Here is a 56,466-nt window from a genome sequence, read left to right as displayed (position 1 = left end):
GGGCTGCACATCAACCGGGATGCGCTGGAACCGTTGCAGACGGCCCTGCTCGCCCTGGACGACGCCGAGGACCTGGACGCGGAGACGCCCTGGTTCGCCGATCTTCTCGCGTCCGCCCGCAGCTCCGCGAGCCGCACCGCGGAGGCGCTGCTCACCGCGGCCCGCGCGCGCACCGAGCTGCGCCGCGGCGAACTGCATGCGGCCGAGGAACTGGCCGAGGTGTCGTTGCGCCGGCTCACCCCGACCGGCTGGGGCGTGCTGGTGGGCCTGCCGCTCGGCACCGCACTGCAAGCGCTCACCGAGCAGGGCCGGCACGACGAGGTGGCGGACCGGCTCTGGGGGCAGCTCCCGCCCGCGCTCGGCCGCACCCCGTACGGGCTGGTGTTTCTGCGCGCCCGCGGACTGCACTACCTGGCCACCGGCCGGGAACGTGCGGCGCTGAGCGACTTCCTCGCGGCCGGTGAGATCCAGGAGAGCTGGGGCGTGTCGTTTCCCGGCCTGTCACCGTGGATGGTGGACGCGGCGCGGGCGCACCTGGCGCTGGGCGACACGCAGGCGGCGCGGACGCTTGCCGACCGGCAACTCGCGGTGCTGGGCGGTTCGCGCCCCCGGGTCCGTGCGGGCGCCTTGCGGGTACGCGCGGCCACGCTCGCGCCGGGCCGCCGGCCGCAGTTGCTGCGCGCCGCGATCGAGTTGCTGGAACAGTGCGGCGACCGGCTCGAACTGGCGCGCTGCCTGGCCGACCTGGGGTGGGCGTTCGAGGAGGCGGGCGAGCCGCAGTACGCCCCGGCGCCGCTGAGCCGCGCGTGGCATCTGGCCAGCGACGCGGCGGCCGGGCTGCTGCTGCGCGAGTTCGCCGCCCGCGGGCTGACCGGACCGCCGTCCGGGCCGGCCGACGACGCCCGGCTCGCCGCGCTCAGCGAGGCGGAACGCCGGGTGGCCGAGCTTGCCGCGCAGGGCTACAAGAACCGGGAGATCGCGCGCCGGCTGTTCCTCACCGCCAGCACGGTCGAGCAGCACCTGACCCGCATCTATCGCAAGCTGGGCGTACGGCGGCGCAGCGCGCTGGCCTCGATTGCGGGCCTGGCTCCGGCGGTGGAGGTGGTGCGCCCACGACGCTCCCGAAACCACGACCCCCAGTCCTGACCCCACCCCGCCCCGGACGGCCGTCGATCTTGGAGTTGCTGGTCCGACAAGTCGGATATGGCGTACCAGAACCGGCACACTAACTCCATGATCGACGGGGTGCTGCGGCAGGACGCGGGTATAAGTCGGCTACTTCCGTCTAAAAGGGGTGCGTTGTCGTCATGCGTGGCGGGGCGTGGCGAGGCGGCGCGGGGCGAGGCGGGCGAGCGGCGCGGGGCGAGGCGTGGCGGCGCGGGGCGAGGCGTGGCGGCGCGGGGTGGGGCGGGGCGGGGCGGGGCGGGGCAGGTGGGAATGGGGTCGAGTGTGTCCGGCGGGTTTCGCGCGGGTTCATGAACGGCTAGCCTGCCACCAAGAGCATCGAGAATCTTGGATGGCTGTCATGGCGGACCAGTTCACGATCACCACCGACCCGGTCGGCGACTCCGTAGCGCTGTCCGCACTCTTCGCGGTGTTGCCGCTGCTTACACTGTTTGTGCTGCTCGGCGTCGTGCGCATGCGCGCCTGGCTGGCCGGCGTCATCTCGCTGGCCGTGGCGCTCATCGTCGCCATCGCGTTGTACGCGATGCCGGTCGGGCAGGCGCTGCTGTCCGCGACCGAGGGCGCCGCGTTCGGCTTCTTCCCGATCCTGTGGATCGTGCTGAACGCCGTCTGGGTCTACAACCTTACCGTCGTCAGCGGACATTTCGACGTGCTACGCCGGTCGATGGCCCGGATCAGTCCGGACATGCGGATCCAGGCGATCATCGTGGCGTTCTGCTTCGGGGCGCTGCTGGAGGCGCTGGCCGGGTTCGGCACCCCGGTGGCGGTGACCGTGGTGATGCTGATGGCGCTCGGGTTCCCCCCGATCCGGGCCGCCGCGGTTGCCCTGGTGGCCAACACCGCTCCGGTCGCGTTCGGTGCGCTGGCCACCCCGATCACCACGCTGGGCACGGTGACCTCGGGCGCGGCCGACGATCCCCGGCTGAACACCGAGACCCTCGGCGCCATGGTCGGCCGGCAGACGCCGTTGCTGGCGGTGGTCGTACCGCTGGTGCTGGTCATGGTGATCGACGGCCGCCGCGGCGTCCGGCAGACCTGGCCCGCGGCCGTGGTCGCCGGGGTGGTGTTCGCGGTGGGCCAGTTCCTCGCCTCCAACTACGTGTCGGTGCCGCTCACCGACATCGTCGCGGCGCTGCTCTCCGCCGCCGCCGTGGTGGTGCTGCTGCGCATCTGGCAACCCGCCGAGTCGCCGGACCTGCGCTCCGCGGACGACGAGGTCGCGGTGGCGACCGGGCGCGGTGACGAGGACGCCACGGTACGCGCGGCGGCGGGGACGGGGACGGGGACCGGTCCGGCCGGCGAGGAACCGGCGGTACGGGCCCGGGCCGGCGGCAGTGATCCGGATGCGCCGGGCGATCCGGGCACCGGGCCACCGGCCGGGGACGCGCGGCACGGCGAGGCGCGCAACGTGCCCGGCGAGCCGCCCCTCGCACGTACCCACGGCAGCGTCGCGGCGCTGGAGCAGCACGACAGCGGCGCGCAGGTGGTCCGGGCGTACGCGCCGTACCTGATCATCATCGTGATCTTCTCCCTGGCCAACATCCCGGCGATCAAGTCGGCGCTGGGGGAGGAGCCGTGGTCGGTGTCGTTCGGCTGGCCCGGACTGCACGTGTCCGGCGCCGACGGCGAGCCGCTGTCGTCCACCACGTTCACCTTCGGCTGGCTGGCCGCCGCGGGCACGCTGATGATCCTGGCCGGGATCATCACCGCCGCGGTGTTGCGCGTCGGTCCGGGCAGCGCGGTCCGCGCGTACGGCCGGACGTACGCCGAACTGCGGCACGCCATCGTGACGGTGATGGCGGTGCTCGCCCTGGCGTACGTGATGAACCAGTCCGGGCAGACCAACACGCTGGGCGCCTTCCTGGCCACCACCGGCGGATTCTTCGTCTTCCTGTCCTCCATCCTGGGATGGATCGGGGTGGCCGTCACTGGTTCGGACACCTCCGCGAACGCGTTGTTCGGCGCGTTGCAGGTGCAGACCGCCGCGCGGGCCGGCCTGGACCCGGTGCTGCTGGCCGCGGCGAACTCGTCCGGTGGCGTACTCGGGAAGATGATCAGCCCGCAGAACCTGGCGATCGCCGCGTCGGCCGTGGGCATGGCCGGCCGGGAGGGTGACATCTTCCGGCGTGTGGTGCGCTGGAGCCTGGTGCTGTTGCTGATCATGTGCGTGCTGGTGACCCTGCAGGGCACGCCGGTGCTCGGCTGGATGGTGCCGGAAACCCCGTGACGCCGGAAACCCCGGGACCCCGGGACACCCCGGGACACCCGGACAGGCCGGGACACCCGGACAGGCGGGGACACCCCGGACAGGCGGGGAGACCCGGGCCGGACCGGGTACGCGTACTCAGGACCCCGGCCGCCGCACCGGCCAGGATGGCCGGCATGAACACGATGGTGCGTGGGGCGGGCCGGTCCGCGGCGACGCTGATCCTTGTCGCAGGCCTGGTCGCGGTGGCGGCGGTGGCCGCGTGGTGGCAGATCGGCGACCAGAGCTCGGCCGGGCCGGAGCAGAATCCGGAGTACGCCGTGCCGCCACCCGATCTGCCCGCCGGCGCCGAGACGGCGGCCGGGGTGGCGTGCCTGGTGGTGGTGATCGGCGTGCTGGCGGCGCTGGCGTGGGCGACCGCCACCCGCGCGGTGCGGCGCCGATGGTGGCTGGTGGCAGCCCCGGCGGTGCTGGCGGGTTACGTGGCGGGGGCGTGCCTGCGGGTGCTGACCGCGGGCGTGCTGGGGGCGAACATCGGGGCGGGCCTGGCGGTGGTGGCGGGCGTGCCGGCGGTCGCGTTGCTGACGCTGTGGTCGATGGTGTGGGCGGCGGTCCTGGCAACCCGCCGATCGTGACCGCTCGCGCGCCGACCGTGCCGGTGGTCAGCCGCTGCGGTTCGGGTCCCGCAGGTAGGCCTGCACCTCGTGGTGCGGGATGCGCCACGAGCGTCCCACCCGGATCGCTGCCAGGCTGCCCGTGGACACCAGGGCGTACACGGTCGACCGCTGCTCGTGCAGCATCGCCGCCACCTCCGCCAGGGTCAGGAACCGGACCCCGTCCAGCGCCATCGGCATGCGCGGGGCCGGGCGCGGATCGGCCGGCGCTTCGCGCGGGTTGCCCGCCTGGGCGCGGATCAGCCCGGCGTACACGCCGTCCGCCCGGATCAGCTCGTCGTGACCGCCCTGCTCGGCGATGCCGCCGTCGCGCATCACGATGATCAGGTCCGCGTGCCGGATGGTGGACAGCCGGTGCGCGATGACGAAGGTGGTCCGCCCGGCGCGCAAGGCCGCCATGCCCTGCTGCACGAGCAGCTCGGTGCGGGTGTCCACGGAGCTGGTCGCCTCGTCCAGCAACAGCAGCACCGGGTCGGCCACGAACGCGCGGGCCAGAGTGATCAACTGTTTTTCCCCCGCGCTGATCCCGGACGCCTCGGAGTCCAGTTCCGTGTCATACCCCTGGGGCAGGGTGCGGATGAACGGATCCAAGCACGTCGCGCGGGCCGCCTCGATCACGTCGTCACGGGTGGCGCCCGCACGGCCATAGGCGATGTTGTCCGCGATGGTCCCGGCGAACAGCCAGGTGTCCTGCAGCACCATGCCGGTGCGGGAGCGCAGGTCCTCGCGGTTCATCGCGCCGATGTCATGGCCGTCCAGCAGGATCGCGCCGCCGTCGATGTCGTAGAAGCGCATCAGCAGGTTGCCCAGGGTGCTCTTGCCGGCGCCGGTGGGGCCGACCACGGCCACGGTGCTGCCCGGCGCCACACGGAGGGAGAAGCCGTCGATCAGCGGTTTCTCCGGCACGTACCGGAAGGACACGTCCCGGAACTGGACCTCGCCGCGCAGCGCGCCCGGCCGCACCGGGTCGGCCGGGTCGGGTTCCTGCTCGACGGCGCGGAGCAGTTCGAAGATGCGCCCGGCCGAGGCCACCCCGGACTGCAACTGGCCCGACGCGTTGGCGAGCTGGCCGATCGGTTGGCTGAACTGCCCGCTGTACTGCACGAATGCCTGCACGTCACCGAGCGACAGATGCCCGGTGGCCACCCGCAACGCGCCCACCGCGGTCACCGCGACGTAGTTCAGGTTGCCGATGAACAGCATGGCCGGTTCGATCACGGCGGACACGAAGCTGGCCCGGGCGCTGACGTCACGCAAGTGCTCGTTGTCCGTGTCGAAGGACCGTTCGGCTTCGTCGCGGCGGTCGAACACCTTGATCAGGGCATGCCCGCTGTACGCCTCCTCGACGTGCGCGGTCAGCGTGCCGGTGGCCGTCCACTGCTGGTCGAACATGGGTTGCGAGCGCACCACGAGCCGGGACACCACCACCCCGGAGACCGGTACGCTCACCAGCACCACCGTGGCCAGCAGCGGCGACACGAAGAACATCAGCACCAGGACGGCGAGCACCGCCAGCGGCGCGGTGACCATCTGGCTGAGCGCCTGTTGCAGGGTCTGCTGGACGTTGTCCACGTCGTTGGTGACCCGGCTGACGAGTTCGCCGCGCGAATGGTGGTCGAAGTGGCTCAGCGGCAGCCGGGACAGCTTGCGCTGCACCTGTTCCCGCAGGTCGGCGACGGCGAGCTGGACGGCGCGGGCGGCCATCCGGTCCTGCGCCCACTTGACCGCGGAGGCGGTGACGTAGAGGACCACGGCGAAGGCCAGCACGCGGGTGATGGCGGCGAAGTCGATGCCCCGCCCGGGGATCAGGTTCACCGTGGACAGCACGTCGGCGAGGGTGCCCTGGCCGCCGGCGCGATACCGCGCGATCAGCTCGTCGCGGCTGGTCCCGGCGGGCAGGTCGCGGCTGATCGCCCCGGCGAAGATCAGGTCGGTGGCGCGGGCGAGCAACAGCGGGCCGACCGCGTTGAGCACCACGCCGACGACGCCGAGCAGCACCATCACCACGATGCGGCGGCGGAACGGGCGCAGCAACGCGAAGACCTGCCCGGCGGTGGCCTTGGGCGCCCCCGAGCCGCCAGCCGGGGACCCGTCGCCGGGCTCGCCGTCGCCGGCCGGTGCGCCGCCCGTGGGGGAACCGCCGGTGGGGGAGGCCACCTCGGATGTGACAACGCCGCCGGGCTCGCCGGCCCAGTCCGGCGCCGCGCCGGGGTGGCGTGATGCGGGCCCGTCCGGTGCGGGCCCGTCCGGTTCGGCGCCGGGCGGCAGGGGCGGCCAGGTCAGGTGCGGCGGCGCCGGTTCCGGCTCGCCGGTCACCGGCGGGGGTGGCGGCGGATCCCGCCGGGCGCCCGGAGCGATCACCGGCAGTTGCCGGGTGGGCACCTCGGCCGCGGACAGCAACGGCTCGACGCGGTGCCGCCCACCGGGCGGCGACACCGGCGTGGACGAGGCCGACGGTTCCGGCGCGGACGGCGCGGACGGCGCGGGCGCGGGCGACGACTCCGGCCGGTCGGTGGTCGTCACGACATGTCCTGCGGTTCCATCTGGGAGGCGGCGATTTCCCGGTACGTGCCGTTGGCCTCGATGAGCTGCGCATGCGTGCCCGCGCCTACCACGTGACCGCGGTCCAGCACCAGGATCCGGTGCGCGTCGCGGATCGCGCTGACCCGTTGCGCGACCATCACCACCGTCGCGTCCGCCGTGTGGGCCGCCAGGCCGTCACGCACCGCCGCCTCGGTCGCCGCGTCCAGCGCCGAGAAGCAGTCGTCGAACAGATAGACGCGCGGCCTGCGGACCACCGCGCGGGCGATGCACAGTCGCTGCCGCTGACCGCCGGACACGTTGGTGCCGCCCTGCGACAGCGGCGCGTCCAAGCCGCCCGGCATCCGCTCCACGAACTCCCGGGCCTGCGCCACCTCCAGCGCGTGCCACAGCTCGGCGTCGTCGCTGTCCGGGGCGCCGAAACGCAGATTGGTGGCGACCGTGCCGGAGAACAGGTACGGCTGCTGGGGCACCAGGGCCACGGTTCGGCTGAGCGCGGCGCGGCTCATCTCGCGTACGTCCACGCCGTCCACCTCGACCGACCCGGCGGTGACGTCGAGCAGACGCACCACGAGTTCCAGCAGCGTGGTTTTCCCGCTGCCGGTGCTGCCGATCACCGCGACCGTCTCGCCGGGCCGGGCCACCAGGTCGATGTCGGACAGGATCGGCTGCTCGGCGCCCGGGTGACCGAACTGCGCCGCGCGGACCATGACGGTGCCCCGGGCCGTGCCCGGATCGCGGGGCTGCCCGGCGCTCAGCACGCCGGGTGTGGTTCCGAGCAGGTCGCGGATGCGCCGGGCGGACACGTCCGCCCGCGGCATGGTCAGGAAGACCAGCATCGCCGACACGGTGGCCATCAGGATCAGGGCCTGATATCCGAGGAAGGCGTTCAGCGTGCCCAGCCGCACCTGCCCGGCGTCGATGCGGACCGCACCGGCGTACAGCAGGGCGACGCTGAACAGGTTCATCACCAGCAGCACCGCGGGGAACATCGCCGCGGTCAGCCGGCCCACCCGCAGCGACACGCCGAGCAGGCCGGCGTTGGCCCGCGCGAAGCGCTGCCGCTCGTGCTCGTCGCGGACGAACGCGCGGACCACCCGCACCCCGGTGATCTGCTCGCGCAGCACCTGAGCGATGCCGTCCAGCCCGGCCTGCATCCGCGCGTAGAGCGGGCTCATCCGGGCCAGGATGATCGTCGCGGTGATCGCCACCGCGGGCACGATGGCGGTGATCAGCCCGGCCAGCGGCACGTCCGCGCGCATCGCCAGCAGCACCCCGCCGGCGCACACGAACGGCGCGGCCAACGCCACGTTGAGCGCGGTCAGCACCAGCGACTGCACCTGTTGCACGTCGTTGACCGTGCGGGTGACCAGCGACGACGTGCCGAACCGGGCGGCCTGGTGCACGGACAGGTCGTGGGAGCGGCGGAACACCGCCGAGCGCAGGTCCCGGCCCAGCGCGGTGGCCGTGCGGGAACCCAGCCAGACGGCCACCACACTGGTGCCGACCTGGACCATCGCGACGACCACCATGATCAGTCCGGTGCGGGCGATGCGGCCGGTGTCGCCGGCCACCACACCGTTGTCGACGATGTCCGCGCTCAGCGCCGGCAGCGACAGCGTGGTCGCGGTCTGCGCCAGTTGCAGCAGCACGAGCAGCGCCAGGGCGCCACGGTACGGCGGCAGGTGGGCGCCCAGCAGCCGGAGCAGACTCACCACAGCCCCTTCACGTCCGGCGTCGTCGAGCCCCCAGCCTCCCCGCAGCGAATGCGGGGATTTCCTAAAGTTGGCGGCGGCATGCTCGATGCGAGCATCACGACGAGGGATTCGATGCGAGCATCACGACAAGGGATCAGGAGGCGATGGTGCTGCGGGTCGCGAGCATCAATCTGCATTGCGGGCTGGACCGGCGTGCGGAGCCGTACTCGGTGAAGCAGGCGGTGGCGGCGCTCGACGCCGACGTGATCCTGATTCAGGAGAACTGGCGCCCGGACGACGGCACCGGCCTGGCCGCCACGGCGGCGGCCGACTGCGCGTACCCGCACGTCGCCGAGCGGGAGCTGGTCAGCGGGCGGACACCGGTGGAACTGGAGATCGTCCGCGGGGACAGCCCGGCGCTGGCCACGCGCGGGAGCTGGGGGCTCGCGGTGATCAGCCGGGTGCCGTGGACGCGGGCCGGCGAGATCGCGATCGGGGCGGCCCGCGGAGACGTGGTCGGGCCCCGGTACGCCCAGGTGGTGCAGATCGGCGGGCTGCGGCTGGTGAACGTGCACCTGACCCACCGGCTGGCGCACGGACCGGCCCAGTTGCGGGCGCTGCTGGCCGGGCTCGCCGGCGACGACACCCCGACGGTGATCGCCGGCGACCTGAACATGTGCCGCCCGACGATCGCTCTGGCCCGGCCGTACCGCCCGGTGGCGCGCGGGCGCACCTGGCCGGCGCACCTGCCGCTGGCCCAGCTCGACCACGTGCTGGCCGGGCCCGGCGTGACCGTCACGGATGCCCGCGTCGGCCCCGCGGTGGGGTCGGATCACCTGCCGGTGCTGGTGAGCGTGGCCCCGGCCGGGTGAACGTCAGCGCAGGCCGCGGCGCTCCCACACGTCGCGGGCCTGGGTCGCGCGCAGCGCCGCGTTGATGCCCAGCCAGCGCAACGGCTCCGGCTCCCAGGCGCGGGAGCGGTGGTTCACCCACGGCAGCCGGGTCAGCTCGGTGTCCGCGCCGGTGATCAGGTCCGCCAGGGTGCGGCCGGCCAGGTTGGCCGCGGCCACGCCGTCGCCCACATACCCGCCACCCCAGCCCATCCCGTCGGCCAGGCCCACGCTGGGCATCCAGTCGCGGGGCACGCCCAGCGGGCCGCCCCATTCGTACGCCACCGGCGGGTCGATGTCGAACATGTCGCGCAGGTCCCGGCGCAGCATGGCGAACACGCCGGGCACCCGGTCATACCCGGGGCGCACCGCGGAGCCGAAATGGTACGGCGCGCCCCGCCCGCCGAAGGCCAGCCGGTCGTCCGCGGTGCGCTGGCCGTACACCACCATGTGCCGGTGGTCGGAGAACGTCTCCCGGCGGGCAAGCCCGATGCGCGCCCAATCCGAGGCCGGCAGCGGCTGCGTGACGAGCATCAGCGAGTACACCGGCGCCAGCGCCCGCCGGTGACCGGGCAGCGTGGCGGTCCAGCCCTCCAGCGCCCGCACCACCGTCGTCGCGGTCACCGTGCCGTGGTCGGTGCGCACCGCGCCGCGGGTCAGGCGCAGCACCCGGGTGTTCTCGTACACCGCGACGCCGCGCCGCTCGGCCGCCGCGGCCAGCCCGCGGGCCAGCAGCGCGGGGTGCAGTGCGGCGCAGTGCGGACTGTACGTGCCGCCCAACACCCCGGACGCGCCGCACATCGCCGACGCGGCGTCCGCGTCCAGGAACCCCGGTCCGGCCCGCGCCCGCCGCACCTGGGCCGGCGATCGGGCCAGTGTGATGGTGCCGCCCTTGGCGAAGTGGCAGTCGATGCCCTCGGCCGCGGCCACCCGGCCGACCTCGTCCACGGTGGCGTTCAGCGTGCTCACCATGGCCGCGGCCGGACCCGCCCCGTACCGGCGGACCAGCACCGCGGTGGGCACCGGGAACAGCCCGGAGCACCAGCCGCCGTTGCGCCCGGACGCGCCGAACCCGGCGTAGGCCGCCTCCAGCACCGCGATCCGCAGCGACGGATCGGCCCGCGCGAGGTAGTACGCGGTCCACAGCCCGGTGTAGCCGCCGCCGGCCACCGCGACGTCCACGGTGATCGGGCCGGGCAGCGCGGGACGGGGCTCGACCCGCAGGCCGGCCAGCCAGAACGACGGCATCACACCCGCGCCCACGCCTGCGTCAGCGCGGTCCGCAGGATCTGCTCCATCTCGGCGAAATGCGACTCGTCGCAGATCAGCGGCGGGGCGAGCTGCACCACCGGGTCACCGCGGTCGTCGGCGCGGCAGTACAGTCCGGCCTCGAACAACGCCGGCGACAGGAAGCCGCGCAGCAGCCGGTCCGATTCGGCGTCGTCGAAGGTCTCCTTGGTCGCCTTGTCCTTCACCAGTTCGATGCCGAAGAAGAAGCCGTCCCCGCGCACGTCACCCACGATCGGCAGATCCCGCAGCCGGTCCAGGTACGCCCGGAGCACGCCGGTGGCGGACCGCACGTGCCCGTTGAGATCCTCCCGTTCGAACAGGTCCATGTTGGCCAGGGCCACCGCGCACGCCACCGGATGTCCGCCGAACGAGACGCCGTGCGCGAACGAGGCGCCCGGCTCCCGGAACGGCTCCACCAGGCGCGCCGACGCGATCATCGCGCCCAGCGGAACGTACCCGGACGTGATGCCCTTGGCGCAGGTGATGATGTCCGGCCGGTAGCCGAAGCGGGAGGCGCCGAACCAGTCGCCCAGCCGTCCGAACGCGCAGATCACCTCGTCGGAGACCAGCAGCACGTCGTACGCGTCACAGATCTCGCGGACCCGCTCGAAGTAGCCCGGCGGCGGCGGGAAACATCCGCCCGCGTTCTGCACCGGCTCCAGGAACACGCACGCCACGGTGTCCGGGCCCTCGAACTCGATGGCCTCGGCGATGCGGTCCGCCGCCCACCGGCCGAACTGCTCGGTTGACTGCGACTCGTCCGGCCGGCGGTAGTAGTTCGTGTTCGGCACCCGGATGCTGCCCGGCACCAGCGGCTCGAACTGTTGCTTGATGCCCGGCACGCCGGTCAGCGCCAACGCGCCCATGGTGGTGCCGTGATAGGCCACCGCGCGGGTGATCGCCTTGGTCTTCAACGGCTTGCCGGTGCGCCGGAAGAAATCCCGCGCCAGCTTCCACGCGCTCTCCACCGCCTCCGACCCGCCGGTGGTGAAGAAGACCCGGTTGCCCTCGCCCGGCGCCAGGTCGGCCAGCCGCGCCGCCAGCTCGCGCGCCGCCGGATGCGCGTACGACCACAGCGGGAAGTACGCCAGCTCGGCGGCCTGCTTGGCGGCCACCTCGGCCAGTTCGGTGCGGCCGTGCCCGGCCTGCACCACGAACAGCCCGGACAGCCCGTCCAGGTAGCGTTTGCCGTGCTGATCCCAGACGTACGGGCCGTCCCCGCGCACGATCACCGGCACCTCGGCGGCCCCCGGTCCCTCGTACGCGGACAACCGTGTGAAATGCATCCACAGCGGATCGGCGCTCATGGTGTCCCCCATGCGTAGGTCTGCTTCGCGAGCTTGAGATACATGAACGTCTCGGTGGCCAGCACGCCGTCGATCGTCCGGATCGCGTCGTTGAGCAGGCGCAGCAGGTGCTCGTCGTCGGTGCACACCAGTTCGGCCAGCAGGTCGTATCCGCCGGCGCAGATCACCACGTAGTCGACCTCGGGGATGGCGGCGACCGCGTCGGCCACCGGCCGCAGATCGCCGGACACCTTGACGCCCACCATCGCCTGCCGCGCGAACCCCAGCGTCAACGGGTCGGTGACCGCGACGATCTGCATCAGGTGGGTGTCCAGCAGGCGCTGCACCCGCTGCCGGACCGCCGCCTCGGACAGCCCGATGGTGCGGGCCAACGCCGTGTACGACATCCGGCCGTCACGTTGCAGATGTTCGATGATCTGTTTGCTGGTGTCGTCGAGCGACGGTTCCGGCATGGCCTCACCCGCCGAGGCTGTGCATGACGTGCTTGATCCGGGTGTACTCCTCCAGCCCGTACACCGACAGGTCCTTGCCGTGCCCGGAACTCTTGAAGCCGCCGTGCGGCATCTCGGCGACCAGCGGGATGTGGCAGTTCACCCACACGCAGCCGAAGTCCAGCCGGCGTGTCATCCGCATCGCGCGGGCATGATCGGCGGTCCACACCGAGGAGGCCAGGCCGTATTCCACGCCGTTGGCCCAGCGCACCGCCTCGTCCTCGTCGGCGAAACGCTGCACGGTGATCACCGGGCCGAACACCTCGTCCTGGACGAGCTCGTCGCCCTGGTGCAAACCGGAGATCACCGTGGGGGAGAAGAAGTAGCCGCGGTCGCCGACCCGCGCGCCGCCGGTGTGCAGTTGCGCGTGACCGGGCAGCCGGGTCACGAAGCCGTTCACCCGGTCCAGTTGCCGCGCGTTGTTCAGCGGCCCGTACAGCGCCTCGTCGTCGCCCGGCGCGCCGGTGCGGGTCTGCCGGGCCTGCTCGGTCAGGGCGGCGACGAACTCCGGATAGACCCCCGGCGCGGCCAGCACCCGGGTGGCCGCCGTGCAGTCCTGGCCGGCGTTGAAGTAGCCGGCCTCGGCGATCGCCGCCGCGGCGGCGGCCACATCGGCGTCGTCGAAGACCACCACCGGCGCCTTGCCGCCCAGTTCCAGATGGGTGCGCTTGAGGTCGCCGCCGGCCGCGGTGGCAACTTCCCGGCCGGCGCGCACCGAGCCGGTGATGGACACCATCCGCGGGACCTGATGCGACACCAGCGCGCGTCCGGTGTCCCGGTCGCCGGTGAGCACGTTGAACACGCCCGGCGGCAGGAACTCCGCGGCGATCTCGGCCAGCATCAGCGAGGTCACCGGCGTGGTGTCGGAGGGTTTGAGCACCACCGTGTTGCCCGCCGCGATGGCCGGCACCACCTTCCACACCGCCATCATCAGCGGGTAGTTCCACGGGGTGACCTGCGCGCACACCCCGACCGGCTCGCGCCGCACGTAGCTTTCGAAGCCGGTCAGGTACTCGCCCGCGGAACGGCCCTCCAGCAGCCGCGCGGCGCCGGCGAAGAACCTGATTTGATCCACCGAGGGCGGCAGTTCCTCGGTGGCCGTCAGCGCGAGAGGCTTGCCGGTGTTGCGGGACTCGGCGGCGACGAGCTCGGCCGAGCGCGCCTCGACGGCGTCGGCGAACCGCAGCAACAGACGTTGCCGCTCGCCCGGCGTGGTGTCCCGCCACCTCTCGAACGCCCGCACCGCGGCGCCCATGGCCACGTCCACGTCGGCGGGACCGGACACCGGGGCGGCGGCGAACACCTCACCGGTGGACGGGTCGACGAGATCGGCGTACCGGCCGTCGACAGGCTCGGCGGCGGCTCCGCCGATGAAGTTGGTGAACACTTGTTTGGCGGACATGCAGCCGCACCTTCCTCGCGAGCCGCTGTCCGTCGCCGGGCGGGACCGTTCGCTCGGCAGATGTCTCCGGGTGCTCCGGTGTTCCCGGGTCTCCTGGTGTTCCCGGGTGTCTCCGGTGCGCCCGGAGGGCGGACAGGGCGGGCGGACCTGGCGGAATCCTGCGATCGAAAGACATCATTACACGGAATCCGTGCCGGACAAGGGGCACGGCGTCCCTTTCCGCAATGGTGCACAGTTCGCCAGGTTCGGTGGGCGTCCGGCCCCCGACGGGCCGGGGCTCTTGTGTGCTTTGCTCGTTGTGCCTACATTGCGTGATTTATACCTTCAGGCGGGAACGCCGTGGTCGTTGCGGCGTTGGGCCGTGGTTGTTGCCGCGTCGGGCCGTGCTCGGCGGCGCGTCGGGGCGTGCTCGGCGGCGCGTCGGGGCGTGCTCGGCGGCGCGTCGGGCCGTGTCGGCTGGCCGTCACGGGGCGTCCGGCTCTCCATGCCGTACACCACGGGTCGCCAGGTCGTGGCGCGTGGGCCGCCCGGGTGTGGCGTGGACCAGTTGCCGGGTGTGGCGTGTGCTGGTCGCCGGTTGTGGCGGGCGCCGCCCGCCCCGTGTCGCGTGTGGCTGGTGCGGGGTTGCCTGGCCGTAGCGTGTGGCTGGTGCGGGGTTGCCTGGCCGTAGCGTGTGGCTGGTGCGGGGTTGCCTGGCCGTAGCGTGTGGCTGCCAGGGGTTGCTTGGCCGTAGCCAGCGGCTGTCACCGGAGACGTGTGACGTCCCCGTGCTACGGCTGAGGGCGGGGAGACGGCCGTGAAGTACGGCTGTACGGCCGTCGGCACCCCCGCCCCGCCCCACCCCGCGCCCGCCGTGTGTCCCGCGCCCGCCGTGTCCCGCGCCCGCCGTGCGTGCCGCCCCCACCCCACCCAGCCCCCACCCCCGCAGCCCCCGCCGCACCCACCTCACGTCCTGGCGCGTCGATCAAGAACTTTCGATGCCCATTTTCGAGGGGATCGTGGTGTTATGTGAGGCCACAAAGTTCAAGATCGACGGGCGGGGCGGGCGGGACAGGCGGGGCGGGACGGGGGACGGGGGTGGGGTGGGGTCGGTCAGCTCAGGGCGAACTTCTGCGCCGCCGCGCCGTTGCAGTCCCAGATCTGCAGCCGGGTGCCGTTGCCGGTGTTGCCGTTGGGCGAGTCCAGGCAGCGGCCGGACTGCGGGTTGCGCAGGGAACCGTCGGCCTGTTGGATCCACTGCTGGCCGCCCACGCCGTTGCAGTCCCACAGTTCCACCTGGGTGCCCGCCGCGGTGCCGTTGCCGTCGATGTCCAGGCAGCGCCCGAGCGTCCGCAGCGCGCCGTTCGACTGGTGGAACCAGTGCTGGTCCACCGCGTACGACTGACAGTCCCACAATTGCACCGCGCTGCCGTTGCCTCCGCTGTCGTCGGCCGCCACGTCCACGCATTTTCCGCCCGGCCCGAGCGTGGTGCCGCCGCCGTTGACCGCGAACTTCTGCGCCGCCGCGCCGTTGCAGTCCCAGATCTGCAGCCGGGTGCCGTTGCCGGTGTTGCCGTTGGGCGAGTCCAGGCAGCGGCCGGACTGCGGGTTGCGCAGGGAGCCGTCGGCCTGTTGGATCCACTGCTGGCCGCCCACGCCGTTGCAGTCCCACAGTTCCACCTGGGTGCCCGCCGCGGTGCCGTTGCCGTCGATGTCCAGGCAGCGCCCGAGCGTCCGCAGACTGTTGTCGGCGAAATGCTCCCAGTGCTGATCCTCGGCGTACGACTGACAATCCCACAATTGCACGCCGGTGCCGTTGCGGCCGGTGTCGTCGGCCGCCACGTCGACGCATTTTCCGCCGGGACCGGCGATGGTGCCCTGCGGGCCGTTGGGCACATTCGTCTGCCCGCCGTAACCCACCGACACCACATTCGCCTGTACGGCGTTCTCCGCGGCGTCGCTCGGATAGCCGGACACCATCGCGCCCTCGAACCACGTTCCCCTGTTCCGGTTGCTGTTGTCCCCGCCGATGCCGAGGATGATGCCGCCTTCCTGGTGCATCGGCCGGTAACCGGGCTTGTCCGTCGGCAGGGACCCGTTCCACCACGTAGTCAGGCCGCCGGACTGGGAATTGCCGCCCTTGAGCGCGTACGTCGTCTGGCCGTTGTTCTTCAGCACCGCGGTGACGAAGGCGGACTTGTTCCCGGCGTTGGCGGTGTTCGATCCGTTGCCGCCCTGGAACATGCCGTTCTCCATGTCGGCCTCGATCCACGGGCCGGAGCCGTTGCACGGCGGGAAGAAGCAGGTGGTCGCGATGCTCACCGCGTCCATGTGGCCGTTGCCGGTGTCGTACGGGGTGGACTCGGCGTTGCCGTAGTCGAAGCAGCAGTCGGACCCGACGTGGGTGCCGCTGGCCACCATGTAGACGCCCTCGGGCTGTCCGTTGACGGCCACCCCGGAGGCCACCCCGGTGTAGCGGTAGCCGACGCCCGGCGAGACCCACACGCCGTACGCCTTGTGGCCGCCCGCGGTGATCGCGATCTCGCTGGCGTCCGCGCCGCGATCCCCGGAGCCGGCGCCGCCGTCCGGGGCGATGGACAGGTCGTTGTGCCGGCTGGTCTGGTCGAAGATCCGGGTGATGCGGCAGGTCGTGCCGTTGCAGAAGGCGTCGTGGTCGCCCGCGTTGACGTACCCGCCCGCGGACAGCAGCCCGACGTTGTGCGTGGCACCGTCGGAGGCGCGGGTCAGTTGGTAGAGCGGGCCGTTGTAGCCGGAGATCAGCTCGCGCACGGTGCTGTGCGCGGCGACGCACGGCGTGCCCGCGCTGCCGTAGACGTCGCAGGGCAGCGAACCGGCTGCGCTGGCGGTGCCGGGCGCGCCGAACAACAGGCCCATGACCAGGGCTAAGGCCGCGCCGAGCGCGAGCAGGGTGGAGCGATGTCTGCGCATGGGGAACTGTGCTCCTCAGGGGCGATGGGGATGGAGCGTGGGGGTGGGGGTCTGCGCTCACGGCCGCTCGGCAGACATCGAGAGGGTCGACTCTCTTGTTACGGAAGTTACGCCCGCTGGTCGATCACGTCAATGTTCGATTATTTGTGTCCGTCTCGCGGCGCTGAGCTGTTTGTTTGTGTGCAATTCCCAGGCTCGGTGTCGAATTTTCGATGCCCGGTTTCGCCGGGGTGGTGGCATGCTGCACCCCATGGCTGAATCCGATCTCAAGGCTGACTTGCGCCACTACCTGCACAGCGGACGGGACACGCTGGTGTGGAAACTGGACGGCCTCGGCGAGTACGACGTACGCCGCCCGCTCGTGCCCACCGCGACCAACCTGCTCGGCCTGGTCAAGCACATGGCCGGCGTCACCGCCGCATACATGGGTGAGGTTTTCGGCCGGCCGTTCCCCGAGCCGCTGCCGTGGATGGGCGTGGACGCGGAGCCGAACGCCGACATGTGGGCGACCGCCGACGAGTCCCGGGAACAGGTGCTCGGGCTGTACCACCGCGTGTGGGCGCACGCGGACGCCACCCTCGACGTGCTGGACCTGGAAGCGCGCGGTCGGGTGCCGTGGTGGCGGCCGGAGCGGCGCGAGGTCACGCTGCACCGGGTCGTGGTGCACCTGATCGCCGAGTTGCACCGGCACGCGGGTCACGCGGACATGGTGCGGGAGCTGATCGACGGCGCGGCCGGATACCGGGCGGACAACGACAATCTGCCGCCCGGCGACGAGGCATGGTGGAAGGACTACCACGCGCGCGTGGACGCAGCCGCGCACCAGGCCTCCCGCCGGTAGCCACCCACCCGCCCCGCCCCGCCCGGCCCCGCCCCGCCCGCCGCGCCCGCCCCGCCGCGCCGATCTTGAGGTTTCCGGTCGGATATGTCGGCCTTGTCGGGGCGAAACCGGCACTCAAAGTCCAAGATCGGCGTCGGGGCGTCGGGGCGTCGGGGCGTCGGGGCGTCGGGGCGTCGGGGCGTCGGGGCGTCGGCGCGTCGGGCGCTCGGGGTTGGGCGCTTGGGGCGTCGGGCGCTTGGGGCGTCGGGCGCTTGGGGCGTCGGGCGCTTGGGGGTGTTACGGCGCGGGGCTGTCGCTCTCGCTGGGCGGTTCGGGCCGCTCGGGTCGCCACTGCAACATCGCCGCGGTCGCGTCGTCGCGTAGTTCGCCTCGTTCGTACGAGACGATGGTGTGGATCAGCCGCCGCATCGTCTCCGCCGCAGGGCTGCCGGACCGTACCGTCTCCACCATGAACGACCGCAACTGGTCCAGGCCGAACAGGTTGCCGTCGCGGTCGCGCGCCTCGGTGATCCCGTCGGTGTAGAACACCAGCGCGTCGCCCGGCTGGAGCTGCTGCTCGGTCACGCCCGGGTCGCGTTGCACCATGTGTCCCAGGCCCAGCGGCAGCGCGCTGGGCGCCGGCGGCACCGGCAACGCCGTGTTGCCGCGCAGCAGCAGCTCGGCCGGGTGCCCGGCGCAGATCCGCCGGTATCGTCCGGACGTCGTGTCCAGCTCCGCCAGCACCGCGGTGACGAACGAGCCGGGATGCTGGGCGCGGATCCACTTGTCGATCGAGCGGTACGTGTCGGTCAAGGTCATCCCGGCGCGGCGGGCGTTGCGGTACGTGTTCAAGGTCAGCGTGGTCAGCGCGCTCGCCCGGATGCCGTGGCCGACGGTGTCGAACAGCGCCACGTGCAGCAGGTCCCCGTTGGCCGCGTAGTCGAATGCGTCACCGCCCACGTCGTACGCCGGCTCCAGCACGGCGGTGACCACTGTCTCGTCGGCGGCGAACGTCAGCGGCGGTAGCTGGTTCCAGACGATCTCCGCCGCCAGTTGCATGGGCAGGCGCCGCTTGGTGCGTTCCACCGCGTCGCCGTAGTGCCGCCTGCTGGCGATCAGCTCCGCCACCAGGGTGGCGATGGTGCGCAGGTCATGCCGGTGCCGGTCGTCCGGTTCCGACTTGAGCCGGGCCAGCAGCACCCCGAGGCGTTCCGCGCCGTGCAGCAGCGGCAGCCACATCCGTACGCCGTCCTCCTCGGGCTCCGGGAGGATCCGCGCGCTGCAGAAGGTGTCACCGGCGACGGTGCCCTCGATCGGCTGCTCCTGCGCGGTGGGCCGGCTGCCGTGCAGCGGGCAGAGCCGCACCTGCTCGTAGTCGACCAGCAGCACGGCCACCTGATCCGCGTCCAGCAGCGGGGCGACCTCCATCAGGGTCGCGGGCAGGTCGTCAACGCGGCCGCGATGCCGCAGGTCCAGCAGACGCCGGACAGCTTCCATGGGATCCGACATCAACCAGCCCTCCGCACCCGCCGCCGCGCGCCCGCCCCCCGGCACGCACCCCTCATCCTGCTTGCCCGAGGGGTGAAACGCCAAGCGGTTCGCCTCGGCTCGTGCGGTGCCGACCCGTTAGCGTGTCGCCATGGTCGATGCATCGACGGTGGCCGAAGAGCCGCTGCTCAGTCTGCGCGGTTTTCTCGCCGCGGTGGAATCCTTCGGCGAGTTGCGCGCCGTACGGGGGGCGCACTGGGATCTGGAGCTCGGGGCGATCGCGGAGTTGAGCTACCGTGCGCCGCGCCCGCGAGCCCTGCTGTTCAGCGACATCGCCGGCTATCCGAGCGGCCGGGTGCTGACCGGCAGCACCGGCAGCGCCCGGCGGCTGGGGCACACGCTGCGCCTGGGCGACGCGCACACCGACGCCAGCCTGGTGGCCGCGCTGCGGGGCAAGCCGTCGCGGTGGGCCGCCACCGCATCCGATTTCCCGGTGCGGCCGACCGGCGACGCGCCGCTGCTGGCCAACGAGCGGACCGGCAACAAGATCAATCTGCTGGACTTCCCGGTGCCGCGGTGGCACGCCGGCGACGGCGGGCGCTACATCGGCACCGGCTGCTTCGTGGTCACCAGCGACCCGGACACCGGCGTGCACAACGGCGGCTGCTACCGCATGCAGGTGCAGGACGACGGGCGTGCCGCCACGGTGGCCGCGGTGCCCGGCAAGCACGGAGCGCAGAACATCCAAGCGTGGTTCGCCCGGCACGGGCGGGCGCCGGTCACCGTGTCGTTCGGGCACGACCCGCTGCTGCTCGCCCTCGGCGGCACCGAGGTGCCACGCGGCATCTCGGAACTGGAGTACGCCGGAGCCGTCCTGGGCGCACCGGTGCCGGTGGTGCTCGGGCCGGACACCGGCCTGCCGATCCCGGCCGGCAGCGAGATCGCCGCCGAGGGCTGGCTGCGGCCGGACGCGACCCGCGAGGAAGGCCCGTTCGGCGAGTGGACCGGCTACTACTCCGGCGCCCGCCGGCCCGACCTGGCGATGGAGATCACCCGGCTGTGGCACCGGGACGACCCGATCCTGCTCGGTACGCCGCCGGGCCGTCCGCCGCACGACTACTCGTACATGCGTACGGTGATGAAATCCGCCATGATCCACGACGAGCTGATCGCCGCCGGGGTGGCCGGCCTGCGCGGCGTGTGGGCGCACGAGGCGGGCGGCGGGCGGCTGTTCATCGCGGTGTCCGTGCAGCAGCGGTACGCCGGACACGCCCGCCAGGTCGGTCACCTCACCGCGCACCTGAGCGCCGCCGCGTACATGAACCGGTACGTGGTGGTGGTCGACGACGACATCGACCCGGCGGACCTGGACCAGGTGGTGTGGGCGATCTCCACCCGCACCGACCCGGCGGCCGACATCGAGATCCTGCGGCGCGGCTGGGGCAGCCGGCTGGACCCGATGCTGCCCGAGGGCGCGCCCCCGTTCGTCAACCGGGCGGTCGTCGACGCCTGCCGTCCGTGGGAACGCCGGGAGTCGTTCCCGCCGGTGGCGCAGAGCGACCCCGGATACCTGCGGCAGGTGCGCGAGCGCTGGGGCGGCGTGCTCGACTGAGCACCGCACCCGGACGACAACCTCGGCGCGACCACAACCGAATCGGGGCGGCGCGACACTTCTAGGCATCAGCGGACGGTATCGACGGGGAGGGGCGGGGCGTGACCGGTACATCGCCGTGCGCCGACGAGACCAGTCGGCTCCGCGCCGGGCTCGCCGCCCGAGAGCTGGAGTTGCAACGCCTGCACGCCAGCTTCCTGGCCAACATCAGCCATGAGCTGCGGACCCCGCTGGTCAGCATCTGCGGGTACGCCGAGATGCTGACCGAAGGCGACGCCGGGCCGCTGGAGCCCGCCGCGGGCAAGGCCGCCGAGGCCATCGAGCGCAACGCGCACCGGCTTCGTGACCTGGTTCTCGATTTGCTGATCCTGTCCGACCTGGAGGGTGGCGCGCCGGGCCTGCGGCGAGCGATCGACCTCAGCGGCCTGGTCGCCGAGGAGACCGACCGGCTCCGCCGGACCCCGGCCGCCGCGCGGCACCACTTCGAACTGGATCTGGCGGACGGCTGCCCGGCGTGGGTCGACGCGGACCGGCTGCGCCGCGCCGCTCACCACGTGCTGTCCAACGCGGTGGTCCACACGCCGCCGGGCACCCTGGTGCGGGTGGGCACCACCCCGGACGGCGCGCAGGCGGTGCTGACGGTCACCGACGAGGGGCCGGGCATCCCGCAGGAGGTGCGCGCGCGGTGCGCGGAGGGCTTCGCCCGCGCCTCGGACGCCGACACGCAGGTGCGGCCGGGTGCGGGCGTGGGGCTGGCGCTGGCCGTACGGGTGGCGTGCGAGCACGGCGGCGCCCTGACGATCGGCGACGTGCCCGGCGGCGGGGCGCGGGTGCGCGTACGCCTTCCCGCGTCCCGCCCCTGACCCGGTCCGGACGGTGGGGGCGGACCGGCCGGTCCGCCCCCACCGCCGGTGTGGAGGACGCTTAGAAGGTGACGTCCGGGAAGTCGCGTTGCGCCTGCGTGAACTCCGCCTGCGACCAGCCCGAGTTGAACGCCTGCGCCGCCCGCGCGCTCAGATCCTTGCCCGCCGCCGCGCTGCTGAACAGCACGAACTCGCCGGTGTTCATCCGCCGGGTGTAGATCAGGTTGCGGCCGTCGTTGGTCTGACGGGTCGGGAAGTGCTGCGCCAGCAACCCGAAGAAACGCTGCATCACCTGCGCGTTGTCGCCACCGTCGTGCCACAGCGGCAGGAACCAGTCGCGGAAGAAGGCGGTGTTGTTCGCGCCCGGCGGCAGGCTGTCCCGGCCCGCCAGGAACGCCTGCTCGGTGCGCGCGGCGTCGGCGTCGCGGCCGGTGTTCGCGTAGAAGTCGTGCACGCAGAACTCGGCCCATTTCGAATCGCCCCACACCGGGAAGGCCGGCGACTCCTGGGTTCCCTGGCTGGCGCCCTCCACCTGGTGGCAGGCCTCGTGGACGAGCACGTCGTGCAGCACCGCGTCGCTCTCGTTCCAGCCGGTGTTGCCGACGTCCACGGTGGTCCGGAATCCGGAGTTGGCGTCGAACCGGGTGTTCACCGTGCCGCCGCCGTGCTTGCCCTCGTGCAGGAAGAACAGCGCCGGCTTCGGGGCACCGAATTGCGTGCAGCCGGGACCGATCGGCGCGGGCAGTTCGCGATCGGCCGCACAATTGCCGTACGCCGATTTCATGTACTGCCAGATGTCGGTCGCGAACGGCGCGATCCACGCCGTGCGCGCCGCGGGCAGCGCCGTCAGATCGTCGTCGAAATAGACCGCGACGTCGGCGTTGCAGACGGTCCGGTTCATCTTCTCGGTGTGGTCGGAGATGTAATCGGTGATGGTCGCCGGGGCGTCGGAGTGGCATGCGGCTGGCGCCGACGTGGTGGGCGCCGACGTGGTGGGCTCGGAGGCGGGCGGGGCGGGGGTGTCGCCCGCGGCGTACGCCTCCAACTCGTAGATGCGCACGGCGCCGCCGCCGGCCGTGGTGGGCGCGGTGACCCGCAGCCGCACATACCGCGCGGACACCGGGCTGATCGGGTGGACGGTGACGTCGGCGGTGTTGCCGGTGGCCGTGGACACGTCGGTGAAGGTCGTCCCGTCGGTGCTGATCGCCAGCGTGAAGTCGCGGGTGTTCCAGGCACCGGGCTCGCCGCCCGCCCCGGCGTGGCGCACGATCAGCTTGTCGATGGCCACCGCGGCGCCGAGATCCACCTGCAGGAACGGATCACGGGCGGCCGAACACCACTTGTCCGCGAGCCCGCCGTCGCTGCTGCCGTTGACTGCCTTGCCGGCGCTCTCCTCCGGACGGCACGGCGCGGATCCGGTGGCGGTGTGCCCGCGGGCGATGTTCACCTCGCTGTCCGCGTACGCGGTCCGTAATCCAGCCGCCAGCCCACCGGTCAGCAGGAGCCCGGCGGCGGACAGCAGAAGCGGTTTGCGGAGACGATTCCTCGATTGCTGTCGGTGCATGTCGAAACGGTAACGGCACGATATCCGGACACTCCATTAAGCACCATTTAACTTCAACGTCACAGGGGAACGATCGGATGCCCTTTCGTACGCCACGATGCGCTCCGTGTATTTCCCCGGAACCCTGCGTCGCGACCGGAGATGCCCGCTCAGTCGTAGTATTCGACGAGGCAGAACTCCGGATCGAGGCAGTCGATCGTGACACCGGACCAGACGTACGTCATGCGGCGATCCTCAGCTCAGTAGTCGCGGCCGTTCAGTGCCCGGTAGATGAAGCGGGTCGTGGCCTCGATGGCCTCGTCCTCGGGGACCTCCGGCCACAGGTGGGGCACGCACTCCAGCATGGCGGCCATCATCGTCAACGTCACCGCGGGCGAGGCCGGCAGGTTCGAGATGTTCGACAGGTGGTCGATCAGGTCGTCGAACTGGGCGCGGCGGAAGCGTCTCAGCGTGCCGGCGAATTCCTCGTTGACCAGGGCAGCCTGGCTGAGCGCCAGCATGGTCGCGCGATGCTCCCGGTGGACTCGCCAATACGCCGCCACGTGGTAGCGGATCGCCTGCTCCTGGCTGAAGTCCGACTGGTGCTCGCCGTCGCGGGACAGCTCGTCGCCGGTGCCGGCCAGCTCCTGCAGCAGCGCCTCCAGCAGCTCCTCCTTGCTGGCGAAATGGCTGTAGAACGAGCCCGCCGAACGGCCGGCTTCCGCCGTGATGTCGTTGATCTTGGTGTTGAGGTAGCCGCGGACGGCGAACAGCCGCTTGGCAGCCTCGATGAGGGCGGTGCGGGTGGCCTCCGCCTGTTGCGCGCGTTGCATGACCACAGTATAAGTTCACTGAAACCAAATTCAGTGAAAGGCGGTTCAGTCATGCGAGTGCTCATCGTGGGCGCCGGCCCGACCGGGCTGACCCTCGCCGTCGACCTGCGGCGCCGCGGCGTCGACGTCCGCGTTGTGGACAAGGCGACCCGGTTCTTCGCCGGCTCCCGCGCCGACTCGATCCAGCCGCGCACCCTGGAGGTCTTCGACGACCTCGGGGTCCTTGCCGAGGTACGGGCCGCGGGCTCGGAACAGTTGCCGTTCCGGGTCCACCTGGACGGCAAGTTCGTGCAGGAACGCCGGATGTTCGCGCCGCGCCCGCCGACGCCGGACGTGCCCTACCCGAACCCGTGGATGCTCGGCCAGTCCCAGCTCGAAGCGATCCTGCGGCGGCGGCTGCACGACCTCGGCGTACGGGTCGAGCTCGGCACCGAGCTGACCGGCCTGATGCTCGACGCCGAGACGGTGACCGCGCGGTTCGCGACCGGGGAACAGGCGCGATTCGCGTACGCCGTGGGCGCCGACGGCGGCGCCAGCTTCGTCCGCAAGGCGATCGGCGTGGCCTTCCCCGGAACCACCGACGAGACGTTCCGCTCGCTGATCGGCGACGTCGTCGCGCCGGATCTGGACCCGTCGGCCGGACACTGGTTCGCCGGCCGGGACAACCCCATGATCGGCGTGGCGATGACGCCGGTGCCGGGCACCGGACTGTTTCAGTTCAATACGCCCCTCGGCGACGGCGACGACGCCTCGCTGCAGACCATGCAGGCCACGCTCGACCGGTTCGCCTCCGGCGTACGTCTGACCGGCTGTCCCTGGTCGACGGTGTGGCGGCCGAACGCGCGGCTGGCCGAGCGTTACCGGGTGGGCCGCGTCTTCCTGGCCGGGGACGCGGCGCACGTCCACCCGCCGACCGGTGGGCAGGGCATGAACACCGGCATCCAGGACGCCTACAACCTGGGGTGGAAACTCGCCGCGGAGACGGAGCTGGACACCTACCAGAGCGAGCGCCGTGCGGAGGCGGCACGTGTGCTGGGCGTGAGCAGTGAACTGCTGGACCGTTACCGGGACGGCCGGGCGGACGCCCACGTACGAGGCGAGGAGCACACGGGGCTGACGGTCACGTACCGCGACGCCGGCGCGCACGGCCGCATCGCGCCGGGGGACCGGGCCCCGGACTCCCCGGTGACGGACGCGAACGGCAACCGGATCCGCCTGTTCGACCTGTTCCGCGGCACCCACTTCACCAGGCTGACGTTCGGCGCCGCGTCGCCGGGGACGGACCACTCCTACGCGGTGCTCCCCGCGGGCGAGGCGGCGGTGGGCAAGGAACACCTGGTGGATGCCGAGGGCCACGCGTACGCGGCGTACGACGCCACCCCGGGAACGAGCGTCCTGGTGCGGCCGGACGGCTACATCGCCGAAACGACGCGAAACGGCCGCGAGGGAGCCGACCGGTCCGCGACAGCAAACCACTCCGCGGAACGTTACAAGCAGTGACGAGTCCCTGGGGTGATGCCGGGGCGTCGGCGGTTCCCCAGGGACCCCCTTGCGGAAGGCCGCGCCCTAGCGCAGCGACCACACCTGGTTCGGCTGGGTGCCCCCGCCGCCGAAGCAGTCCCAGATCTGCAGCACGGTGCCGTTGGCGGTGCCGCGACCGGTGGCGTCCAGGCACTTGCCGGAGTTCGGATTCATGATCGTGCCGTTGCCGTTGACGGTCCACTGCTGGGCCGGGTTGCCCAGGCAGCTCCACAGCCAGACCTGGGTGCCGTTGACGGTGCCCTGCCCGCGCACGTCGAGGCACTTGCCCGACTGCGGGTTGACGAACGTGTTGCCGGTGCGCACCCACTTCTGGGCGCCCGAGCCGTTGCAGTCCCAAAGTTGCACCTTGGTGCCGTCTGCGGTGCCCTGCGCGTCGACGTCCACGCAGCGGCCGGAACCCTGGCCGACGATGGCCTGCGCCGTTCCGCCACCGCCACCGCCACCGCCGCCGCCGCCGGAGGTGCTGTAGGTGAAGGTGTTCACGGCCAGCCCGGCGCCGCCCTGCCACGGCTCGAATCCCGCCTGCACGCTCGTCAGATACCACGAGTTCTGGGCGTATCCGCGGCGCAGCATGTCGTTGTAGAAGTCGCGCACGGCGAAGCTGATCGAGCCGGTGCCGGCCGTCCGCACGTACGAGACGACGTTCCACCCGATGTTGCCGAACCACACGTCCCAGGTGCCGCCCGCCAGGTTGATGGTGGCGACCCGGCTGCCGACCGGCTGCGGCGCGCCGGCATGGTTCAGCCAGACCATCAGCTCGGCGCCGGTGTTCTGCCCGTCGGTGCGCGCGGTCGGGTCGAACCAGATGTCGTACGCGGCGTCCCACTGCCCGCCCGCGAAGCTCATCGCGACGCTGGTGGTGACGTTCTGGAAGGCCGGGCTGGACACCGGCATCGGCAGGCCGCTGCCGCTGGAGCAGAGACTGTAGTGGCAGCCCGCGAAGACCGACGGGTACGAGCCGGGCGCGCCGTTGGTCGGCTTGTTGTGGTCGGAGCGGGTGAGCTGGAAGCCGCTGCCGGTCACGTTGATGCACTGGGTGGTGTCGTCACCCCAGTTGTTGTTCTGCACGATGTACTTACCACCCTGGAGGGGCGCGGAACCGTACTTGTCGCAGATGGCGGTGTCGGCGTGGGCGCTGGGGGCGGCCACCACGCCGACCGCGACGCTCGCGGCGGTGACCGCGAGGACGCGGAGCAGGGAACGAAGATGTGAGGACATGTGCGGAGGCTAGGCGCGAGGCGCTGAGCCGCCTACACCTTGCGCAACCCATCCACCGGCGTCGCTATCGGGTGGCCTCGAACAGGGCGACGTTCCCCCGCGTGGTGATCTGGTGCTGCGGGAAGCTGCCGGCCAACTGCGCGCGCAGCCCGTCCAGGTCGTCGGCGGTGTTGTGGAAGATGCCGCGGGAGTTGTAGACCCCCATCAGGTGGCGGGCCGCCGCGGTCACCGGCACACCGCCGGACAGGATGGTGCTGCCGAAGACCCGGCCGCCGGGCCGCAGCGCGTCGGCGGCGTTGCGGAACACCGCGCCCTTGTCCGGCCAGCCGCCGGGCACGCAGTGCAGGAGGAAGTTCATCGCGACCGAATCGTACGAGCCGGATTCGACCGGCAGCCGCTGGAGGACGTCGGCGCGTATCTCCGTGGGCCGGTACCGGGCCAGCCGCCGCGCGCCCACCCGCAGCACCGTCGGGTTGAGATCCACCAGGGTGATGTCCGGCGGGGCGGGAAAGGCGCACACGTGCGGGAAGTACGCGGTGCCGACACCCAGTTCGAGGTGCCGCGCGCCGACGTTGCGCTGATAGTTGTCCAGCATCAGACGCTTGGGGCAGCGCCAGATCAGCCGGCAGGACAGGCGCAGCACGACGGTGTCGTACAGCTCGAGGACGAACCGGTTGTAGGCCGCCTGCCCGGCCAGCACCTGGTCGTCAGCGTTCGGTGCCGCCATGTCTCTCCTCCCGCGGGAACGTCCGGAAGAGTCGTGGCGAACGTCCGCAGCGGACAGTGTGGCATCAGGTGCGGCGCAGCACCGACACCACCTTGCCGAGGATGACCGCGTGGTCGCCGTCGATGTCGGCGTAGGCCGGGTTGCGAGGTTCCAGGATCACGTGCCCGCCGCGGCGGCGGAAGACCTTGACGGTGGCCTCGTCGTCGATCATCGCGGCCACGATGTCGCCGTTGTAGGCCTCCGGCTGCTGCTTGACCACGACGATGTCGCCGTCGCAGATGGCCGCGTCGACCATGGAGTCGCCGCGCACCCGCAGCCCGAACAGCGTGCCCCTGCCGACCAGGTCGCGGGGGAGGGCGAGCACCTCGTCGGTGGCCTCGTGCGCCGGGATCGGCGTGCCGGCGGCGATCTCGCCGAGCACCGGAACGCCGATGGTGTCCGGCTCGGCGTCGCGTTCCGGCCCGGCCGGCGCCAGGAACATCCGTACGTCGATGGGGCGGGTGGCCCGGCCGCGGCGCAGGAAACCGAGGTCCTCCAGGTGCCGCAGATGCCGGCTGACGGTGGAGGTGGAGGCCAGCCGCAGCGCGTCGGCGATCTCCCGGGTGGACGGCGAATACCCGTACCGCAGCGCCCACTTCTGTATGACGGTGAGAATCCGACGCTGGCGATCGTTCAGTACCGACGTGTCGAGATCCTCATGCACCCGCCGCATTCTGCCGGATCACCTGGTCGGCGGGGCGACGGCTCGCCGGGCGGCCGGGTGCCGGTTCACCGCAGGACGCCGGCCAGGACCGTGGCGACGACCTTGTGGACCGCGCCGCGCGTCGGCGGTTCCTCCGACCCGCCGGTGAACAGCAGGTGCGTGGCGCCGATGAGGGTGGGCGCGAGCGTGTCCACGTCGGCGCCGGCGGCGATCCGGCCGAGGTCCCGCTCGGCGCTCAGATACCCGGCGATCATGGCGGTGCCCTCGCCCACGAGCGGGAACCGGGCGGTGCCGGCGGCGCGCAGCCGCGTACGCAGCTCGTCGCGCGCGATGACGAGCACCACGACGGCCACCATCACCGGTTCGAAGAGGGTCTCCAGGGCGTGGGTCAGGTTGTCCGCGACGGCTCCGGTCCCGGCGGTGTCCCGCAGGTCGGCGGCCTGCGCGTGGACCCGGGCGATGCGGTCCAGCACGAGCTCGGTGAGGAAGGCGTCGAAGTCGGCGAAGTGCCGGTGCAGGACGCCCTTGGCGACGCCCGCCTCGACGGTGACGGCCCGGCTGGTCAGCCCGGTGGCCCCGGCCCGGATCAGCACCCGCACGGCGGCGTCGAACAGATGCTGGCGCGGGTCTCGCAACGCGACACCGGTCGGCAAGCCGACCTCCTCGTGGTTGTCCTGGTGGGCCCGTGGTTGTCCTGGTTGTTCTAGTGGGCTCGTGGTTGTTCTGGTGAGCTCGTGGTTGTCCTAGTGGGCGAGTGCCCATTAGAGTGGGCGCATGGTCACTCTAATGCCCGCCGGCTCCGGGCCGGAGCCGCACCGGCACCGGCACATCGCGGAATCGTTCGGGACCGACCCTCGCCAGTACGACCGGGCCCGCCCCGCCTACCCCGAGGCGATGATCAAGCGGATCGTCGCGGCCAGCCCCGGCGGCGACTTCCTCGACGTGGGCTGTGGCACCGGGATCGAGGGACGCCAGTTCCGCGCCGTCGGCGCCACGGTGCTCGGCGTCGAACCCGACCCGCGGATGGCCGACCATGCGCGCGGCACCGGCTTGCCGGTGGAGGTGGCCACCTTCGAGACGTGGGAACCGGCCGGACGGACGTTCGACGCGGTCGTCTGCGGAACGGCCTGGCACTGGATCGACCCGGTCGCGGGAGCGGCCAAGGCGGCGCGGGTGTTACGGCCGGGCGGCGTGCTGGCCCCGTTCGGCAGCATCTACCAGCTCCCACCCGCCGCGGCGCGGGCCCTCGCCGCGGCGGGCCGGCGGGTCGCCCCGGACTCGCCGCTCACCCCCGGCGACCGGTCCGGCGGCTCGATGCTGGAGGCGTACCGGGCGCTCTACGACAAGGCCGCGGACGGGATCCGCGCGGCGGGCGGTTTCGGCGCGGCCGAGGTGTGGCGGTACGACTGGACGCGCGTCTGCACCCACGATGAACTGCTGCAGATCATGGCAACCTCGGGCGGGCTCACCGCCCTGCCGGACGGCCAGGCGCAGCAGGTGCTCACGGAGGTCGGCGCGGCGCTGGGCGATCCGCAGGGCACGTTAACATTGCCGTACGTCACTTGGGGCCTCACCGCTCTGAAGCGGGACGGGCACCCAGCGAGGTAGGTGATGATGCCGGACCAGGAGCCGCCCGCGGCGTGGCCGCAGCCGCACCGCAGCGCCGACCGGGTGCTCGCCGTGGTCGGGTTCGTCCTGCTCGCGCTGCTGACCGCGGTGCTCGCGGTCGCCGCGGCGGTCGCCGGTGACATCGTGATGGCGATCGTTCTCCTGCTGGCCACGGTGATGTTCGGGCACGTCGCCGGCCTGGCCCTCAGCACGCTGCGCCGTCCGGCGCCGCCTGCCGGCTGGTCCGCGCCGTCCGCCGGCTGGTCCGCGCCGTCCGCCGGCTGGTCCGCGCCGTCCGCCGGGCCGGTTTTTGCCGGGGCGTCGTCTGCTGGGCGGCGGGTGCCGTCCGCCGGGCTCATCGACGAGCCGGAAGCCGGCATGGCTTTCCGGTACGCCCGTTCGGCGTACTACTGGTTCACCGTGGTCCTGGCATTCGGCGTCGTGTTCGCCGCGGCCTTCATGATCGGGTTGGCCCGGGTCGGCACCGCGGCGGCCTGGGTGATGGCGGCCGTGTTCGCGGGATGTGGGCTGCTGATCGCGTGGTACCTGACCGTGGTGCTGCGCTTGGCGCCCGGCGTGGTGGTGCTGACCCCGACCGGCATCTACCACCGCTCGCTGGCGATCGAGCACTTCGTGCCGTGGGAGGCCGTGGTGGGGGTGCTGGCCCGCCAGGGCCGGACGCCCTGGATCACGGTCAAGACGTCGCCGACGGCTCCGGCGGCTCCGACGGCGCAGGCGGCTCCGGCGGCTCAGGCGGCGCAGACGCGCGAACGTCGGCATGCCGGAGCGCTGAGCCCCGACGCCCAGTTCCTGCCCTTCATGGTCATCCGAGCGTATTGGCTCGGGGCGAACGCGGGGCCCGCCTACCAAGCGATCAAGCATTACGCGGAACATCCCAACGAGCGACCGAACCTGGCGGCAGGCGCCCCGCCCGGCTCGGTGACCGTCTGAGCGTCGCGGCGCTTCCGCTGGCCGTCCCCGGCTCGGTCGCGGTGTCTCCGTTGGCCGTCCCCGCCGGGCCGCGGTGTCTCCGCCGTCCCCACTCGGTCGCGGTGCCTTCCGTTGGCCGTCCCCGCCCCGTCGCGGCGCATCGATACGATCCGACGCATGGCCGAAGCGTTCATGATCGCACTCCGGGGCTACGACATGGCCCAGGTGGACGCGCTGCTCCAGCAGGCAGACGACGCCCTGGCGTCGGGCAGTGAAACCCTGAGGTCGACCGCACGGCGAGCGATTCAGGACGCGCAATTCAGGCAGCGCCTCCGCGGCTACGCCCGGTATCAAGTGGACCAAGCCCTGCGGGATCGCCTCCAGAAGCTGACATAGGGACCGTTGGTCGGACATCGTCCCCGCCGCATGGCTGCTGCGCTCAAGCCGTCACGACAAGCCTGGAAAGACCCGGTCCTGGGCGTCGGCCATGAGCCGGTCCCGGTGCCGTTCCTGAGCGGCTGTCCCCCTCGGTCGGCCGTGAGTCGTCGGCCATGAGCACGTCCCGGTGCTTATCCTGAGTGCCGGTCCTGAGTGCCGGTCCTGAGTGCCGGTCCTGAGCGCCGGTTCCGGGGCGCGTGCAGCCTCGCTGCTCTCGTGACTCCCGGCGTGACGCTCCCGGCGTGGCACCCCAACCGACCACCATCCATCGCGTCGATTATTCGCTCCAACCACCGCACCAGGACATCGGCTGCGCCGCCATCATGCGTGGCGTTCGCTACCGGTAAAGGGCGGCCGTGTGGTCTTCTGCGTCTCGCATCGTACCGGAAAATGGCCGTTCTTCGGTCGGCCTTCTTTGTGGATTCTTCGTCGTCTTTTGGATACCTGTCGGAGTTTTCATCCACGGAAATAGCGTGACGAATACATGGTGGTGGGGCCGGATGGTGGGGTGGAAGAATTTCTGCATGCGGCAGCTACAGCTTTTCACCCCGGGCCAACTGGCCACGATGCGTGATAGCACGAAGCGCCGCAATTATTCTGCCGAGGCCGAGGAATTCCGTCGTGCGCATGCCCGGCATCGAGAATGGGGACTGGCGCAGCGGCATGCCCGCAAGTTGCGTCGGCGGTACGGTCATGTGCCCGATGACGCGGAGCTGATGGCAATCTGGAACGCGAGGATGGCCGCGGTCGGCTCGCCCGGGCCGGATCCGTCGTCGGCACCGCCCGGCGCTGCTCTTCGGCCGGAGCCAACGCGGACCGTGGCGGCCGGTCCGGCGTTGGATGACCCGCCGGATTGCTCCGCCACGCCGGCAACGCCGGAGGCGGTGGCTCCCGGGTCGGCCATGCCCGGGTCGGCCATGCCCGGGTCGGCGTTGTCTGGTCCGGCTACGTCTGGTCCGGCTACGTCTGGTCCGGTCGGTTCTGTGCTGGCGGTGTCCGCCGCGGTCGGGTCGAGGGCGGCCGGGGCTGCGGTGGTGGTACCCGGTCGAGCTAGGTCTGAGGTGGCCGGGTCCCGAACGGTGGCCGAGCCTGCGGTGGTGGCGGCCGGGAAGGCCAGGTTCGAGGTGACCAGGATCGACGTGGCCGGGCGGGAGTCTGCTGGGCCTGCTGCGGCCGGGTACGAGTCTGCTGGGCCTGAGGCGGCCGGCTACGAGTCTGCTGGGCCTGCTGCGGCGGGTACGAAGTGGCCGAGGTCTCGTCCGGCTCCGAACCTGACGAGACCAGGCCGGCGGAGCGGGACAGCGGCGAACCTCAGGCACCCGAGCCGGACGGGACCGCTCCCACACCAGCCGCCGGGTCGCTGGTCGCCGGGTCGGTGTCCGCCCGGTCGCCGGGTTGCTGGTCGCCGGGTCGCTGGCCGGGTCGGTGGTTGCCGGGTTGCTGGTCGCCCGGTCGCCGGGTTGCTGGCCGCCACGCCAGCCGCCGGGTTGCTGGCCGCCCGGTCGCCGGTTGCCGGGTTGCTGGCCTCCACGCCAGCCGCCGGGTCGGTGGTTGCCGGGGTTGAGCCAGCAGGACGGCGGTGGTCTGCTTGCACGACAACGTCGTCGGCGGAGGACCGCAAAACGCCGCAAGGGACGGAGCTGCCGGGGCGGAAAGCGGTACGTCGCCCGCGAGAGCGGCACCGCTTGCGGGGCGTCGCCTCCGGGCGGGGAGACGGGTTGCTTTCGCCACAGAGATGGAGTGCCGATCACCGAGCTGAAGGCGTCGGAAACGCAGGGAGAGCGGCGACGATCGCGCCGGGTGCGGCGACGACGTTGTGGGAGCGGCGACGATCGTGCCGGGTGCGGCGACGACGTTGTGGGAGCGGTGGCGATCGTGCCGGGTGCGGCGACGACGTTGCGGGGGCGGCGACGATCGTGCCGGGGCGTGACGATCGTGCCGGGTGCGGCGGTGACCTGCAGGAGCGGCGACGACTTCGCGGATAGGGTCAACGACTTGGCGGGGAGCCAATGACCTCGCGGAGGGCATCGACGGCTGGCGGGGAGTGTCGGCCGCGTGGGAAGTGTCGGCCGCGTGGGGAAGTGCCGACGGCGGGCGGACAGCGCCGGGGGCGCATGGAAGTGCACCGACGGCGACGCGAAACGGTCGGGGACCGGGCGGGGGAACCGGCAGCTACGGTGCGAAACGGCGGTTCGGGCTCGCACGGAATTGCTCCCGGCGGCCGTTCAAGAAGTGGCCGGGTGAGTATGCGGAAATGCGTTGGCAGTCGTGCCAAGAAGTGGCCGGGCGAGTATGCGGAAAGTGTCAATGGCGGCGCCGGACCGCGCGGAGAGTGTCGATGGGATCGAGGATCGCGTCGACGGGTTCCCGGAATCGCGATCGACCGCGCGGAAATGCGGGAGAGGGGCGAAATCCGGTCGCGGTGGTGGCCGCCGTGAGGTATACCCGAGACCATGCGTCCAGGGCCGGGACAGGTGCTGCATTTCTCCGAGGATCCGACGATCACGCGGTTCGTGCCGCATGTTGCGGCGACTGCTCGGCAGCCGCAAGCGTTCGTCTGGGCGGTCGACCACGGCCGCGCTCCCGACTACTGGTTCCCCCGGCAGTGCCCCCGCGCGATGGCCTGGACCCGGCCGGACACCACGCCGGCCGACCGCGAGCGCATCGTCGGAGCCGGCTGCGGCGAGCGCGTGCACGCGATCGAATACGGCTGGCTGGCCGCGATGCGTACGGTACGGCTGTACGCGTACCGTCTCCCGGCGCAGCCGTTCCGCCCGTTCGGCGCCCCGGTGGCGCACGCCCGCGTGGCGACCGTGCCGGTGGTGCCGCTCGGCCCGCCCGAGCCGGTCGGCGATCTGTTCGAGTTGCACGCCGAGGCGGGCATCCAGTTGCGGGTGCTGACCGACCTGTGGCCCTTCTGGGGCGCGGTGACGGCGAGCACCCTCGGCTTCAGCGGCATCCGGCTGCGCAACGCCGTCGGCGGCGGGCTCGCCGCGCCCTCGCACCCGCGGTGAGCCACCCCGACGAGATCGGTCCGCGGGACGGCCCGCCCATCAGAGCGCCTCGGCCAGGAAGCTTTCGATGCGGTTCGGCCAGGCGCGGATGTCCGCCACGGTGTCCGAGACGTGCAGCCGGGCGTCGGGCAAGGTGTCGGCGAGCAACCGTGCGCTGGACACGGGATGCACCGGGTCGGTCTCCCACGCCAGGATCAGCACCGGCTGGGTGATCGCCCGCAGGGCGTCGTCGTCCGGCAGATCACTCGCTGCCGCGCCCCGCAACAGCGCCGGCAGCAGCTCCTCCGGAACGTCCGCGTCGAACCTCCACGTCGGCAGGTCGGCGAAGACGGCCGGCGGGGGAAAGGCGCGCACCGCCGCCATCCACGCGGCCTTGCCCCGCCGCTGGACCATGTCCGCCCCGGCCCGGTACGTCTGGGCCGCGGCGACGCGAGTCTCCCGTACGGTCGGGGGAATGATCAGAACCAGCCGGCGGAACCGCGCGGGCCGCTGCGTGGCTGCCCACAACAGGCTGGCCGTGCCCATGGACGAGCCCGCCCAGTCGAGGGGTTCGGCGCCGCCGACGTGATTGGCCATGGCGAGCAGGTCGCCGGCGAGGCTGGGCCACACGTACGCGTCGGGATCCGGTTGTCCGGTTGATCTGCCGTGCGCCCGCTGGTCGTACCGGACGATGCGGCGCGTGCCGGCGAGCTGGGACCATGGAAACACGCCGATCGCGTCCTCGGTCGCGGAGCTGAAGAAGATGCCGTGCGAGTAGCCGAGCAACGGCCCGGCACCCGTCTCGTGGTAGCTCAGGTCCGCGCCGGGACGCGACAGTACGGAAGCGGGCATGATCGCGAGACTACGGCACTCGCGGCGGCTGAACATGCCCGCCGCCGTCTGCCGGTGACGCTCGGGAAGCGAGACGGACGGTGTGTGCGACTCGGCCGCCCGAGGTCGCCCTACGGTGTGACGGTCATGCCGAGCCGTCCACGATGCGGTCGCGGTCTGCTCGGGGCACACGTCCGGTTTGAGCCGTCCACCGAGGATCACTATGAGCACCGGCCGACGTCCCGCTCATGGACGACTGCATCGGATCGCCGGCCTCGCGCTGACGCACAAATGGTGGCTGGGGATCTCCGGCATCGCGGCGGTCCTGACGGTGGTGCTGACGTTTGCCGTACCGGCTCATCCGGACCAGCCCGGCCCCGGTGAGGCGCACCGCTCGTCAACGGGATCCGGTGACGTCCCGGCGGAGCGGGGGCAGCAGGCCACGGGGGACTGCAACGCGCAGGGATCGGGAAACAGCGTCACATGCGTGCAGAACGAGACACCGCCGGCGGCGGAAGGCATCGACTACTTTCGTCAGTCGGCCGAATTCTATCCCGGCGACAACACGGGGCTTTTCGCACTCCCGCCGGACGTCGACCTCGCCGGCTTTCCGGTGAGCAGCGACAACAACGGATTCTGTGACGACGAGATGATGCGGTGGCTCAGGCGTCACCGCACGGCGAGCCTGTCCAATCTCGTGCGGATACGCAACGCCGGAACCACGGGCGTCAACCTGCATCTCTCCGATCTGCGCGTCGAGGCATTGACCGATCGACCCGCCGAGCCGGTGATCTGGTTCTCCTGCCCGAGCGCGGGAAGCGACGACATCGTCGAGGTCACCATCGATCTCGCCGACGGGGGGAGAGTCGAGTTCGGACCAAGTGACACGGATGAGGCGTTACCGGGTTCCGCCTTCTCGTTCAGCCTCGCTCCTGGCGAGGGCGGGGTCCTGATCGTCGATCTCATCGGCGGCGACGACGAATACCGGGGGATGCTGGCGGCCACCCTGCAGTACGGAAGCGAACAGCAGAGCGTCACGCTGCGGCTCGACGAGGACAGCGACACCTTCCGCTTCCCGGGTACCGGATCGGCCACCTCCGTGACCATCATGCCGCCGCGTTCGCCGGACTACCCCTTCTTCTGCACCGACGAGTCGGACGACGAATACGGTTGCACGCTGCCCGAGATCCGCCAACGGGTCGGATGACGGTGCTGCACGACCGCGGCTACAGGCCGAAGGCGAGCAGCACATTGCCGTACTCGCTCGGATAGAAGGGGTAGTAGCCGGCCTGGACGTACAGCATGCCGTGCGCCACCACCGCCCCGCCGCTGCCCGACAGGGCGCTGCCGTAGCCGGTCCGGCCGTTCACCCCGGCGAACTCGCGGATCGTGTCGTACGTCCAGAGGATCGCGCCGGTGCGGGCCGAGTACGCGCGCATCTTGCCGTCGTTGCTGCCTTCGTAGACGACGCCCGGGGTGGTCGTCACCGCGGGGGTGTGCGCGAGCGTGCACACCTCGGGGAAGGCCGCGGCGCCGCCGGTGGTGCAGCCGTCCGCCGGATCGGGTGTCTGCCACAGCACCCGCCCGTCGGCCGGGTTCAGCGCGAACAGGGTGCCCGGGTTGGCGAAATACGTCGCCGCGTACAACCGGTGGCCGTCGTAACTGGTGCCCCACTGGATGCCGCTGATGCCGCCGTTGGGCAGCGGCACGGACAGTTGGCGGCGCCAGACGACCGTACCGGTGGCGGCGTCGAAGACGTGGTAGACGCCGCTCTTCTGGCCGACTCCGACCAGGGTGCGACCGCGCACCCGGAACACGTTGGGCGTGGCGCCGATGTCGAAGTCCAGGGCGGTGCCGTCGTGCAGGCCGGGGCAGTAGCCCTCGGCGTCCGGAGCGTTGCACAGGCTGCGCCAGGTGTCCGCGTCGGTGACCTGCTGTTTCCAGCGCACCGCGCCGGTGCGGGCGTCCAGGGCCAGCAGCGAGTCGAAGTCACCGGCGCTGCCGGTGTAGTTCTGCCCGGTCCCGACGTAGAGGGTGCCGGTGGCCGGGTCGATCACCGGGGAGCTCCAGACGCCGCCCCCGGACGGCTCGTAGCGGGGCGCGCCGCTCGGCCAGGTGCCGACCTGCTGGGGCTCCGGAACGGTCCAGTACCGCCAGGTGAGGGCGCCGGTGTCGGCGTCGAGCGCGTCGAGGTGCCCGCGGAAGGAGCAGCACGGCGAATTCTCGTCGCCGCTGTTCTCCCCGCTGGATGCTCCGATGTAGATCTTCCCGCGGTAGTACAGCGGCGAACTGGTGTGCAGCCCGGCCGGGTGGTCTTCGGTGTCGCGGGCCCACCGCAGGCGGCCGGTGCGCTGGTCGAGGGCGTAGACATAGCCGCGGCTGTCGCCGAAGTACACCTTCCCGCGGGCGACCGCCGGACCGTCCAGCACGAAGGCGCCGCCCGCCTTCGGGTCCACGCTGGACAAGGCGAAGGTCCATCGCGTCGCGCCGGTGGTGGCGTCCAGGGCGTAGAACATGCCGTCCGGGCCGCCGAGATAGATGCCCCCGCCGACCACCGCCGGCTGGCTCTTCACCGGAAGGTCGGACTTCGGATAGGCGAACGCCCACTTCAGTTTCAGCCGCCCGGCGGTGCGGGCGGTGATCATGTGTTCCGCCGGGTTGTGCCGAGAGCCGGCGAGGTCGCCCTGCCAGGTCGGCCAGTCGCCGCGCCGGGCGCTGTGGCCGGCGCCGCCCGCGTCGGCCGGGATGGCGGGCCCGGCGATCAGTGGGAGCAGGGCGACGAGGACGGTGATCGGACGCAACGGGAAGCGGCTCATGTGATCGCTTTCTGTCCGGGGACAGTCGTCGCGGTCACTATAGGACGGTGGAGAGATCCTTATCTCTCCCGGTATCGGTGGGCAGCGGCGACCCTACACGTCCGGTTCCCAGGCGAAGAGCTGGTCGACGATGCGCCGGCAAGCTACGCGACCTTTCCGGCGTACGCGCGACCGGCTGAACCGGGCTACGGGCCGTGTCCGGGTTCCCGGACGCCCGGCTCGACGGTCAGCGTCCCGGCGGTGCTGTCGATGGTCGCGCGGGCGCCGAGCGGGACGGTGAGCTGGCCGTTGCCGTGCCCGATGCGCAGGCCGCCCAGAATCGGCACGCCCAGGCCACCCAGCCGATCCTGCACCGCCTGCGCCGCGGTCCACTGACCGCTGACGACCGGGGCGTTGGTGAACTGGCCGATCGCCACCCCGGCGATGTGGCGCAGCGCATCCGCACGGATCATCTGCGTCAGCATGCGGTCGTAGCTGTACGCGGCCTCGTCGGTGTCCTCGAACAGCAGGATCGCGCCGCGCAGGCCGGGCAGGTCGGGCGTGCCCACGCCGGCCTGCAGCATGCTCAGGTTGCCGCCGAGCAACGGCCCGCTCGCCACGCCGGGGGCGGCGACCGCGGCGCTGGGCTCGGCCGGGTCGCTGGTCAGCACGATCGGTTCGGTCGTCATGACCGCCGTGCGCAGTGACTCGATCTCGGCCGGGCCGGTGCGCGCGTCGGTCCAGTTCATCAGCGGACCGTAGAAGCTGACCAGCCGCGCGCCGGTCCACAACCGGCCGCACAGCACGGTCAGGTCACTGAAACCGACGAACACGCGCGGGTCTCGGCGGACCGCGTCCAGGTCGAGCCGGTCCACCACGCGCTGGGTGCCGTAGCCGCCGCGGGCCGCGAAGACACCTCGCACGCCGGGGTCGCGGAACGCCGCGTTGAGGTCGGCCAGCCGGGCCTCGTCGGTGCCGGCCAGGTAGCCGTACCGGTCGTACAGATGATCGCCAGGCTCGACTGCCAGGCCGAAACCCTCCAGGATCTCGATGCCGCGGGCGAGCCGGGCGTCCGGGATCCCGGCCGGGGCGATCACCCGGACCCGGTCGCCGGGCCGCAGCGCCGGCGCGCGGACCTCGGATCGGTCGTCTGCCCGCGCCGGAGAGTCGGACGCGGCGGCACCCGCCCCCGCAGCGGCCGCGGCGATGAACGTACGGCGAGAGATCGTCATGGCGCGCACGTTTCCGCGACTCGCCGACACAGTCAAGGCGATCGATGCGCCGGTTCGTCTCGCCGACCCGGGCCACGGCGCATCGACACGCCGAGGGTGGCCGCGATCACGAGCGCCGCACCGAGCCATTGCCGCAGTTCGAGCCGCTCGCCGGCGAGCGAGGCGAAGGCCAGTCCGAACACCGGGACCAACGGCAGCAGCCCGCCCGCCGCCCAGGCCGGGCCCGCGCGGAGCCCGGCCAGGTAGAACCAGAACGCCGCCCCGTAGTAGAGGACTCCCGAGGCCGCGGCCCCGAACCAGGTGCCGGCAGTCATCGACGCGGTCGACCACCCCACGCCACCGGCGGCCTGCCAGACCGTCGCCAGCACGACGGCGAATCCCAGCGCGGCGATCTGCTGGACGAGGACGACCGTCAACGAGGCGTCGTCGAACGATAAACGCCTGGTCAGGATGGTGTAGAGGGCGCACGCCCCGACCGCGGCCAGGGTGAGCGCGACACCGGCGGCATCACCGGTCGCGCCGGGCCGGTACACGACGAAGACGACACCGATGACCGCGGATCCGACCGCTGCGGCCACCGCCAGCGGCACCCGTTCACGCAACAGGCCGGCGGCCAGGACGAGGATCAACACCGGCTCGACAGCCCACAGGAGCACCGACATGCTCGCCGTGACGGAGGTGAGGCCCAGGAGCCCGAGAGCATAGGCCAGGCCGGGATTGAGCATCCCGAGGGCGGCGAACCACGCCGCGTGCCGCGGCCGGGCGACTCTCGCCGTGCCGAGGGACACCGCTGCTAGCAGGAAGAGACAACTCGCGGCCAACTGGACCGGCAGCAGGGTGAGCGGCTCCACGGAGCCGAGCAGGTGTTTGCTCACCACGGTGCCCGCACCCCAGCATGCGGTGGCCGCGACGAGCATGCCGATGCGGGCATGGACCACAGACATGGTGAACCTTTGCCAACCAAGCATCGAGCCCGTCGGTTTCGCGCCGTCGACCAGCGGCGGCGTCAGCCGGCCTCGCCACGGTGAAAGGTTCAGCCATGGGCTTGAGGGACTCCGAGCTCGCTACACCCGCCGCGGGGTCAGAACGACACGATGATGCCGATCATCGGCGGGCGGCGCAGTCGCAGCAGGCGCGCCAACCCGTTGCCCACCCGAGACATGACGTACCGGTGGGCCAGCATCCGCCGTGCCTCGGCCGTCCGGTCGTCGTCCAGCAGCCGCGCGGTCCCGGTCAGGCTCGGCGCGTCCGTGGCGACCGTCCCACGCGCGGAGCACGGGGCCAGGCGTACCCGCGGATTGTTCCGGATCCGCTTGACCTTGCCGGAGGCCGCCTCGGTCACCATCCACAGCTCCTCGTCGTGCGGCACGTGCCAGACCGGCGTGGCGACCGGCGTGCCGTCCTTGCGATAGGTGGTCAGGCTGATGTACCGGCTGCGGACGATCTCCTCGGTCAACGGCATTGTGCCAGCGTAGCCAGCATGCGCGGGCCGTGCGGCCGGCGGGGCTTGACCCTGACGTAGCGTCAACCCTCCATGCTTGCCGGCATGACGAGTCCTCGGGCGACCGATCCGGAGCCGGGCCCCGCCGTCACGGTGCGGGGGCTGCAGAAATCGTTCAAACACGTGTCGGTGCTGCGGGGCGTCGATCTCGACGTGGCGCGGGGAAGCGTGTTCGCCCTGCTCGGGTCGAACGGCGCCGGCAAGACCACGATGGTGCGGATTTTGGCCACGTTGCTCAAGGCGGACGGCGGAACCGCCCGCGTCAACGGGTTCGACGTTGCGACGCAGGCCGCCGAGGTGCGCGAGTCCATCAGCCTCACCGGTCAGTTCGCGGCAGTCGACGAAATCCTCAGCGGCCGGGAGAACCTCGTCCTGGTCGCCCGGCTGCGTCACCTCGGCAAGCCCGGCGCCATCGCGGACGCCCTGCTGCGGCGCTTTTCGCTGACCGAGGCGGCCGGACGGCGGGTCGCGACGTACTCCGGCGGGATGCGCCGCCGTCTGGACATCGCGATGAGCCTCATCGGTGAACCGCCGGTCGTCTTCCTCGACGAGCCGACGACCGGGCTGGACCCGCAGGCGCGCGTGGAGGTGTGGCAGGCGGTCCGGGAACTCGCCCGCGGCGGCACAACCGTGCTGCTCACCACGCAATACCTGGAGGAGGCGGAACAACTCGCCGACCGGATCGCGATCCTGCACCAGGGCCGGATCATCGTCGACGGCACCCTGGCCGAGCTCAAACAACTGTTGCCGCCCGCCAAGGTGGAATACGTGGAAAAGCAGCCGACCCTCGAAGAGGTCTTCTTCGCGGTCGTCGGCTCGGACGGGAAGTAGACAAGCCATGGGCACGCACTTGTTCGCCGACACCGCGGTGCTGACCGGGCGCACCCTGCGCCACGTCACCCGCAGCCTGGACACCATCATCACGACCGCGATCACGCCGATCGCCATCATGCTGATGTTCGTCTACGTGTTCGGTGGCGCGATCGACACCGGGGCGGTCTCGTACGTGAACTACATGCTTCCCGGCATCCTGCTCATCACCATCGCGTCCGGCATCGCGTACACGGCGGTCCGGCTGTTCTTCGACATGCAGGGCGGGATCTTCGAACGTTTCCAATCGATGCCGATCGCCCGCGCGGGCGTGCTGTGGGCGCACGTGCTGACCTCGCTGGTGGCCAACCTGATCTCGCTCGTGCTCGTGACGCTCGTCGCCCTCCTCATGGGTTTCCGCACCGGCGCAGGGGTGCTGGCCTGGCTCGCGGTGGCGGGCCTCCTGATCCTGGTGACCCTGGCGCTGACCTGGCTGGCGATCATCCCGGGCCTGACCGCGAAGTCGGTGGACGGCGCGGGGGCGTTCTCCTACCCGCTGATCTTCCTGCCGTTCGTCAGTTCGGCGTTCGTACCCACCGCGTCCATGCCCGGACCGGTACGCGCCTTCGCCGACCACCAGCCGGTCACGTCCATCGTCAACGCGATCCGGAACCTGTTCACCCAGCAACCGGTCGGCAACGACATCTGGATCGCTCTTGCCTGGTGCGTGGGCCTGCTCCTCGTGGCGTACGTGCTGGCCGGTTTCGCGTACCGTCGCAAGATCTCCTGAGCCGGTCCGGTACGGCGCGGACGAGCCGAGGGCAGGATCGTGAGCATGCTGACAATCGGTCAACTGGCGGCCTACGCCGGCGTCACGGTGCGGGCGGTGCGGCACTATCACCAGATCGGCCTGCTGCCCGAACCGCAGCGCGACGCGTCCGGATACCGCACGTACGGCGCGACCGCGGTGCTGTCCCTCATCAAGATCCGCGTGCTGGCCAACGCCGGCGTTCCGCTGTCGCGGGTCAACCACATGCTCGACGCCGACCCGGCCGCCTTCGCCGAAGCCGTCCGCCGGATCGACGACGACCTGCGGGACGAGATCGAACGGCTGGAGGCCAGTCGCAAGCAGGTCGCACAGCTCGCCGGCGGGGACAGTCTGGCGCTCCCGCCGCCGGTGGTCGACTACCTCGACCGGCTCCGTGAGCTCGGCGTGTCGCAGCGTGTGGTGGACGGCGAGCGGGACGGGTGGATCCTGATCGCCGCCCGCTGGCCCGATCGCATCGCCGAGTGGATACCGGACAAGTTCGCCCAGCTCAACGACCCGCGAGTGGTGGAGCTGTACCGGATGCTGTCCGAGCTCGCCGACGCCGACGCCGACAACGATGCGCTGCTGGAGAGGGTGGCCGACACCATGGCCGCGCTCTCCGAGGAGGCGTACACCGCCGGCCTGTCCGAACAGGAAGAGGACGACGACCTGCCGTACGACCTCATGGACGCCTTCGCCGCGGAGTCCTACCCGCGCCTGGAGCGGCTGCGTGACCTGATGCGCCAGCGCGGGTGGGCCCGGTGGACGAAGCTGGAGCGGCTGGACGGCCACTCCGGCTGACACGCCGCGCCACGCGGATGCCCGCTCCCGGTGGATCCTGGAGACCTCGCACCCGCCGGTCTACTACGTGCCCCGCGACCAGATCGCGGGCCCGCGTACGAGGAGATCGCCGGAGCCGTCGCCTTCTCTCCGAGCCGGGTCGACGAATGCCGGGTCGACGGCGAATTGGTGCGACCGCAGGACGGTGACTTCTACGGCGGCTGGATCACGGCGGACATCGTCGCCCGTTCACGGGCGGCCCGGGCACGGCGGGCTGGTGACATCGCCGCGGCCTCTCCTCCGGAGGGGTCCGACAGTGGAATCGCTACGCGGAAACGACCGCCCGCAGCCGCGGTAGTAAACGTCCCGGCATGGCGGATGACGGGCTGTCGCCGACACGGACCGCGCCCATGGCGAGATAGAAGCCTTCCGCGTGCGGATCTGCGTCGATGAGAAGACTGCGGAAGCCGATTTCCCGGCCGGCCGTCACGGCCCGATGCCACAGGAGCCGACCGATTCCGTGACGCATCCGGGTGGGCTCGACCCACAGGTTGCCGATCTCTCCTTCCGGAGGTTCGCCGTCCAGCGTGTAAAACCCCACGACCTGACCGGCGATCTCGGCGACCACGGCTCTTCGGGCGACGATCTCGTCCGGCGACAGCGTCAAATCGGCTCGGCAGGCGTCGAGGAAATGCTTGTCGTATCCCCAGTGCGATTTGGACCGGAGCGCCAGTTGGCTCAGCGTGTCCGCCTCTGCGGCATTGGCCGGCCTCAGGGCAACCCGCACAATTCCCCCTCTCCTCGGTATTCCGTCACCTCGGCACCCGCCCGAGTAGCAGCCACCGGCGCGTCTGGCGCGGTCAAACCGTGGCCTCGCTGGCCAGCGAGGCCAGGATGCGTAGCTTCTCGGCGCCCTCGCTGCCTTCGTCCGGGTAGTAGAGCACCAGGATCACCTCCCCGGCCGGCAGCTTGTCCCGGTTCAGTCGCAGCGGACCGACCACCGGATGGTTCACGGTGATCGAGCCACCCTCCAGCTCGCGTACGTCGTGCCGGCCCCAGAGCCGCCGGAAGCGCTCGCTGGCCAGGGACAACTCGCCGACCAGCTCGACGATGCGGGCGTCGTCGGTCGCGTCGCCGACGGACTTGCGGAAGGCGGCCACGAACCCGGCGGTGGACGCCTCCCAATCCTGGTGGAACTCCCGCTCCTCGGGGTCCAGCAGCAGCGACCGCAGCCGGTTCTCGCCCGGTCGCAGCCGTGGGGACAGGGCGACGGCCAGCGGGTTGGAGGCGAGCACATCGAACGAGCGGCCCTCGACGAACGCCGGCACGCCGACCGCGGCGAGCAGGTGGTGCAACCGGGTGGGGACCCGCTCCGGGCGGCGGCTCCGGCGGGCGGGCGCCCGGCCGGTGCTCAGGCCGAACAGGTATTCGCGCTCGACGTCGTCCAGCTCGAGCACCCGGGCCAGCGCCTGGAGCACCTGCGGCGACGGGTTGCGGTCCCGGCCCCGCTCCAGCCGCAGGTAGTAGTCCGGGCTGATGCCCGCCAGCAGCGCAACCTCCTCGCGGCGCAGACCCTTGACCCGGCGGTTCGCGCCGGCCGGGATGCCCGCCCGCTCCGGCGTGACCAGCCCTCGCCGGGCCTGCAGGTAGACCCCGAGCCGATTGGCCGCGTCGTCACCGCCCATGCGGATCACGGTAGCCGAGACCGGCGCCCGCACAGGGGGTCCTGCCACACCCTGGATCGGCAGAGCCTGCCCACGCGCGGCGATCCGGGGTGCAGCATGCCATGCATGGACATCACCAATCGCACGGTCTTCGTCGTCGGCGGCACTTCCGGCATCGGGCTGGGCCTGGCCCGCCGCTTCGCCGCCGCCGGCAGCGCGGTCATCGTCGGCGGGCGCCGCACCGGCCCGATCGACGGCCTCGCCAGCGTCGGGATCGACGTCACCGACCCCGAGTCGGTGCTCCAGGCCCGCGACCGGGTGCTGGCCGAGCACCCGGAACTGGACGTCGTGGTCACGATGGCCGGCGTCATGCTCACCGAGGACCTCCGCGACCCGGCGCACATCACCGACGCCGAGTCCACCATCGCGACGAACGTGCTGGGCACCATCCGGGTGATCGACGCGTTCACCCCGCACCTGATCCGGCGCGGCGCCGGCACGATCGTCACCGTCAGCTCGGGCATCGGCTTCCTGCCGTTCCCGATCATGCCCACGTACGGCGCGTCCAAGGCCGCCGTGCACGCCTACTCGGAGGCCCTCCGTGCCCAACTTGCCGGCACCGGCGTCGAGGTCGCCGAACTGGTGCCGCCCGCCGTGGCCACCGTCCCCGAGGCCAAGAGCACGAACCCGCGCGCGCTGGACCTGACCGACTACCTGGACGAGGTGACGGGCCTGCTGGCCGAGGAACCCACGCCGGACGAGATCCTGGTCCCAGGCGTGTTGATGCACCGCTGGGCCGAGCGCGACGGCACATACGCCGAACTCGTCGCGCAGCGCTCGAAGGCCCTGGCCGCCCTCCCCGGCCGCTGATCCGGCGTACCCGGCCAACGGTCCCCGGCACCCCTGCTCCGGGGTGACCCGTGGCGGGTCTGTGAGTGATAATCGTGGGCGATGACGGTGGCAGAGCTTGCGCGGGAGCGGTCGTCCCGGGTGCGGTGCGACGGGTCGCCCGCGATGACGGTGGACCCGTGACGCGCCGCTGGGGTATCGCGGCCGCCATGCTGGTGGCGGCCGTGCTGTTCGCCGTGCTGGCCGCGACCGGCGACACGCCCGCCGTGAACGTGGTGCTTGCGGTGTTCTTCGGCGTGCTGGCCCTGCTGTTCTCGCCGCGAGCGTTTCCCCGCTCGGTCACCGACGCCGAGGCCCGCTCCGGTGACCGGCCGATCGTCTACTGGCGGCCCGGCTGCCCGTACTGCCTGCGCCTGCGCACCGTGCTGGGCCGCGACGCCAAACGCTTGACCTGGGTGGACATCTGGGCCGATCCGGCGGGCGCGGCGTCGGTCCGCGCGGTCGCGGACGGCAACGAAACCGTCCCCACGGTGATCGCCCACGGCGAGGCGATGGTCAACCCGGACCCTGCCCGGATCAAGACGCTGGCCAGCGCGCGTCGTTGACGACGCACCGGGGACATGCGGTCGCCGCAGAACGGGGCCGGCGGCGACCGCCCGGTGCTGCGGCCTCACCCCGCTGCGCCACTGTCGACGGTGAGCACAAACTTGCCGCGGGGGTGATGCTCCTCGACGAAGCGGATCGCGTCGGCGGTCTCGCTCAGCGGGCGGGTCTGCTCGATGACCGGATCGAGCGTGCCGGCCGCGACCATCGCGCCGAGTTCGGCGAGCTCGGCGCCCTTGGGCGTGGCGGCCAGCGGGCGCAACCGGTGCGACACGAACGGCGCCAGCATCATCAGGCCGAGCAGCCGCGGCATCGGGCCCAGCACCTTGCCGCCGCTGCCGAAGGACGCGATGTACCTGCCCCGGGGTGCGAGCACGCGGCGCATCGCGGCCAGCGGTTTGTCTCCCGCCAGGTCGAGCACGACGTCGAAGATCGACCCGCTCCGCGTGACGTCGTCGATCGTGTAGTCGACCACGCGATCCGCGCCGATCGAGCGGACCAGGTCACGGTTGCGCCCGCTGCAGGTCGCGGTGACGTGCGCGCCGGCCGCCTTCCCCAACTGCACCGCGAAGGTGCCCACCCCGCCCGACGCGCCGTTGACCAGCAGGCGCGTGCCCGCGCCGACCTGACCGAGGCGGATGCCCTGCAATGCCGTGCCGGCCGCGACCGGCAGCGTGGCCGCCCGCTCGAACGACACCTCGGCCGGCTTGGCCGCGAGGTGCTTCTCCTTCGCCACCGCGAACTCCGCGAAACCCTTCTGGCTGACCTCGCCGAACACGCCGTCGCCGGGATGGAAGCGGGTCACGCCCGGCCCCACCGCCTCCACCGTGCCGGCGACGGCCCGGCCGAGGACCCGTGTCCGTGGCCGTCGCAATCCCATGGCGAGCCGGATCGCGCCCGGCTCCCCACGCATGGCGGCGCGGTCGCCGAAGTTGAGGGACGCGGCCCGCACCCGGACGAGCACCTCGCCGGCGCCGGCGGTGGGGCGCTCCACATCCGTGTAGCGCAGGACCTCGGGCGCGCCGTAACGGTCGTAGACGATGGCCTTCATCGGTGTGTCTCCCTTCACCGCTGGCGGTAGTCGCGCAGGCCGTTGACGACGGCGCTGACCAGCGAACCGATGCAGATGACGATGATGATTCCGGTGGTCCACCGGGTGGCGCCGGCGGACCAGCCGGCTGCCGCGACGAACGCGGGGTTGAGGATGTGGTCGTTGACGGCGAGCCAGATGAGGGTCAGGCCGGTGGCGAGCTCGACCGCCGCGCGACCGATCGCCAGCGGAATGCTCGGGTTCACGTAGTACTTGGCGAAGGACAGGCCCAGGCTGACCACGAGCAGGCCGAGGAAGGCGTAGATCAGGCCGCTGTCCCAGAGCCAGGGGTCGAGCAGCCCGATCGCGTGACCGTCGCCGTCCGTCTGGAAGCGGAGCACCGGGGAGATCAGGATGAACGAGGTGAACACCACCATCGCCACCGTCTCGGCGATCAGCTCCGCGTAACGCGTGCGGCGGCTGACGGGCTCGGGTAGCGCGTCCGGCGTCCATCGCCGGGTGGGCGGTCTCGGTGAGCGGGCCCGCTCGACGAGCGTGAAGAGCACCGTGGTCCAGAAGACGACGTGCAGCGCGGCCGTGAACCCCGCGCCGACCGCGTCACCGACCACTGCGGATGCGTCTCGCCTCAGCAGCACCCGTGCCAGCCCCACTCCGGCCGCCGCCGCGGGCACGACGGTGACGAGCAGGACCCGCAGCAGCTTCGTGTATTCCACGTAGAACCCGGGGCCGATCAGGTGCAGCGGGCGGTCGGCGTAGCCGGCGGCGAGCCGGGCCGGTTCGCCCAGGTCGGTGAGCACGGCAACTTCCGCCTCCGCCGGCGTGGCACCCGCCTCAAGCCGGTCGTCGACCGCGTCGGCGATCGACGTCCGCAACTCGCGCTCGATGTCGGGCCGCTGCCGGCTCGGCACGCGGCGAAGGGTGGCCTCGATGTAGCGATCGGTGAGTGTGGGGGTGGACGTCGTCATGGCTCGTCCTTCAGGGTGCGGAACGCGGCGTGCAGCTCGTCCCAGTCGCGGCTCAGCGTGCGGGCGAGCTCCTCGCCGAGGTCGCTGGTGCGGTAGAACTTTCGCGGCCGGGACTCGTCGGTATTCCAATCGCTGGTGAGCAGGCCTTGCTTTTCCAGCCGGCGGAGCAGCGGATAGAGCGTGTTGGCGTCCACGGTGAAGCCGCTGCGCTCCAGCAGGTGGAGCAGGGCGTAGCCGTAGTTGGGCTTGCGCAGGATCAGCAGGCAGGCGAGCACGACGGTGCCGCGACGCAGCTCCTGCAGGTGCGTCGAGAGCATTTCGTCGTCGAGCATGCGTCACACTTTAGTGTGTGCCACACAGTATCGCAAGGCGCGCTTCATCCCGCTCGCGCCTGTCACCAGGATTTTCATCGTGTCTCCCGGAGGCGGATGAGCCCCGCGGATCTGCGGTCGGCGTGGCCGAGAGCCGGTGCCGAACTGCTTCAGTGCGCCCGGAACCGGTCGATGCACAGGGCATGGCCACCAACCCGCGCATCGCCGTGCGGCATGTGTGGGCGTCCGTCGCCCTGCTCGCTGCCGGGGTGGTCTGGTATGTGTGGTACCTGTTCGCCGGGGCCGGGGCGGAGGCGCTGTCGTACACGTCGGTGCCGGTGGGTGGGCTGCTCGCGGTGTCGGCGGTGCATCAACTGTGCCGTGCCGTGCCGATGGACCCGGTGGCGCTGCGGTTCTGGCGTACCACCATGGCCGCGTTCGGCCTGATAACCGTCGGCTACCTGTGGCTGGCCGTGGACATGCTGGCGCACTGGGACACGGCCGCCGTGCGGCAGATGCCGGTACCGGCGGCGCTGGCGGTCGGGCTGGGCTTCGTCACGGCCATGTACGGGGTCGCGCGGGTGCCCATCGGCGTGCCCGCCGCCGAACGCGGGCGTCTGCTGCTCGACCGCGCCATCGCCTTCCTCGGCTGCAGCACGCTGCTGTGGCATTTCGGGCTGGCGCCGATGCTCGCCGCGCCGCACGGATGGAGCATCCAGGCGATGGTGCTGATCGGTCTGGCCTTCCTGCTCACCGTCGGTGCCATCACGAAGGTCGCCTATCTGCGGGCGGACGCGGTGCATCCGGCCTCGCTGCGGCTGATTGCCGGGCTGGGCCTGACCGCCGCCGTGGTGGCCGTGCTCGCGGTGCGCGGCGGGGACCATGCCGCGGTGCCCTCGCAGGCGGTCGTCATGCCGATCGCGTCGGTGCTCGCCACGCTGGCGGTCCAGGCCCAGTGGCGCGGCGGCGCCCGCGCCGGCCACGGGCGCGCCGGTGCCTGGCTGCCCTATCTGGCGATGGTGGCCATCGCGGTGCCGCTGGTGGCGGTGGCCACCACGGAGGCGTCCTGGACCGCCGGCTCGGTGATCGTCGCCGCGGTGGTGGTCGGCGGGCTCATCGCGCTGCGCCAGTTCATGGCGATCCGGGAGAACGCGCGGTTGCTGGGCGACAAGCGGGCGCAGGAGGAGCGGCTGCAGCACGAGGTGACCCACGACAGCCTCACCGGCCTGGCGAACCGGGCGCTGTTCCACGAACGGCTGAGCCTCGCCCTGACCGGCCCGGAACGCGCCTGCGTGTTGCTGGTGGACCTGGACGACTTCAAGGCGGTCAACGACTCGCTGGGACACGACGTCGGCGACCGTCTGCTGGTCTCGGCGGCCTCCGTGCTGCGTACCGCGGGCGGCCCGGGGAGCCTGGCCGCCCGGCTCGGCGGCGACGAGTTCGCGGTGCTTCTGCCCGGCCGGCTCGCCGACGCCGAGGCGCTGGCCGCCCGGCTGACCGAGGCGTTCGGCCGGCCGCTGGGCGAGGACAGCCTGCTGGTGCAGGCGAGCATCGGCATCGCGGTGGTGGAGCCGGGCGCGACCCTGGACACCGTGCTGCGGCACGCGGACATTGCGATGTACGCCGCGAAGCAGCGCGGCAAGGCGGGTCATGTGCGGTACGAGCCGGGCATGGCCGAACCGGTGCTCGCGCACTTCCAGCTCGGCGCCGAGCTGCGCCGAGCCCTGGACGCCGGGGAGTTCCGCGTCTTCTACCAGCCGGTCGTCGGCCTGGCGGACCGGCGGCTGATCGGCGTCGAGGCGCTGGTGCGCTGGCAGCACCCGACGCGGGGGATGGTGGCGCCGGCCGAGTTCATCCCGGCCGCCGAGCGCACCGGGCTGATCGTGGAACTGGGGCGGACGGTGCTGCGCGAGACGTGCCGGCAGATGGCCGCCTGGATTGCCGAGTTCGGCCCGGACGCGCCGGTCAAGGTCGGCCCGAACGTGTCCGGGAGGCAGTTGCACGATCCCGGGTTCGTCGCCGACGTGCGTGCCGCGCTGGCCGACCACGGCCTGTCCAGCGACCGCCTGGTGCTGGAGGTGACCGAGTCCTCGGCGCTGCGCGGCCGGCAGGTGATCGCCGCCCTGCACGAGTTGGACGCGATGGGGGTCACCCTGGCGCTGGACGACTTCGGCACCGGGGAGTCGTCGCTGAGCCTGCTGCGCGCCTTCCCCGCCTCGATCGTCAAGCTGGACAAGTCGTTCGTCGACGGCATCGAGATCGACGACGGTGACCCGGCGGCCGGCGACGCCCGGCAGGCGGTCGCCCGCGCGGTCGTCCAACTGGCCCGGGCGCTGCGGCTGGACGCGGTGGCCGAGGGCATCGAGAACGAGGCGCAGGCCCGGGCGCTGCGGGAGCTCGGTTACTCCCTGGGTCAGGGCTTCCATCTGGCGCCGCCGATGCCGGCCGAGAAGATGACCCGGCTGCTGGCCGCCGCGCGTTCCGCGGTGCGGGCGGCTTAGACTGTGACGCCATGGAGCCGGCCGAGTCGCTGTCCGCGGCGCTGGCGGCGCTGACCTTCGCCGACCTCACCATCGACGAGACGACCGGGCGGATCGTCGACGCGGTCGCGCAGTGGGGCACCGGGCAGGGGTGGCGGGTCTACCGCCGGGCGCCCAGCGTGGTCACCCTGCCGCCGCCGATGGACCGTCAGCACTCGGTGCTCGACGTGGCCTGCGCCCGCCCCGACGGCCCGCCGCTGGCCATCGAGGTGGACCACACCAACCGCCGGCGCACGGTGGACAAGCTGCTGGCCGAGGCGCGGGCGGGCCGGGTGCCGATCTGGGTGCGCTGGGGGACCGGTGGGTTCTCACCGCCGCCGGCGCCGGTCGCGATGGTCACCGTCGAGGTCACCCGCCGGGGCAAGCTGAATTCCCGGGGGCACCAGCGGCCCGCGCCGACGCACTCGCCGGTCCTGGGCGGGGTCGCCGCGGGCGCCCCGGAGGAGATCACCTTCCCGCTGGACCCGCCGCCGGAACCGGGGTGACTGACCTCCGACCGGGTGCCGCGATCGGCAAACCCCGCCCCTGAGGCCGGGTCGTGCGCCACCCTGGTGGGGTGGAATCGGAGGAGCAGGGACATGACGCCCAGTGGTGGGCACAGTTCCCGGAGGCCTCGGACCGCTTCGACGCGGCACTCGTGGTGGACGGCCTGACCGACCTGATCGAAAAGGTGGTCCGTGCCCCGCTGCTGCGCCGGGAGGCGCGGATCGCCGCCGACACGGTGGTCCGGCATCTGAACAAGCCGTCGAGCGAGGAACTGGTGGTGCTCGCCCGCGCCGCTGCGAACCGCCTGACGGCCACCGTGGCGCGCATCAACGACCGGTCCGGCGGCGGCACCTCGACCGCGGAGGTGGCCGCGTTGTCGCTGGCGCTGCACGGCGACTACCCGGCCGCTGCCGCGGCAGCCGAGCCGTTCGTGGGCACCGGCCCGCTGCTGCGGCTGTTCACCACCGCGCTGCGGCTGGAGCATTTCGACATCCCGATGACGCTGCGGCTGCTGGGCGGCGGGCAGGATCCGGGGCGGGCGGTGCGGTCCGGCAAGCTGATCGGGCACTATAGCTGGTGGCCGTCGTGGTTGCTGCGGATCGTCACCGAGCGGGCGCTGGCCGGCACTCTCGACGAGGAGACCATCGCGGCGCTGGACAAATGTGCCTACGCGTCGCTGACTCCGGCGCAGGCGCGGCTGGCGCGCCGGCTGCTGAACGGGGAGGAGAGCCTGATCGCGATTTCCGCGGACCGGCTGGAGGGGATGGGCGAGACGCAGGCGGCGGCCCGGCTGCGCGAGGGTGACCTGGACGCGGTGGCGCTGGCCGCACGCCTGATGCCGCTGTGACCACCCGCGCCCGGCGAGCGTGCCGGACGCGGGACCGGTCCGCTCAGGCTCCGCCCTCGGCCAGTTCCACCGTCTGCGGCTGGAAGTCCGCGCCCGTCACGTCGACGCCGTCCGCCTTCGCCTGGCTCAGCGCCTGCTGGATGTAGTCGTTGGTGTACGCCTCGCCCTCGGGCGCCGCGGTGAGCACGGTGTCGCCGGTCTGGTTCCGGGTGTTCTGACTGATGTCGACGGTCTGCTTCCATGCCGCCTCGTCCACCACGCCGATGCCCGCACCGGCCGGCCAGATCAGCTTGTTCACCTCGTTGACCTGCCACAACTGGTGACTCTTGCCGAGCTTGGATCCCTTGGCCACCACCAGATCCCGGCAGTCCTGTGGGTTGTCCCGGCAGTACGCCCACCCCTTGATGGTGCCGACCAGGAACTTCACCGTCTGCTGCTGGTACGCCGGATCGCCGAGCTTGTCGGTGTTGGCCCAGACGGCGTCCTGCAGCATCGCCGAGCCGACCTGCTTCCAGTCGATGACGGTGAAGTCGTCGGCGGTGTAGAGCTTGCCGGTCTGCGGGTTCTTCGCCTCCAGGAGCTGGGCGTACTCGTTGTAGCTCATCGCCTGCGCGGCGTCGATCTCCTTCTTCAGCAACGCCTGCATGTCGAACTGCTGCTGCACCAGCGTGACGTCCTTGCCCGGGTCCACCCCGGCCTTGGTCATGCCGGCGAACAGCTCGAACTCGTTGCCGAAGCCCCAGTTGCCGATCTTCTTGCCGGCGAAGTCGGCCGGGCTGGTGATGCCGCCGTCCTTCCACGCCACCTGATAGGTACCGGAACGGGCGAAGATCTGCGCCACGTCGGTGATGTTCGCGCCCTGCTCGCGCGACGCCAGCGCCTTGGGCACCCAGGCGACGGCGTAGTCCGCCTTGCCCTGGGCCAGCACCGTCTGCGGCACGATGTCCACGCCGCCTTCCAGTAGCTGCACGTCCAGGCCCTGGTCTTTGTAGAAGCCCTTGTCCACGGCGGCGATGTAGCCGGCGAACTGGGACTGGAAGAACCACTGCAGTTGCAGCTTGATCGGGGTGAGGGCGCCGTCGGCGCCGGGGGCGGGGGTATCCGGGGTGTCCGCGGTGCCGCAGGCGCCAACCACGAGCGCCGAGGCCGCCAGGATCGCGGTGAAGAGGCGCGATTTCCGCACGCGTGCTCCTAAGTGATCAGTCGTGATTTCCAGGGCATGGCGAGCCGCTCCAGCAGCAGCGCCGACAGGTAGAAGACGAGACCGAGCAGACAGGCGCCGACCACGAAGGCCCAGGCACGGGGGTACGCGGTGAACGAGGCGGCGGACGTGATGCGGGATCCGAGCCCGTTCTGCAGGCCGCCGAAATACTCGGCGACCACCGCGGCGATCACGGCCAGCGACGACGCCTGCCGCAGGCCGGTGAACAGATGGGGGAGCGCGCCGGGGAGGCGCACCTTGCGGGCGAAGGTCCAGCCGCCGGCGCCGTAGCTGTCCAGCAGCTCCCGGTGCAGCGGGTTCACCTCGCGCAGCCCGCGCAGCGTGTTGATGAAGACCGGGAAGAACACGATGATCCCGGCCACCAGCCGCCGGGGCACGCTGCTGGTGGACTCGAACATGTTGTTCAGGATCGGGGCGAGCGCGATGATCGGCAGCGCGTTCAGCACGGCGGCGAACGGCAGGGACACCTCGGCCAATGGCCGGAACCGGCTCGCCGCCAGGGCGGCCAGGACCCCGGCGACCGTTCCGCCGACCAGCCCGATCAGCGCGTTCGCGCCGCTGGCCAGGGACGCCTCCCACACGTTGACGCGCTGCGCGACGAGCTCCCGCCAGATGGCCGACGGCGCGGGCACGATGAACGGTGCGATCCGGCCCAGCGTGACCGTCAGCTCCCAGGCCACCAGCAGCGCCACGCCCACCACGACCGGCGGCAGCGCCGCCGTCCACCACCGGCGGGTCACGACGCCGCCGCCGGTACGGTCGTGGCGTTCGCACCGTCCGCGGCGCCGCGCAGCGCCTGCCGCACCGCGGTGATCGCGGCGAAGAACGCCGGTGACTGCCGCGCCGCCTCGTCGCGTGCCGGCAGCGCCACGTCGACCGCCGTGACGATCCGGCCGGGCCGCGGCGACATCACCACCACCCGGTCGGACAGGAACACCGCCTCGGAGATGGAGTGCGTGACGAACACGGTGCTGGTGCGCGTCGCGGCGCAGATGCCGAGCAGTTCGCCCTGCAGCCGCTCCCGGGTCATCTCGTCCAGCGCCCCGAACGGCTCGTCCATCAGCAGCAGCGGCGGGGACACCGCCAGCGCGCGGGCGATCGCCACGCGCTGCTGCATGCCCCCGGACAGTTGTGCCGGGTAGTGTCCGGCGAAGTCGCCCAGGCCGACCAGGTCGAGCATCTCCCGGGCCCGGGACCGGCGCTGCGCACGCCCGGCACCGTGCAGTTCCAACGGCAGCTCCACGTTGCGTGCCACCGTGCGCCACTCGAACAGGCCGGCCTGCTGGAACGCGATGCCGTACGCCTGCCTGCGGCGTGCCTCGCCGGCGCTGCCCCCGGCCACCGTCACGGTCCCGGTGGTCGGCGGGGTCAGGTCGGCGATCAGCCGCAACAGCGTGCTCTTGCCGCACCCGGACGGACCGATCAGCGACACGAACTCACCCTGTCCCACATGCAGATCCACATCGGACAGTGCGGTCACCTCGTCGGCGCGGCCGGTGTTGAAGACCTTTGTCACATGCTCCACGGACACGGCGTTCACAGCGTGGCCACCTCCACATGCCGGCGGTGCCGCATCAGCGGCCGTTCGAGAAGGCTGACCGCGGCGGCCACCAGCAGGCCGAGCAGCGCCGCGCCGAGCATCGCGGTGTAGACCTTCGCCGGGTCCGAGGTGGCCTCCCGGGAGTACTCGATGACCAGCCGGCCGATGCCGCCGCGGGTGCCGGTGGAGATCTCGCCGACCACCGCGCCCACCACCGCCGCCGCGCCGGCCAGCCGCAGCGCCGGGAACAGGTAGGGCAGCGCGGCCGGCAGCCGCAACAGCACCAGGGTGCGCCACCACCCGGCGGCGTAGCTGCGCATCAGTTCCACCCCGGCCGCCGAGGTGGACTGCAGGCCGCGCAGCATGCCCACGGCGACCGGGAAGAACGCCAGGTACGCGGCGATGACCGACACGGTCATCCAGTCGCGCCACGGCCACGGGCCCAGTGACAGGTTGCCGCTCCACCCGGCGACCAGCGGCGCCAGCGCCACCAGCGGCACCGTCTGGCTGAGGATCACGTACGGCAGCAGGCCCCGCTCGACGATCCGGAACCGCTGCATGGCGACCGCCAGCAGCAGGCCGACGACCGCGCCGAGCGCGAACCCGGCGGCGGTGATGCCGAGGGTGAACACGCAGGCGCGCAGCACCACCTGCCAGACCGGGTCGCCGCCGGCCAGCTCCGGGCGGCCCAGCCGGCGCGCCACGTCGAGCAGGTGCGGCATGGACAGGTCGTCGGCGCGGGGCAGCACACGGGTGCCGAACAGCACCGTGCCCTCGGGATTGCCGACGAGCTTGTAGCCCTCCCAGAGCAGCACGAACCCGGCGAGCCCGGCGAGCGCGGCGAGCAGCCGCCTCACGAGAACGCCGGAATGACATGCTCGCCGTACGCGGCAAGCGTCTCGTCCTTGGCGTCGTGCTGCAGATACACGGCGAACTGGTCGACGCCCAGATCGCGCAGTTCGGCGAGCCGTTTCAGGTGATTCTGCACCGGGCCCAGCACGCAGAAGCGGTCCACCACCTCGTCCGGCACGAACGTGGTGTGCGTGTTGCCGGCCCGCCCGTGCTCGGCGTAGTCATAGCCCTGCCGGCCCTTGATGTAGTCGGTGAGCGCCGCCGGCACGGCACCGTCCGCGCCGTAGCGCGCGACGATGTCGGCCACGTGGTTGCCGACCATGCCGCCGAACCACCGGGTCTGCTCGCGCTGGTGCGCCACGTCGTCGCCGACGTAGGCGGGCGCCGCCACGCAGAACCTGATCGCCGCCGGGTCGCGGCCGGCGGCGGCGGCCGCCTTGCGCACCGCGTCGATCATCCACTCCGCCACGGCCGGGTCGGCGAGCTGCAGGATGTACCCGTCGCCGACCTCGCCGGTGAGCGCGAGCGCCTTCGGCCCGTACGCCGCCACCCACATCTCCAGCCGGCTGTCCGGCGCCCATTCCAGGCGCAGCCGCGTCCCGCGCAGCGACGCCTCCCGCCCGCAGGCCAGGTCCCGGATCACGCCGATGCTCTCGCGTAGCTGCCCCAGCGTGGCCGGGGCGAGGCCGAGCACCCGCAGCGCCGAGTCGCCGCGCCCGATGCCGCACACCGTGCGGTTGCCGTACATCTCGTTGAGCGTGGCGAACTGGGAGGCGATCACCGTCCAGTCCCGGGTGCCCGGGTTGGTGACCATCGGCCCGACCATGATCCGCCGGGTGTCGGCGAGGAT

At 71.8% G+C, this 56,466-nt stretch carries 51 protein-coding genes (2 of these 51 running past the window's edge); 22 read left to right on the top strand and 29 right to left on the bottom strand.

What is annotated here, in order from left to right; translation table 11 throughout:
* The 3 genes from IEY73_RS19720 to IEY73_RS19710 form a co-directional block, all read left to right on the top strand.
* Nucleotides 1–1,146 carry the 3' portion of a helix-turn-helix transcriptional regulator gene (locus IEY73_RS19720; protein ID WP_189080723.1) on the top strand. The gene continues 594 nt to the left of window position 1, outside the view, so only the last 1,146 of its 1,740 coding nucleotides appear in the window; the start codon falls outside the window, past its left edge; it ends in the stop codon at nt 1,144–1,146.
* Between the two features lie 370 nt (nt 1,147–1,516).
* Nucleotides 1,517–3,412: an L-lactate permease gene (locus IEY73_RS19715; protein WP_189080722.1), complete on the top strand. Its 1,896-nt coding sequence runs from the start codon at nt 1,517–1,519 to the stop codon at nt 3,410–3,412.
* A 155-nt stretch (nt 3,413–3,567) separates the two neighbouring features.
* Nucleotides 3,568–4,026 carry a hypothetical protein gene (locus IEY73_RS19710; RefSeq protein ID WP_189080721.1) on the top strand — a complete coding sequence of 153 codons (459 nt, stop codon included), beginning with the start codon at nt 3,568–3,570 and terminating at the stop codon, nt 4,024–4,026.
* A 27-nt stretch (nt 4,027–4,053) separates the two neighbouring features.
* Here the strand turns inward: IEY73_RS19710 and IEY73_RS19705 are convergent, their stop codons facing one another.
* Both IEY73_RS19705 and IEY73_RS19700 read right to left on the bottom strand, forming a co-directional pair.
* Nucleotides 4,054–6,588 carry an ABC transporter transmembrane domain-containing protein gene (locus tag IEY73_RS19705; RefSeq protein ID WP_189080720.1) on the bottom strand — a complete coding sequence of 845 codons (2,535 nt, stop codon included), beginning with the start codon at nt 6,586–6,588 and terminating at the stop codon, nt 4,054–4,056.
* The gene (locus IEY73_RS19700; protein ID WP_189080719.1) at nt 6,585–8,321 is read right to left on the bottom strand and encodes an ABC transporter ATP-binding protein; all 1,737 of its coding nucleotides are present in this window, start codon (nt 8,319–8,321) and stop codon (nt 6,585–6,587) included. The genes IEY73_RS19705 and IEY73_RS19700 overlap by 4 nt, the downstream gene beginning before the upstream one ends.
* A 146-nt stretch (nt 8,322–8,467) precedes the next feature.
* On the opposite strand from IEY73_RS19700, the gene IEY73_RS19695 reads away from it, so the two are divergent.
* A complete protein-coding gene (locus IEY73_RS19695; RefSeq protein ID WP_189080718.1) occupies nt 8,468–9,175 on the top strand; it encodes an endonuclease/exonuclease/phosphatase family protein in 708 nt (235 codons plus the stop codon).
* 3 nt (nt 9,176–9,178) lie between these two features.
* On the opposite strand, the gene IEY73_RS19690 is transcribed toward IEY73_RS19695, so the two are convergent.
* The 5 genes from IEY73_RS19690 to IEY73_RS19670 form a co-directional block, all read right to left on the bottom strand.
* Complete coding sequence (locus IEY73_RS19690) at nt 9,179–10,441, bottom strand: NAD(P)/FAD-dependent oxidoreductase (protein ID WP_189080747.1); 1,263 nt, start codon at nt 10,439–10,441, stop codon at nt 9,179–9,181.
* Nucleotides 10,441–11,802, bottom strand: a complete 1,362-nt coding sequence (locus tag IEY73_RS19685) for an aspartate aminotransferase family protein (protein WP_189080717.1) — start codon at nt 11,800–11,802, stop codon at nt 10,441–10,443. The genes IEY73_RS19690 and IEY73_RS19685 overlap by 1 nt, the downstream gene beginning before the upstream one ends.
* Complete coding sequence (locus IEY73_RS19680; RefSeq protein ID WP_189080716.1) at nt 11,787–12,242, bottom strand: Lrp/AsnC family transcriptional regulator; 456 nt, start codon at nt 12,240–12,242, stop codon at nt 11,787–11,789. Before IEY73_RS19680 ends, IEY73_RS19685 begins: the two co-directional genes overlap by 16 nt.
* Before the next feature lie 4 nt (nt 12,243–12,246).
* A complete protein-coding gene (locus tag IEY73_RS19675) occupies nt 12,247–13,683 on the bottom strand; it encodes a gamma-aminobutyraldehyde dehydrogenase (protein ID WP_189080715.1) in 1,437 nt (478 codons plus the stop codon).
* Nucleotides 13,684–14,775: 1,092 nt separating this feature from the next.
* Nucleotides 14,776–16,611, bottom strand: a complete 1,836-nt coding sequence (locus tag IEY73_RS19670; protein WP_189080714.1) for an arabinofuranosidase catalytic domain-containing protein — start codon at nt 16,609–16,611, stop codon at nt 14,776–14,778.
* Nucleotides 16,612–16,861: 250 nt separating this feature from the next.
* On the opposite strand from IEY73_RS19670, the gene IEY73_RS19665 reads away from it, so the two are divergent.
* A complete protein-coding gene (locus tag IEY73_RS19665) occupies nt 16,862–17,452 on the top strand; it encodes a DinB family protein (protein ID WP_189080713.1) in 591 nt (196 codons plus the stop codon).
* A gap of 276 nt (nt 17,453–17,728) precedes the next feature.
* Here the strand turns inward: IEY73_RS19665 and IEY73_RS19660 are convergent, their stop codons facing one another.
* Nucleotides 17,729–18,940: a PP2C family protein-serine/threonine phosphatase gene (locus tag IEY73_RS19660; protein WP_189080712.1), complete on the bottom strand. Its 1,212-nt coding sequence runs from the start codon at nt 18,938–18,940 to the stop codon at nt 17,729–17,731.
* Between the two features lie 130 nt (nt 18,941–19,070).
* Here IEY73_RS19660 and IEY73_RS19655 point away from each other — a divergent pair, with 130 nt between their 5' ends.
* Together IEY73_RS19655 and IEY73_RS19650 are read left to right on the top strand one after the other, a co-directional pair.
* Nucleotides 19,071–20,531 carry a UbiD family decarboxylase gene (locus tag IEY73_RS19655; RefSeq protein WP_189080711.1) on the top strand — a complete coding sequence of 487 codons (1,461 nt, stop codon included), beginning with the start codon at nt 19,071–19,073 and terminating at the stop codon, nt 20,529–20,531.
* Between the two features lie 101 nt (nt 20,532–20,632).
* The gene (locus IEY73_RS19650; protein ID WP_189080710.1) at nt 20,633–21,394 is read left to right on the top strand and encodes a sensor histidine kinase; all 762 of its coding nucleotides are present in this window, start codon (nt 20,633–20,635) and stop codon (nt 21,392–21,394) included.
* A 61-nt stretch (nt 21,395–21,455) separates the two neighbouring features.
* Here the strand turns inward: IEY73_RS19650 and IEY73_RS19645 are convergent, their stop codons facing one another.
* Complete coding sequence (locus tag IEY73_RS19645) at nt 21,456–22,958, bottom strand: discoidin domain-containing protein (protein ID WP_189080709.1); 1,503 nt, start codon at nt 22,956–22,958, stop codon at nt 21,456–21,458.
* A gap of 239 nt (nt 22,959–23,197) precedes the next feature.
* Nucleotides 23,198–23,770 carry a TetR/AcrR family transcriptional regulator gene (locus tag IEY73_RS19640; RefSeq protein ID WP_189080708.1) on the bottom strand — a complete coding sequence of 191 codons (573 nt, stop codon included), beginning with the start codon at nt 23,768–23,770 and terminating at the stop codon, nt 23,198–23,200.
* Between the two features lie 51 nt (nt 23,771–23,821).
* Here IEY73_RS19640 and IEY73_RS19635 point away from each other — a divergent pair, with 51 nt between their 5' ends.
* Nucleotides 23,822–25,270: an FAD-dependent monooxygenase gene (locus tag IEY73_RS19635; protein ID WP_189080707.1), complete on the top strand. Its 1,449-nt coding sequence runs from the start codon at nt 23,822–23,824 to the stop codon at nt 25,268–25,270.
* A gap of 66 nt (nt 25,271–25,336) precedes the next feature.
* Here the strand turns inward: IEY73_RS19635 and IEY73_RS19630 are convergent, their stop codons facing one another.
* The 4 genes from IEY73_RS19630 to IEY73_RS19615 all read right to left on the bottom strand — a co-directional run bounded on the left by IEY73_RS19630 (nt 25,337) and on the right by IEY73_RS19615 (nt 28,613).
* Nucleotides 25,337–26,530, bottom strand: a complete 1,194-nt coding sequence (locus IEY73_RS19630; protein WP_189080706.1) for a GH12 family glycosyl hydrolase domain-containing protein — start codon at nt 26,528–26,530, stop codon at nt 25,337–25,339.
* A gap of 64 nt (nt 26,531–26,594) precedes the next feature.
* The gene (locus IEY73_RS19625) at nt 26,595–27,257 is read right to left on the bottom strand and encodes a class I SAM-dependent methyltransferase (protein WP_189080705.1); all 663 of its coding nucleotides are present in this window, start codon (nt 27,255–27,257) and stop codon (nt 26,595–26,597) included.
* A 64-nt stretch (nt 27,258–27,321) separates the two neighbouring features.
* Nucleotides 27,322–27,960: a transcriptional repressor LexA gene (lexA, locus tag IEY73_RS19620; RefSeq protein WP_229715975.1), complete on the bottom strand. Its 639-nt coding sequence runs from the start codon at nt 27,958–27,960 to the stop codon at nt 27,322–27,324.
* Between the two features lie 65 nt (nt 27,961–28,025).
* Nucleotides 28,026–28,613, bottom strand: coding sequence for a TetR/AcrR family transcriptional regulator (locus IEY73_RS19615; RefSeq protein WP_189080703.1), 588 nt, complete (start codon nt 28,611–28,613; stop codon nt 28,026–28,028).
* 121 nt (nt 28,614–28,734) lie between these two features.
* Here IEY73_RS19615 and IEY73_RS19610 point away from each other — a divergent pair, with 121 nt between their 5' ends.
* The 4 genes from IEY73_RS19610 to IEY73_RS19595 all read left to right on the top strand — a co-directional run bounded on the left by IEY73_RS19610 (nt 28,735) and on the right by IEY73_RS19595 (nt 33,950).
* Nucleotides 28,735–29,568, top strand: a complete 834-nt coding sequence (locus tag IEY73_RS19610) for a class I SAM-dependent methyltransferase (protein WP_189080702.1) — start codon at nt 28,735–28,737, stop codon at nt 29,566–29,568.
* A gap of 6 nt (nt 29,569–29,574) precedes the next feature.
* Complete coding sequence (locus IEY73_RS19605) at nt 29,575–30,519, top strand: hypothetical protein (protein WP_189080701.1); 945 nt, start codon at nt 29,575–29,577, stop codon at nt 30,517–30,519.
* 156 nt (nt 30,520–30,675) lie between these two features.
* Nucleotides 30,676–30,894 (top strand): DivIVA domain-containing protein, encoded by a 219-nt coding sequence (locus IEY73_RS19600; protein ID WP_189080700.1) that lies wholly within the window; start codon nt 30,676–30,678, stop codon nt 30,892–30,894.
* Nucleotides 30,895–33,389: 2,495 nt separating this feature from the next.
* Entirely contained in the window at nt 33,390–33,950 is a 561-nt protein-coding gene (locus IEY73_RS19595; RefSeq protein WP_189080699.1) for a DUF6886 family protein, read from the top strand.
* Between the two features lie 39 nt (nt 33,951–33,989).
* Here the strand turns inward: IEY73_RS19595 and IEY73_RS19590 are convergent, their stop codons facing one another.
* Complete coding sequence (locus IEY73_RS19590) at nt 33,990–34,781, bottom strand: alpha/beta fold hydrolase (RefSeq protein WP_189080698.1); 792 nt, start codon at nt 34,779–34,781, stop codon at nt 33,990–33,992.
* A gap of 466 nt (nt 34,782–35,247) precedes the next feature.
* Between IEY73_RS19590 and IEY73_RS19585 the strand changes: the two genes are divergently transcribed.
* Nucleotides 35,248–35,967 (top strand): hypothetical protein, encoded by a 720-nt coding sequence (locus tag IEY73_RS19585; RefSeq protein ID WP_189080697.1) that lies wholly within the window; start codon nt 35,248–35,250, stop codon nt 35,965–35,967.
* A gap of 19 nt (nt 35,968–35,986) precedes the next feature.
* Here the strand turns inward: IEY73_RS19585 and IEY73_RS19580 are convergent, their stop codons facing one another.
* From IEY73_RS19580 to IEY73_RS19565, 4 genes are all read right to left on the bottom strand, one after another.
* The gene (locus IEY73_RS19580; protein ID WP_189080696.1) at nt 35,987–37,576 is read right to left on the bottom strand and encodes an outer membrane protein assembly factor BamB family protein; all 1,590 of its coding nucleotides are present in this window, start codon (nt 37,574–37,576) and stop codon (nt 35,987–35,989) included.
* A 185-nt stretch (nt 37,577–37,761) separates the two neighbouring features.
* Nucleotides 37,762–38,787, bottom strand: a complete 1,026-nt coding sequence (locus tag IEY73_RS19575; RefSeq protein WP_189080695.1) for a S66 peptidase family protein — start codon at nt 38,785–38,787, stop codon at nt 37,762–37,764.
* A 32-nt stretch (nt 38,788–38,819) separates the two neighbouring features.
* Nucleotides 38,820–39,731, bottom strand: coding sequence for a DMT family transporter (locus IEY73_RS19570; RefSeq protein ID WP_189080694.1), 912 nt, complete (start codon nt 39,729–39,731; stop codon nt 38,820–38,822).
* Between the two features lie 137 nt (nt 39,732–39,868).
* Complete coding sequence (locus IEY73_RS19565) at nt 39,869–40,249, bottom strand: PPOX class F420-dependent oxidoreductase (RefSeq protein ID WP_189080693.1); 381 nt, start codon at nt 40,247–40,249, stop codon at nt 39,869–39,871.
* 84 nt (nt 40,250–40,333) lie between these two features.
* Between IEY73_RS19565 and IEY73_RS19560 the strand changes: the two genes are divergently transcribed.
* The 4 genes from IEY73_RS19560 to IEY73_RS34560 are packed head-to-tail and all read left to right on the top strand — an operon-like array spanning nt 40,334 to nt 43,044.
* Nucleotides 40,334–41,119: an ABC transporter ATP-binding protein gene (locus IEY73_RS19560; protein ID WP_229715974.1), complete on the top strand. Its 786-nt coding sequence runs from the start codon at nt 40,334–40,336 to the stop codon at nt 41,117–41,119.
* 7 nt (nt 41,120–41,126) lie between these two features.
* Nucleotides 41,127–41,888 carry an ABC transporter permease gene (locus IEY73_RS19555; protein WP_189080691.1) on the top strand — a complete coding sequence of 254 codons (762 nt, stop codon included), beginning with the start codon at nt 41,127–41,129 and terminating at the stop codon, nt 41,886–41,888.
* 45 nt (nt 41,889–41,933) lie between these two features.
* Nucleotides 41,934–42,707, top strand: coding sequence for a MerR family transcriptional regulator (locus IEY73_RS19550; protein WP_189080690.1), 774 nt, complete (start codon nt 41,934–41,936; stop codon nt 42,705–42,707).
* Between the two features lie 34 nt (nt 42,708–42,741).
* Nucleotides 42,742–43,044 (top strand): hypothetical protein, encoded by a 303-nt coding sequence (locus IEY73_RS34560; RefSeq protein WP_505744145.1) that lies wholly within the window; start codon nt 42,742–42,744, stop codon nt 43,042–43,044.
* Here the strand turns inward: IEY73_RS34560 and IEY73_RS19545 are convergent.
* Both IEY73_RS19545 and IEY73_RS19540 read right to left on the bottom strand, forming a co-directional pair.
* The gene (locus tag IEY73_RS19545) at nt 43,012–43,473 is read right to left on the bottom strand and encodes a GNAT family N-acetyltransferase (RefSeq protein WP_189080689.1); all 462 of its coding nucleotides are present in this window, start codon (nt 43,471–43,473) and stop codon (nt 43,012–43,014) included. The genes IEY73_RS34560 and IEY73_RS19545 overlap by 33 nt on opposite strands.
* Before the next feature lie 73 nt (nt 43,474–43,546).
* On the bottom strand, nt 43,547–44,371 hold the full coding sequence (locus tag IEY73_RS19540; protein ID WP_189080688.1) for a helix-turn-helix domain-containing protein: 825 nt from the start codon (nt 44,369–44,371) through the stop codon (nt 43,547–43,549).
* A 105-nt stretch (nt 44,372–44,476) separates the two neighbouring features.
* On the opposite strand from IEY73_RS19540, the gene IEY73_RS19535 reads away from it, so the two are divergent.
* Together IEY73_RS19535 and IEY73_RS19530 are read left to right on the top strand one after the other, a co-directional pair.
* On the top strand, nt 44,477–45,220 hold the full coding sequence (locus IEY73_RS19535; RefSeq protein ID WP_189080687.1) for an SDR family oxidoreductase: 744 nt from the start codon (nt 44,477–44,479) through the stop codon (nt 45,218–45,220).
* A gap of 158 nt (nt 45,221–45,378) precedes the next feature.
* The gene (locus IEY73_RS19530; RefSeq protein WP_229715973.1) at nt 45,379–45,804 is read left to right on the top strand and encodes a glutaredoxin domain-containing protein; all 426 of its coding nucleotides are present in this window, start codon (nt 45,379–45,381) and stop codon (nt 45,802–45,804) included.
* A 65-nt stretch (nt 45,805–45,869) separates the two neighbouring features.
* Here IEY73_RS19530 and IEY73_RS19525 read toward each other — a convergent pair whose 3' ends face one another.
* The 3 genes from IEY73_RS19525 to IEY73_RS19515 are packed head-to-tail and all read right to left on the bottom strand — an operon-like array spanning nt 45,870 to nt 48,150.
* Nucleotides 45,870–46,853, bottom strand: a complete 984-nt coding sequence (locus tag IEY73_RS19525) for an NAD(P)-dependent alcohol dehydrogenase (protein ID WP_189080686.1) — start codon at nt 46,851–46,853, stop codon at nt 45,870–45,872.
* Nucleotides 46,854–46,867: 14 nt separating this feature from the next.
* Nucleotides 46,868–47,818, bottom strand: a complete 951-nt coding sequence (locus IEY73_RS19520; RefSeq protein ID WP_189080685.1) for a permease prefix domain 1-containing protein — start codon at nt 47,816–47,818, stop codon at nt 46,868–46,870.
* Entirely contained in the window at nt 47,815–48,150 is a 336-nt protein-coding gene (locus tag IEY73_RS19515; protein ID WP_189080684.1) for a PadR family transcriptional regulator, read from the bottom strand. Before IEY73_RS19515 ends, IEY73_RS19520 begins: the two co-directional genes overlap by 4 nt.
* Before the next feature lie 182 nt (nt 48,151–48,332).
* On the opposite strand from IEY73_RS19515, the gene IEY73_RS19510 reads away from it, so the two are divergent.
* From IEY73_RS19510 to IEY73_RS19500, 3 genes are all read left to right on the top strand, one after another.
* Nucleotides 48,333–50,630, top strand: a complete 2,298-nt coding sequence (locus IEY73_RS19510; protein WP_189080683.1) for a putative bifunctional diguanylate cyclase/phosphodiesterase — start codon at nt 48,333–48,335, stop codon at nt 50,628–50,630.
* A gap of 11 nt (nt 50,631–50,641) precedes the next feature.
* Nucleotides 50,642–51,154: a hypothetical protein gene (locus IEY73_RS19505; RefSeq protein ID WP_189080682.1), complete on the top strand. Its 513-nt coding sequence runs from the start codon at nt 50,642–50,644 to the stop codon at nt 51,152–51,154.
* Nucleotides 51,155–51,225: 71 nt separating this feature from the next.
* Complete coding sequence (locus IEY73_RS19500; protein WP_189080681.1) at nt 51,226–52,002, top strand: hypothetical protein; 777 nt, start codon at nt 51,226–51,228, stop codon at nt 52,000–52,002.
* A 43-nt stretch (nt 52,003–52,045) separates the two neighbouring features.
* Here the strand turns inward: IEY73_RS19500 and IEY73_RS19495 are convergent, their stop codons facing one another.
* The 5 genes in view from IEY73_RS19495 to IEY73_RS19475 are tightly spaced (at most 8 nt apart) and all read right to left on the bottom strand, a layout consistent with a single transcriptional unit that may run on beyond the window.
* Complete coding sequence (locus IEY73_RS19495) at nt 52,046–53,185, bottom strand: ABC transporter substrate-binding protein (protein WP_189080680.1); 1,140 nt, start codon at nt 53,183–53,185, stop codon at nt 52,046–52,048.
* An 8-nt stretch (nt 53,186–53,193) separates the two neighbouring features.
* The gene (locus IEY73_RS19490) at nt 53,194–53,964 is read right to left on the bottom strand and encodes an ABC transporter permease (protein ID WP_229715972.1); all 771 of its coding nucleotides are present in this window, start codon (nt 53,962–53,964) and stop codon (nt 53,194–53,196) included.
* Entirely contained in the window at nt 53,961–54,764 is an 804-nt protein-coding gene (locus tag IEY73_RS19485; RefSeq protein ID WP_189080679.1) for an ABC transporter ATP-binding protein, read from the bottom strand. The genes IEY73_RS19490 and IEY73_RS19485 overlap by 4 nt, the downstream gene beginning before the upstream one ends.
* A complete protein-coding gene (locus tag IEY73_RS19480; RefSeq protein ID WP_189080678.1) occupies nt 54,761–55,621 on the bottom strand; it encodes an ABC transporter permease in 861 nt (286 codons plus the stop codon). The genes IEY73_RS19485 and IEY73_RS19480 overlap by 4 nt, the downstream gene beginning before the upstream one ends.
* On the bottom strand, nt 55,618–56,466 hold the 3' portion of the coding sequence (locus IEY73_RS19475; protein WP_189080677.1) for a TIGR03842 family LLM class F420-dependent oxidoreductase. It continues 147 nt past the right edge of the window; only the last 849 of its 996 coding nucleotides appear in the window; its start codon lies off the right edge, out of view; its stop codon occupies nt 55,618–55,620. Before IEY73_RS19475 ends, IEY73_RS19480 begins: the two co-directional genes overlap by 4 nt.

The sequence above is a fragment of the Mangrovihabitans endophyticus genome (assembly GCF_014646155.1).
GTDB lineage: Bacteria > Actinomycetota > Actinomycetes > Mycobacteriales > Micromonosporaceae > Actinoplanes > Actinoplanes endophyticus.
This window is presented reverse-complemented; position numbering and strand designations above follow the sequence as displayed.

Bases quoted from the DNA above. Each gene is read 5' to 3' on its own strand.
- IEY73_RS19695 (WP_189080718.1), top strand. From the start codon at position 8,468: ATGGTGCTGCGGGTCGCGAGCATCAATCTGCATTGCGGGCTGGACCGG.
- IEY73_RS19520 (WP_189080685.1), bottom strand. From the start codon at position 47,818: ATGACGACGTCCACCCCCACACTCACCGATCGCTACATCGAGGCCACC.
- IEY73_RS19555 (WP_189080691.1), top strand. From the start codon at position 41,127: ATGGGCACGCACTTGTTCGCCGACACCGCGGTGCTGACCGGGCGCACC.
- IEY73_RS19535 (WP_189080687.1), top strand. From the start codon at position 44,477: ATGGACATCACCAATCGCACGGTCTTCGTCGTCGGCGGCACTTCCGGC.
- IEY73_RS19680 (WP_189080716.1), bottom strand. From the start codon at position 12,242: ATGCCGGAACCGTCGCTCGACGACACCAGCAAACAGATCATCGAACAT.
- IEY73_RS19685 (WP_189080717.1), bottom strand. From the start codon at position 11,802: ATGGGGGACACCATGAGCGCCGATCCGCTGTGGATGCATTTCACACGG.
- IEY73_RS19625 (WP_189080705.1), bottom strand. From the start codon at position 27,257: ATGGCGGCACCGAACGCTGACGACCAGGTGCTGGCCGGGCAGGCGGCC.
- IEY73_RS19505 (WP_189080682.1), top strand. From the start codon at position 50,642: ATGGAGCCGGCCGAGTCGCTGTCCGCGGCGCTGGCGGCGCTGACCTTC.
- IEY73_RS19590 (WP_189080698.1), bottom strand. From the start codon at position 34,781: ATGCCCGCTTCCGTACTGTCGCGTCCCGGCGCGGACCTGAGCTACCAC.
- IEY73_RS19710 (WP_189080721.1), top strand. From the start codon at position 3,568: ATGAACACGATGGTGCGTGGGGCGGGCCGGTCCGCGGCGACGCTGATC.
- IEY73_RS19670 (WP_189080714.1), bottom strand. From the start codon at position 16,611: ATGCGCAGACATCGCTCCACCCTGCTCGCGCTCGGCGCGGCCTTAGCC.
- IEY73_RS19635 (WP_189080707.1), top strand. From the start codon at position 23,822: ATGCGAGTGCTCATCGTGGGCGCCGGCCCGACCGGGCTGACCCTCGCC.
- IEY73_RS19560 (WP_229715974.1), top strand. From the start codon at position 40,334: ATGACGAGTCCTCGGGCGACCGATCCGGAGCCGGGCCCCGCCGTCACG.
- IEY73_RS19515 (WP_189080684.1), bottom strand. From the start codon at position 48,150: ATGCTCGACGACGAAATGCTCTCGACGCACCTGCAGGAGCTGCGTCGC.
- IEY73_RS19610 (WP_189080702.1), top strand. From the start codon at position 28,735: ATGGTCACTCTAATGCCCGCCGGCTCCGGGCCGGAGCCGCACCGGCAC.
- IEY73_RS19540 (WP_189080688.1), bottom strand. From the start codon at position 44,371: ATGGGCGGTGACGACGCGGCCAATCGGCTCGGGGTCTACCTGCAGGCC.
- IEY73_RS19655 (WP_189080711.1), top strand. From the start codon at position 19,071: ATGGTCGATGCATCGACGGTGGCCGAAGAGCCGCTGCTCAGTCTGCGC.
- IEY73_RS19525 (WP_189080686.1), bottom strand. From the start codon at position 46,853: ATGAAGGCCATCGTCTACGACCGTTACGGCGCGCCCGAGGTCCTGCGC.
- IEY73_RS19665 (WP_189080713.1), top strand. From the start codon at position 16,862: ATGGCTGAATCCGATCTCAAGGCTGACTTGCGCCACTACCTGCACAGC.
- IEY73_RS19570 (WP_189080694.1), bottom strand. From the start codon at position 39,731: ATGTCTGTGGTCCATGCCCGCATCGGCATGCTCGTCGCGGCCACCGCA.
- IEY73_RS19580 (WP_189080696.1), bottom strand. From the start codon at position 37,576: ATGAGCCGCTTCCCGTTGCGTCCGATCACCGTCCTCGTCGCCCTGCTC.
- IEY73_RS19595 (WP_189080699.1), top strand. From the start codon at position 33,390: ATGCGTCCAGGGCCGGGACAGGTGCTGCATTTCTCCGAGGATCCGACG.
- IEY73_RS19645 (WP_189080709.1), bottom strand. From the start codon at position 22,958: ATGCACCGACAGCAATCGAGGAATCGTCTCCGCAAACCGCTTCTGCTG.
- IEY73_RS19550 (WP_189080690.1), top strand. From the start codon at position 41,934: ATGCTGACAATCGGTCAACTGGCGGCCTACGCCGGCGTCACGGTGCGG.
- IEY73_RS19510 (WP_189080683.1), top strand. From the start codon at position 48,333: ATGGCCACCAACCCGCGCATCGCCGTGCGGCATGTGTGGGCGTCCGTC.
- IEY73_RS19565 (WP_189080693.1), bottom strand. From the start codon at position 40,249: ATGCCGTTGACCGAGGAGATCGTCCGCAGCCGGTACATCAGCCTGACC.
- IEY73_RS19600 (WP_189080700.1), top strand. From the start codon at position 30,676: ATGGCCGAAGCGTTCATGATCGCACTCCGGGGCTACGACATGGCCCAG.
- IEY73_RS19630 (WP_189080706.1), bottom strand. From the start codon at position 26,530: ATGTCCTCACATCTTCGTTCCCTGCTCCGCGTCCTCGCGGTCACCGCC.
- IEY73_RS19675 (WP_189080715.1), bottom strand. From the start codon at position 13,683: ATGTCCGCCAAACAAGTGTTCACCAACTTCATCGGCGGAGCCGCCGCC.
- IEY73_RS19605 (WP_189080701.1), top strand. From the start codon at position 29,575: ATGCCGGACCAGGAGCCGCCCGCGGCGTGGCCGCAGCCGCACCGCAGC.
- IEY73_RS19660 (WP_189080712.1), bottom strand. From the start codon at position 18,940: ATGTCGGATCCCATGGAAGCTGTCCGGCGTCTGCTGGACCTGCGGCAT.
- IEY73_RS19640 (WP_189080708.1), bottom strand. From the start codon at position 23,770: ATGCAACGCGCGCAACAGGCGGAGGCCACCCGCACCGCCCTCATCGAG.
- IEY73_RS19690 (WP_189080747.1), bottom strand. From the start codon at position 10,441: ATGCCGTCGTTCTGGCTGGCCGGCCTGCGGGTCGAGCCCCGTCCCGCG.
- IEY73_RS19715 (WP_189080722.1), top strand. From the start codon at position 1,517: ATGGCTGTCATGGCGGACCAGTTCACGATCACCACCGACCCGGTCGGC.
- IEY73_RS19575 (WP_189080695.1), bottom strand. From the start codon at position 38,787: ATGACGATCTCTCGCCGTACGTTCATCGCCGCGGCCGCTGCGGGGGCG.